Origin of the sequence: Streptomyces cylindrosporus, from assembly GCF_022698165.1 — a bacterium.
GTDB lineage: Bacteria > Actinomycetota > Actinomycetes > Streptomycetales > Streptomycetaceae > Streptomyces > Streptomyces cylindrosporus.
In genome coordinates, this window is record NZ_JALDAY010000002.1 from 903,814 (window position 1) to 946,191 (window position 42,378).

The following is a 42,378-nucleotide window of genomic DNA, read 5'->3' on the forward strand; positions in this document are numbered from 1 at the left end:
GCCGCTGGGGCTCACCGAGCGGCCCGGGGACCTGGCCCGACAGCAGGCGGCGGCCTGTGTCGGGCAGGGACTACTCGTGGCGCGGTACACCGCCTCGTTCGCCCGGCACGGGCTGCGGGTCGGCCAAGTGCTGCTGACCGCCGACGACATGGGCCGCCGCGCCCACTACCGCAACGCCTACCGCGCCCTCTCCCAGGTCCTCGCCATGGGAGCCGTACCGGTGGTCAACGAGAACGACACCGTGGCCACCGCGGAGATCCGCTTCGGCGACAACGACCGGCTCGCCGCGCTCGTCGCCCATCTGGTGCGGGCCGATCTGCTGGTCCTGCTCTCGGACATCGACGGCCTCTATGACGGCGACCCGCGCCGGCCCGGGGCAAAGCTGCTGCGTGAGGTCCGCGGACCCGAGGACCTGCGGGGCGTGGAGTTCGGCGGCGCCGGCAGTGCCGGGGTCGGTACCGGTGGCATGGTGACCAAGGTGGAGGCCGCGCGGATGGCGACCGCCGCGGGCGTTCCCGTCGTACTGACGGCCGCCCCGCATGCCGCCGACGCGCTGGCCGGGCGGGAGACGGGCACGTTCTTCCACCCCACCGGGGACCGGGGCGCCGACCATCTGCTGTGGCTGGAGCACGCGAGCAGTCCGCGCGGGACGGTGCAGCTGACCGGGCGGGCCGTGCACGACCTCGCCCAGGGCCGCGGTCCGCTGCCCGCGGAGGACGTGACGCGGGTGGAGGGCCACTTCGTCGCGGGCGACCCCGTGGAGCTGGTGGACGAGGACGGACGCCTGGTGGGCCGCGGGCTGGCCTCGCTCGCCGGCCAGGAACTCGCCCTGATCCGGGGCCGCTCGGGCCGCGCGGTGGTCCACCAGGACGACCTGGTCCTGCTGCCGACGGGCGCTCGCGCGGAGCTGCCGGCCCAGGTGCGGCGACGGGTGAGCGTACGGATCCGCCCGGCACACGAGTCCGGCCAACCACCGTCACCCGTACAGGAGTTGCGGCAGCCGTCGACGGGGTGAGCTTCGCGTACGGGATCTGCGGACGGGATCTCAGGAACGCCGAAGGCGGCGGTCGCCCCGATGGGGTGGCCGCCGCCTCGTCGTCGCCGTCCCGCCGCCTGCCCGGCCGCGTACTAGTCGATCCCCCGCACGATGTGGAGTTCGCGCGGGTCCTCCTCGACCCCGGCCAGGCCCAGCCAAGGGACCGGTGCCTTGGGCTGGCGTTCGCGGCGTGGCTCCTCCTCGTACAGCAGCCAGCCCGTCGGTTTCGTCTCCGTGATGATGCGTATGTACATGAACCGGCCTCCCGTCTACGGCAGCGGGGCGGCGGCTCCGCCCCGGATGTGACCGTCGCCCACCAGGACGTACTTGGTGGTGGTCAGCGCGGCCAGTCCCATGGGGCCGCGCGCGTGGAGTTTCTGGGTGGAGATGCCGAGTTCGGCGCCGAGGCCGAGCTCGCCGCCGTCGGCGAATCGGGTGGAGGCGTTGACCGCGACGACCGCGGTGTCCAGCGAGGCGACGAAGCGCCGTGCCGCGGACTGGGAGTCGGTGACGATGGCCTCCGTGTGGCCGGTGCCGTGCCGGCGGATGTGCTCGACGGCCTCGTCCAGGGAGCCGACGACCGCGGCCGACAGTTCCAGGGCGAGGTACTCGCAGTCCCAGTCGTCGGCGGTGGCGGGCACGACCGCCGCGTTGAACGCCCGCACCTTCTCGTCGCCGTGCACGAGGACGCCCCGCCCGGTCAGCTCCTTCAGCGCGCGGGGCAGGAAGTCGGCGGCCACGGCCTCGTGGACGAGCAGCGACTCGGCGGCGTTGCACACGGACGGGCGCTGGGTCTTGGCGTTCAGCAGGATGGCCAACGCCTTGTCGAGATCGGCGTGTTGGTCGACGTAGACATGGCAGTTGCCGACGCCGGTCTCGATGACGGGGACCGCCGATTCGCGGACCGTGGTGCGGATCAGTTCGGCGCCGCCGCGGGGGACGAGGACGTCCACCAAGCCGCGCAGGGACATGAGTTCGCGTACGGAGTCGTGGGTGATGCCGGGGACGAGCTGTACGGCGTCGACCGGGACGGCGGTGCCGGCGAGGGCCTCGCGCAGGGCGTCGACCAGGGCGGCGTTGGTGTGCCGGGCGGTCGAAGAGCCGCGCAGGAGGGCGGAGTTGGCGCTCTTGAGGCAGAGGGCTGCGGCGTCGACGGTGACGTTGGGACGGCCTTCGTAGATCATGCCGACCACGCCGAGGGGCACGCTCACGCGCCGTATCTCGAGCCCGCCCGGCATGACGGAACCGCTCACCACCTGGCCGACCGGATCGGGCTCGTCGGCCAGCGCCCGCACGGTCCGCGCCAGCCCGTCGAGTTGCTCCCGCGTCAGCCGCAGCCGGTCCAGCACGGTTGCCGACCGCCCGGCGGCCCGCGCCTCGACCACGTCCCGCTCGTTGGCGGCGAGGATCCCGGCGGGGTCGAGGGCCAGCCGACGGGCGATCGCCGTGAGCGCGGCGTTCCGCTCCGCGCCACTGGTGAGAGCAAGCCGACGACCGGCAACCTGCGCAGCAACGGCGACTTCACGCACGGAGGGGGTGGCCGGGGCAGCCACAGGACCGGCGCCCGCGGACGGCACCGCAGCCGGGACAGCCACAGGGCCGACCTCCGGGCTCGCCGCCGGTGCGGGGACAATCGCGGCGTCGGCGTTCTCGCGCGGCACCGTCGCTTCGGGGACCCCACCCGCGGAGCCTCCTCCGTCCCCGCCACTCCCCTCCGTGCCGGTCCGAACCCGTGCTCGTGTGGTCATCGCTCGTCCTCCTCGGTCGGACGGGCCGTCTGTGGCGGGAAGACGTCCCCGGGTGTCGTCGTGGGCGGGTAGCCGATCAGGTCGATCAGGAGGGACCAGGCAAGGGCGTCGGCCTCGGCGGCGTGGGGCGTGGGGTCGGAATCCGTGTTGTTCATGGCGTGAGGTCCGTGTCGTTCATGGCGTTGTCCTCCTCGGGGCGGGCGCGTCGGCGTCAGCCGTAGACGCGGAAGCCGGCGCCCGTCTTGCGGCCCGAGCGGCCCGCCGCCACGAGGTGGCCCAGCAGGGGCGCCGGGATCGTGCCGGGGCGGCCGTCCGCGTCGTGCAGCACGCGCTGGATGCTCAGGGACACGTCGAGGCCGATGACGTCGAGCAGTTCGAACGGCCCGAGCGGATACCCGCACCCGACCTTCATCACCGCGTCGATCTCGTCGGCCCCGGCGTAGTGGCTCTCGGCCAGCCGCACCGCCCCGTTGAGGTACGGGAAGAGCAGCGCGTTGACGATGAAGCCCGGCCGGTCCATGCACTGCACGGGGTGCTTGCCGAGCCGCCGGCACACCTCGCGGGCCGTGTCGACGTGCCGGGCCGAGGTCTCCAGCGACGGGATCACCTCGACCAGCCGCATCACCGGCGCCGGGTTGAAGAAGTGCATCCCGATGACGTCCTCGGGCCGCCCGGAGGCGAGACCGCACTCGATCACGGGGAGGCTGGAGGTGGTGGTCGCGAGCAGCGCGCCGGGCCGGCAGACCGTGCCGAGACGCTCGAACAGCTGCTTCTTCAGCGGGAGTTCCTCCGCTATGGCCTCGACGACCAGGTCGCAGCCGGCCAGCCGGTCCAGGTCGCTGCTCGGGTCCAGCCGTTCCAGCGCGGCCGTCTGGTCCGCCTCGGTCAGCTTCCCCCGCCGTACCGCCCGGCCGGTCGAGGCGGCCACTGCCTCCCACGCCGACTTGGCGCGTGCGTCGCTCCGGCCGACGAGCAGCGTGTCGATGCCGGCCTTGGCGAAGACCTCCGCGATGCCGGTGGCCATGGTGCCCGTGCCGACGATGCCCACCCGGCGCACCAGGGAGGCGCCCCGGGAACGGCGGGTGGGGGCGGCCGCATCGCTGTCGGCCTGGTCCCGGTAGTCGTAGAAGCCGCGTCCGGACTTACGGCCGAGCAGTCCGGCGAGGGCCATGTGGCGCAGTCGGCGGGCGGGGCGCAGGGCGGGCTCGTCGTGGCGGACGGCCAGGGTGTCGAGGATGTCGCAGGCGGTGTCCGTGCCGATGACGTCGAGGAGTTCGAACGGCCCCAGGGGCAGTCCGCAGCCGAAGCGCATGGCGGCGTCGATGTCGTCCCGGCCCGCGGCCCGCTGGTCGTACATCGTGACGGCCTGGTTGAGGAAGCCGAACAGCAGCGAGGCCGAGACCAGACCTGCCCGGTCGCCGACGGTGACCGTCTCCAGGCCGAGGGCGCGGGCCAGTTCGCGTACGCGGGCCACGGCGGAGGTGTCGGCGATGACGGTACGGGCGATCTCGGCGAGGCCGGCCGCGGGCAGCGGCAGGTGCAGGCCGACGACGCGTCCCGGCCGGCCCGAGGCCGCGGCGAGGTCGGTCAGGGAGAGCGCCGAGGTGGTGGTGGCCAGGACGGTGTCCGGTGGACAGGCTCGGTCCAGCTCGCGCAGCACCTCGGCCTTGGCGTCCCGCCGCTCGGGCACGGCCTCCACGATCACCCGCGCCGACGCGAACTCCGCCCAGCCGCGCGCGATCCGGATGTGCCGCCCGGCGGCCCGGGCCTGTTCGGGCGTCTCCCACAGCCCGTCGAGCACGTCACGCAGATCGGGCCGGGTGTCCCGTACGACGACGACATGCCCGGCGAGCACGGCCCGCCGCACGATCGCGCCACCGATGACGCCGACGCCGACGACGCCGAGGCTGCCGTCGGCGACGGCGTCCGAGCGGGCCGGGTCCGAAGTGCCGTACGGGAGCGTGTCGTTGGCACTCACCGCGCCGCCTGTCCCGCTGCGCTCTGCGTCCGCACGCCCCGTCACGCTGCCACCCCGCTCAGCCGGGTCCCCGCCGCCCGCTGCGCCGCCGTCCGGAACCGGTTGATGGCCGGCTCGTGGCGGGCGCGGAGTTCCGGGTCGCGTACGCCGAGTCCCTCGGTCGGCGCGAGGCACAACACCCCTACTTTTCCGTGGTGTTCGTTGCGGTGGATCGACTCGACCGCCTCGGCCACATTCTCCAGGGCGTAGGTGCGCGACAGCGTGGGGTGGATGCGGGCCTTGGTTATCAGGCGGTTGGCCTGCCAGGCCTCGCGGTAGTTGGCGCAGTGGGAGCCGACGATGCGCTTCAGGGACATCCACAGGTAGCGGTTGTCGTACTCGTGGACGTAGCCCGCCGTCGACGCGCAGGTGACGATCGTGCCGCCCTTGCGGGTGACGTACACGGACGCGCCGAAGGTCTCCCGGCCGGGGTGCTCGAAGACGATGTCGACGTCCTCGCCGCCGGTGAGTTCGCGGATGCGGGAGCCGAAGCGGCGCCACTCCTTGGGGTCCTGGGTCTGCGGGTCGCGCCAGAAGCGGTAGCCCTCCGCGTTGCGGTCGATGATCAGCTCCGCGCCCAACTCCCGTGCGAGGGCCGCCTTTTCGGGCGAGGAGACGACACACACCGGGTTCGCCCCGCCGGCCAGCGCGAGCTGGGTGGCGTACGAGCCGAGCCCGCCGACCGCGCCCCAGATGAGGACGTTGTCGCCCTGCTTCATGCCGGCCCCGTTGGGGGTGACCAGCTGGCGGTAGGCGGTGGAGTTGACCAGCCCGGGTGCCGCGGCCTCCTCCCAGGTGAGGTGCTCCGCCTTGGGCAGCAGCTGGGTGGCCTTGACGAGGGCGAGGTCGGCGAGCCCGCCGTAGTTGGTCTCGTAGCCCCAGATGCGCTGTTCGGGGTCGAGCATGGGGTCGCCGTGGCCCTCGGCGTCCTCCAGTTCGACGGAGACGCAGTGCGCCACGACCCGGTCGCCGATGCCCCAACGCCGTACTCCGGGCCCGCACTTGACGACGACGCCGGACAGGTCGGAGCCGATGACGTGGAACGGCTGGTCGTGCCGCGCGGCGAGGCCGCCGAGGCGGGCGTAGCGCTCCAGGAGGGCGAAGGTCGGCACCGGTGAGAACAGGGCGCTCCACACGGTGTTGTAGTTCACGGCGCTGGCCATGACGGCCACCAGGACCTCGCCGGGGCCGGGTTCGGGCGTCGGGACCTCCTCGATGTGCAGGGAGTCGGCGGGCCGCCGCTCGCGCAGTGGCACCCCCTCGAACCTGCCGGCGTCCTCCTTGTGCAGCACGGCGGCCCGGAAGGAACCGGGCACCCCCAGGGCCGCCACATCGGCCGGCACCGAGTCCGGGGACTCGATCACTTCCACCAGTTCGCGCATCGCCGGGCACCACCCTCCACGGGCAAACAACTCATCAAAGAATGAACTCAACAGAGAGTGAGTTTTACACGAAGTCAGGGCCCTAGCAAGCCCCGTCGGGGGTCGCGGGACGCCCCGCCGACACCCGACGCCCCTTGTCCGCGCATCGACCGGCATGCAAAACTCATCACCAGTTGATTTCTACGGTCGTTGAATTTTGTTCGGGATCCAGGCGCCCTAGGGAGAAGCCGTGACGCCGCATCAGCTCGAATCGCTGCAAGCAACCGCCATCGCCGGCATCGCCGGCATCCTGATCGCGGGCACGGCCCTCGCCCATCTGGCCCGCAAAGTGCGCCAGCCCGCGGTCATCGGTGAGATCACCGCCGGCATCCTGCTCGGCCCCAGCCTGCTCGGGCTGTTCCCCGGCGATCTGACGCACCGTCTCTTCCCGGACAACGTCCGGCCCTTATTGTCCATGGTCGCCCAACTCGGCCTTCTGCTCTTCATGTTCACCGTCGGCTGGGAGCTGGACTGGGCCTCGATGCGCCGGCGCAAGAGCTCCGTGGTCGGGGTGACCGCCGGCAGCATGCTGGCCCCGCTGCTGCTGGGCATGGGCGTTGCCGCCCTGCTCTACCACAACCACTCCGTGGTCGACGGCAAGACCGTGCCGATGCACTCCTTCACGCTCTACCTGGGCGTCAGCATGTCGATCACGGCGTTCCCGGTGCTGGCCCGCATCCTCAAGGACAACGGCCTCAGCCGCACCGGGATCGGGGCGCTCGCCCTGACCAGCGCGGCCTTCGGCGACGTCCTCGCCTGGTGTCTGCTCGCCGCCGTCGTCGCGGTCGTCACCGCGTCCGGCCCCTCGGGGTTCACCGACACGCTGTGGATGTCCGCCGGTTACGGCGCCGCGATGATCGTCGTCGTACGGCCGCTGCTCGCCAGGGCCGTGGCCCGGATCGCCCGCAAGGGCACGGGAGTCCATCTGGCGGCGCTGGTCACGGCGGGCCTGCTGCTGTCCGCGTTCGCCACCTCGAAGATCGGCATCCATCCCATCTTCGGTGCCTTCGCCTTCGGGCTGGTCATGCCCCGCAAGCCGCAGGTGCTGCTGGAGGAGCGGATGCTGAAGCCGCTGCAGCACGCCGGGGAACTGATGCTGCCGGTCTACTTCATCATCACCGGCCTCTCGGTCGACATCGCCGCGATGTCGCTCACCGCCTGGGGCGAGCTGGGCCTCATCCTGGCCGCCGCGGTCTGCGGAAAGATCCTCGGCGCCGGGCTGCCCGCGAAGTCGTTCGGGCTGAGCTGGCGGGAGTCGACCGGCGTCGGCGTGCTGATGAACACCCGCGGACTGACCGAACTGATCATCCTCGGCGTCGGACTGAGCCTCGGCGTGCTGGACGACACGCTGTTCACCGAGATGGTCCTCATGGCCCTGATCACCACCGCCATGACCGGCCCGCTCCTCCCCCACCTCTTCCCCTCGGTACGGATGGGCCTGGTCAGCTCGCGCCCCGCGGCCTCCGTGGTCCGCATGCCCGAGCCGGCGGACCAGGCCACCGACCTGGCCGGTTGAAGCCACGCACAGACAAGGAGATGGTCAGGTGCACCCCGTCATCAGCACGCTGTCCCGGGTCTTCGACATGCCGTCGGAGTTCATCGGCGACGAGATGAAGCTCCGTGCCGTGGCCAGCTGGGACGACCTCACCGCCGTGGAGCTCCAGGTCCATCTGGAGCACGAGTTGGGCACCACCCTCGACGACCACCTCATCGAACGCATCGAGTCCGTCGGCCAGTTGCGCGCGTTCTACGACGAGCGGCTGGCCCAACTCGCGGGCGCCAAGGCCCCGCCCGACGCGTCCGCGATCGCCCCTCCACTGCCCGGGCCGGGCCGGCCGGGACTGCCGGAGGACGCCTCCGAGATGGTGTTCGGCGAGACCGGCATCTCCGAGGTGGACGCGGTGCGCGGCCGGCTGTCCTACCGGGGCTACCCCATCGAGGAGCTGATCGGCAGGGTGACCTTCGAGGAGGTCGTCCATCTGCTGATCCGGGGCTGGCTGCCCGACCCCGACGAGCTGGCCGGCTTCCGCGCCCGGCTCGCCGCGGCCCGGGAACTGCCCGCCATGGTCGCCACCAACCTGGTGCTCAACGCGGGCTGCAGCACCTCCTCCGTACTGCGCACCGCGGTCTCCGCGCTCGCGGTCGCCGCGGAGGCGGACGCCGATCCGGCCGCCCACATCGACCTCGGGGAGCGCATCATCGCGCGCATCCCCACCATCTTCGCGACCCAGCAGGCGGCCCGCTCGGGACGCAAACTCCCGCGCCCGGAACCGGAGTTGTCGCACGCCGAGAACATCCTGCACATGCTGGGCCTGCCCCGTGACCCGGAACGGGTACGGCTGGTCGACCTGTGCCTGGTGCTCCAGGCCGAACACGGCTGCAACGCCTCGGCGTTCGCGGCCCGGGTCGCGGCCGGCACCGGCGCCGACACCTTCGCCACCATGTCCGTGGCGCTGGCCACCTTCACCGGCCCGCTGCACGGCGGCGCCGCCCACCAGGTCATCGACCTGGCCCGCGAGGAGAACAACCCCAACACGGCCGCCGCCTATCTGCGCGGCCGGGTCGACCAGGTACGCGCCGCCCGCGCCCGGCAGGTCTCCTACGCCGAGGAGGACCCCCGGGTCCGCCCGCTGCGCGAGGCCGCCCGCAGCTTCCGCGGCAGCCCCGACGACGAGCACGTCCTCAGGGTCCTGGACGCCGTGCGGACCGCGGCCCACCCGTCCAAGGGCCCCCGCCCCTATCTGACGGTGGACTGCTACGCCGCCGCGATCTACCACATGCTCGGCATGCCCTCCGACCTGTTCGTGCCGATGTTCGCCGCCGCCCGGGTCCCCGGCTGGCTCGCACACGTCGCCGAACAGCGGGCCCAGCAGGGCGGCATCCACCCGCGGCTGCGCTATGTCGGCCCACGGAACCTGCGCCTGCCCTCACCCGAACAGAACTGACAGCGACCGCCGACGGGAGGGCGCCCCCTTCCCCGTACCCCAGGAGAAGATGTGGAGTTCGGCTGGAACGAAGAGCAACAGGCCCGCTACGACGACGTGTTGACGGCCACCCGTGCCGCCTTCCCCACGCCGCCCGGCAGCGGGTTCTACAGCCGCAAGGACTGGCTGCTGCTCGGCGAGATCGGCCTTCTCGGGGCCTGTCTGCCCGAGGAGTACGGCGGACAGGGCCTCGGCGCCCTCGACACCGCCCGCGTGGTGGAGGCGGTGGGCCGCGGCTGCGCCGACACCGGGCTGGTGTTCGGCGCGGCGGCGCACACCTTCGCCTGCGCGGTGCCGATCGCCGCGTTCGGCACCCCGGAGACCAAACGCCGGCTGCTGCCCGAGCTGGCCGCCGGCCGGCTGATCGCCGGAAACGCGATGACGGAGCCCGAGGCCGGCTCGGACTCCTCGCGGCTCGGCATGATCGCGACCGCCGTCGACGGCGGATACCTCCTCAACGGCACCAAGAGCTTCGTCAGCAACGGTCCGGCGGCCGACGTGTACGTCACGTACGGGACCGTGAACCCGAAGGCCGGCTTCCTCGGCGTGACCGGCTTCGTCGTCGACCGCGGCGCCGAAGGGGTCGTGGTCGGAGCGCCGTACGAGAAGATGGGCATGCACTCCTGCCCGGCCGGGGCCGTCACCTTCGAGGACTGCTTCGTGCCCGAGGCACAGGTGCTCGGCGGGGTCGGCGCGGGCGCGGCGATCTTCCAGCACTCCATGGGCTGGGAGCGCGCCTGCCTCTTCGCCCTCTATCTCGGGCTCCTGGACCGGCTGTTGGAGCAGTGCGTCGCGCACGCCAGGCAGCGGCGGCAGTTCGGGCGCCGGATCGGCGAGTTCCAGTCGGTGTCCAACCGCATCGCCGACATCAAGGTGCGCCTGGAGGGCGCCCGGCTGCTGCTGTACCGCGCCTGCTGGTCGATGGACCAGGGCGAGCCGTCCGTGCTGGAGATCGCGCTGTCGAAACTCGCCGTCTCCGAAGGGGTGCTGGCCTCGGCCGCCGACGCGGTCCGGATCTTCGGCGGGCGCGGCTACCTGCGCGAGGACGGCATCGAGGCCGCGCTCCGGGACGCCGTGCCCAGCACGATCTTCTCCGGAACCTCGGACATCCAGCGACAACTGATAGTGAAGGAGATAGGGCTGTGAGGCTCCACCGACTCGTCATCGACTCGGCCCGGCGCGCCCCGGACGCGCCGGCCGTGCGCACCTCCCAAGGGGTGCACAGCTACCGGGAACTCGACGAACTCGCCGACCGGTACGCCGCCGCCCTGCACCGGCGCGGAGTGCGGCCCGGCGACCGGGTGGTGCTGTGGACCCACAAGAGCGTCGACGCCGTGGCCCTCATGCAGGGCGCGCTGCGCGTCGGCGCGGTCTACGTCCCGGTCAGCGCCAACAACCCCGCCGCGCGGGTGCGCCGTATCGCCGCGGGCTGCGGCCCGGCCCTGGTGGTGGCCGACGCCGACGGCATCCGGCGGGCCACCGACACCGACTGGCCCGGCGAGCTGCCGCTGGCCGCCTTCGACGACGTACGCCAGGAGGCGCCCGCGGCGGACGCGCCGCCGGTGCACGAGAACGAGCCGGACGACCCGGCGTACATCCTCTACACCTCCGGTTCCACGGGCGAGCCCAAGGGCGTGTGCATCAGCCACCGCAACGCGCTGGCCTTCGTCGACTGGGCGGTCGCCGAGACCGGGGTCACCGCCTCCGACCGGCTCTCCAACCACGCCCCCTTCAACTTCGACCTCTCCGTCTTCGACCTCTACGCCGCCTTCAAGGCGGGCGCCTCCGTCTTCCTGATCCCGGAGGGACTCGCCTACGACCCCGCCCAGCTCGGCACGCTGCTGCGCGAGCAGCGGATCAGCGTCTGGTACTCGGTGCCCTCGGCGCTGATCCTGATGATGCAGCGCGGCGACCTGCTCGCGGGCGACCCGCCCGAGGCGCTGCGGGTGTGCATCTTCGCGGGCGAGCCCTTCCCGATCCAGCAGGTGCACGAGCTGCGCAAGGCCTGGCCGGACGTGCGGATGTTCAACTGGTACGGCCCGACCGAGACCAACGTCTGCACCAGTTACGAGGTCACCGAACGCGATCTCGGCTCCACCCGCGCGCTGCCGATCGGCGCACCGGCCTCCGGGGACCGGATCCGGATCCATCCGCCGCGTGCCCGCGAGGGCGAGATCGTGGTCGCCGGTCCCACGGTGATGCTCGGCTACTGGGGCCGCGAGCCTCAGCAGGGCCCCTACTTCACCGGCGACATCGGCCGGATGGGCCCCGACGGGATGCTGGAGTACGTCGGCCGGCGAGACCAGATGGTGAAGGTGCGCGGGCACCGGATCGAGCTCGGCGACGTCGAGTCCGTGGTCGCCGCGCACCCGAAGGTGGCCGCCGCGTCCTGCGTGGTCGTGGGCAGCGGACTGGACGCCAGGATCCACGCCGTGGTGGTGCCGGACGGCCCCAGGCCGCCCGGCCTGCTGGAGCTCAAGCGGGACTGCGCGGACCGCCTCCCGCTCTACATGGTGGTCGACGCGGTACACATCGTCGACGAACTCCCGCTGACCGCCAACGGCAAGACGGACCGTCAGGCCCTACTGGATCGGATCACTGCCGATGACTGAGCAACTGGAGCCCATGGAGGGCCTGTTGGACCAGGTGGACCTGAACACCTTCCGTTCGGTGATGGGTTCGCTGCCGACCGGGGTGAGCGTGGTCACCAGCATCACCGCAGAGGGCGAGCCGCGCGGTCTGACGTGCAGCGCGGTGTGCAGCGTGTCGGCCTCGCCGCCGCTGCTCCTGGTCTGCGTGAAGCATCCCAGCGCCACCCTGGAGGCCATCCACGAGAGCTCGGTCTTCGCGGTGAACTTCCTGTCCTCCGGGATGGCGGACGTCGCCAAGACCTTCGCCTCACCGGTGCCGGAGCGCTTCGAGGGGGTCCCCTGGACCCAGGGCAAGCGGATCGCCGCGCCGGTGCTGCACGCCACCGTGGCGACCGCCGAGTGCATTCTGACCAGCAGCTATCTGGCGGGCGACCACCAGATCCTGGTCGGCCGGCTGGTCCACGGCGACGTGAGCACGGTGCACACGCCGCTGGCGTACTGGAGGGCGCGGTTCTCGGAGCTTACGGCGGCCACGCCGGCGGCCTGAGGCGGGCGTACGGACAGTGCTATGTCACATACCACTGCAGTGGTATGTGACATAGCACTGTTCTGCGTCAGCGGGCGGCGGCCAGCGGCAGGGCCCGCAGCACGCCTGCGACATAGGCGTGGAACGCCGGGTCGTCGAGCAGGAAGTGCCCGCCGGGCAGCCACTCGATCCGTACGTCGCCCGACCCGTGGTTCTCCCAGTCGCGCAGGCCCGCGTCGTCGACCATCGGGTCGTCCGTGCCCGCGCTCACCCACAGCGGGCAGGCGAGCGGCGGTCCGGGCAGGGCCTCGTACGTCTCGGAGAGGGTGAAGTCGGCGCGCAGCACCGGGGTGAACAGCTCGATCAGCTCGGGCCGTTCGAAGAGCTGCGGCGGAGTGCCGCCGAGCCGGCGCACGGCGTCGAGGAACGCGGGGACGGCGAGCCGGTGGATGTCCGGGAAGGGCCGGCGGGCGGTGGGCCCGTTGCGACCGACGACGAGCACGGCGGCGGGCGGGCGGCCCAACGCGGCCCAGTGCCGCCCGAGTTCATAGGCGAAGGCGGCGCCCATGCTGTGGCCGAGCAGCACGTAACGGCCGGTGGTGTGCGGGGCGGAGGCCCGGACCAGGTCGTCGAGTACGTCGCCGAAGTCGTCGCGAACGGGTTCGGTCATCCGGGTCCCGTGCCCGGGCAGTTCGAGCAGCACGGTACGGGCGGCACCGCCCACGGACTCCCGCAACGCCGCGAAGGCTCGCGCGGCGCCACCAGCATGCGGCAGACAGAGCAGGGCGGGCGCACCGGCGGGGTCGGCGGCCGAGGAGAAGGTGGAGGTGGTCGGTCCGGGCGAGCTGAGGGACATACGGGTCTCCTTCGGATGGGCGCGCCGACGGCGAGGGGATGCAGGTCGGCGCGGGGTGGTGGGATTGAGGGTCAGGGGGTCGCAGGTAAGTGCATGGGGCCGAGCTTCGAGCGGGTGGAGTGCGAGGGGCGGGCCTTCGAGCGGGTGGATCGACGGGGGCAGTCGGGGCCACGCACGCGCATGGGCCGGTGTGTCCTCGGCGTGGTGGCGTGGCGGGGCATGGTCAGGCCCCCGCGTGCGAGCCGGCCGGGATGAGCGGTGCCGGGCCGGTGGGGCGGCGCGTCGTGGGGGTCGGCCGGTGTGGGGCGCTGGTCGTGGCGGCCACCGGGTGGGGCCCCGCGCTCGTGTGCGCGAGCCCCGTGACCCGGGGCGCCCCCAGGACCCGTACCACCTCTCCCCCACCCGCGACCGCCACCGCCGCCCTGAACTCCGGCCCGACGTCGATGAGTTGCAGCCCCCAGGCGCGCGAAGCGCCACCCGGCACCCGGTGCAGCCGCACCGGGCCGACGCGCCGCTCCCCCGGTGCCACCCACACCGCCGTGAGGTCACCCGCGAGGCCACTGCCCAGCGCCTTCAGGACCGCCTCCTTGCAGGCCCACCGCGTGAACAGGCCATCGTGCAGGGCCCCTGCCGTACCGTCGGGCAAGCCACCTCCACCCCCACGCGGACCACCCTCCGCCCACCCCGCCGCCTCCCAAGGCGAAAGCATCTGTCGGCGCAGCCCCGCAGGGTCCCGCAGGGGTCGTACTCGTTCCACGTCGACGCCCACCGGCCCGTCCCGGCTCACCGCGACCAGGGCCAGCCCCTCCGTGTGGGAGAGGCTGATCCGCAGGCCGGGGTCGCCGGACACGTATGGCTTGCCGAACTTCCCCGCGACAAAGGTGACTTGGGACACCGGTCGGCCGCCGTAGAGCGCGGTCACCGCCCGCAGCGCCGCGTGCGAGCACGCGTACAGCGCCCGCGAGCCCGGCACGATACGGCCCCAGCGCCGCCGTTCCTCGGGTGACAGCAGCCCGGCGCAGCGGTTCACGAGCGCCTCCCGGCGGGGTCCTGGTGGCGGCTCGGGGACCACCCAGACATGCACCTCGCCGGGTGGCGGGCCCCCTGTCACGCCGTACCTCACCGCACTCATCACCCCTCCAACCTCGGGTTGATCACTCGCAGTTGGCCCCTTGACGCAGAACTCAACACTAGTAGAGTTCATCAGGAAATGACATCATCAGGCGTTGAAATAATCGGAGGCACGGCGTGGCCAGTGACCGCGAAGAACTGCTCACCCAGCTCACCGAGTTCGTCCAGGAACGGCTGCTCTCCGAGCCCGACCCGCAGGGCCTCGCGCCGGACACCCCGCTCCTGGAGTGGGGGATTCTCACCTCGATGAACACGGCCCAGCTGCTCACCTACATCCGGGACGAGCTGGGGACCAACATCCCGCCGACCGAGCTGACCGGCACCAACTTCCAGAACCTGGACAGCATCACGGACCTGGTTCTGACCCTCCGCTGACCCGCGCGCGTACGGCCGGCACGCGCTGCGCGGCCGCCGCGGCACACCGCCCGACACCACATCACGACAGGAGAACACCTTGTCCGAGGCATCCGAGAACCAGGCGTCCTACGACTACGACATCGGCATCATCGGTGGCGGCCCGGCCGGTTCCACCGCCGCCTCCTACCTCGCCAAGGAGGGCCTGTCGGTGGTGGTCTTCGAGTCGGAGACCTTTCCGCGCGAGCACGTCGGCGAGTCCCTGGTGCCGGCCACCACCCCGGTGCTGATCGAGACCGGCGCGATGGAGAAGGTCGAGGCCGCGGGCTTCCCCAAGAAGTACGGCGCCGCCTGGACCTCCGCGGAGGACCGGGACATCGACCACATGGGCTTCACCGGCCTGCACCACGACTTCCGCGCCGCCGAGGTGCTGTTCAGCGAGCGCGACCAGGCCGGCGTCGACCGGGACCACACCTTCCACGTGGACCGCGGCAAGTTCGACCAGATCCTGCTGCAGCACGCCGAGAGCCTGGGCGCGAAGGTCTACCACGGCGTCCGCGTCAACCGCGTCGACTTCACCGACCGCGACCGCCCCATCATCCAGGCCAAGGTCGGCAACCAGCCGGTCGGCGTGCCGGTGCGCATGGTGATCGACGCCAGCGGCCGCCGCACGATGATGGGCAACCAGCTCAAGGTCAAGGAGCCGGACCCGGTCTTCAACCAGTACGCGGTGCACACCTGGTTCGACGACTTCGACCGCAAGGCGCTCGCGGTCGACAAGGACCAGGCGGACTACATCTTCATCCACTTCCTCCCGCTGGAGGACACCTGGGTGTGGCAGATCCCGATCACCGACACCATCACCTCCATAGGTGTCGTGACCCAGAAGGCCCGGTTCAAGGAGGCCAAGAACGACCTGGAGACCTTCTTCTGGGACACCATCGGCAGCCGCCCGGCCCTCCAGGACGCCCTGAAGAACGCCAAGCGGGTCAAGGACTTCAAGGCCGAGGGCGACTACAGCTACGCCCTCACCAAGATCGCCGACGACTCGCTCGTGATGATCGGTGACGCGGCCCGCTTCGTGGACCCGATCTTCTCCAGCGGCGTCAGCGTCGCGCTCAACAGCGCGCGCCTCGCCGCCGCGGACATCATCGCCGCCCACAAGGCCGGCGACTTCCGCAAGGAGCGCTTCGACGGGTACGTCAACACGCTCCGCGGCGCGGTCAACAACTGGTACGAGTTCATCTCGATCTACTACCGCCTGAACATCCTGTTCACGGCGTTCGTCCAGGACCCGCGCTACCGCCTGGACGTCCTGAAGATGCTCCAGGGCGACGTGTACGACGGTGAGCCCAAGGCCCTCGCGGCGATGCGGGACATCGTCGAGGCGGTGGAGAACGACCCGACCCACCTCTGGCACAAGTACCTGGGCACGCTCAAGGCACCGTCGGCCGCGGCCAAGTTCTAGCCGGTACGGCCGTACGGCCCGCACCGGGTGGCGCGGCGCGCACCCCGCGCCACCCGGCCCCTCCCCTCTCTCCCCTCTCTCCCCTTCGCCAACTCCTCACCACGACCCGACCGTTCGCCCGTTCGCTCCGGAACAAGGGGGATCCATGCCCGCCCGCAACGCAGCCAGTACCGACCCGGCCATCGCTCTCGTCGGCATCGGGTGCCGTTACCCGGGCGGTGTGGTCGATCCCGAGTCGTTCTGGCGCGTGCTGCGCGACGGCGTCGACGTCATCGGGGAGATCCCGCCCGAGCGGTGGGGCCCCGAGTACATCAGCGAGGACGGCGCCGCGCCCGGCACCGGCTACTGCCGCTGGGCCGGAGTGCTGCCCGGACTCGACGAGTTCGACGCGGACTTCTTCGGCATCTCCTTCCGCGAGGCCCGCGAGATGGACCCGCAGCAGCGGCTCCTGCTGGAGGTCTCCTGGGAGGCCCTGGAGCACGCGGGACTGACGAAACCGCACCTCGCCGGGTCCCGCACCGGCGTGTTCTTCGGCATGCTCGGCATGGACTACACGCTGCTGCACTCCAAGACGCGCGGTGTGCAGGCCATCGACCCGTACTACGCGAGCGGCAAGGAGTTCAGCTTCGCGCCCGGCCGGGTCGCCTACACCCTGGGCCTGCACGGCCCGGCGCTCGCCGTGAACACCGCCTGCTCCTCCTCCCTGGTCGCGGTCCACCTGGCCTGCCGCAGCCTGGCCAGCGGCGAGGCCGACACCGCGCTCGCGGGCGGCGTCAACATCCTGGCCGCCCCCGAGCTGTCCATCTTCATGAGCAAGGTGCAGGCCCTGTCCCCCACGGGCCGCTGCAAGCCGTTCTCGGCCGCGGCCGACGGGATCGTACGGGGTGAGGGCTGCGGTGTCGTCGTCCTGAAGCGGCTCGACGACGCCCTCGCCGACGGCGACCGGGTGCTCGCGGTGATCCGGGGCAGCGCCTTCAACCACGACGGGCGCAGCGCCGGCCTGACCGTGCCGAACGCCGGCGCGCAGGAGGCCCTGCTGCGGGACGCGCTCGCGCGGGCAGGTGCCACGCCGGAGCAGGTCGCCTTCGTGGAGACCCACGGCACCGGCACCCCGCTCGGCGACCCGATCGAGGCGTACGCGCTCCAGCAGGTCTTCGGGCCCGGCCGCGAGGGCAGGCTGCACATCGGCTCGCACAAGGCCAACTTCGGGCACACGGACGCCGCGGCGGGCGTGGCGGCGCTCATCAAGACCGCGCTGACGGCACGGCACCGGCTGGTCCCGCCGCAGCTGCACCTGGGCACGCCCAACCCGGCGATCCCCTGGGGCGACGGGCCGCTCAGCATCTCCGCCGAGCCCGTGCCGGTCGACGGCGCCACCGAGGAGACGCTGTTCGGCGTGAGCGCCTTCGGGCTCAGCGGCACCAACGCGCACCTTCTGCTCTCCGCCCCGGCCGCCGAGACCGAGCCGACCGTGCCCCAACTGCCGGGCCCCCAGGTGCTGTTGCTGTCCGGGTCCAGTGAGCAGGCGCTCCAGGAGCGGGCCAGGGACCTCGCCGACGCGCTGGACACCGAGGACCGTCCGCCGCTGCCCGACTTCCTGCACACCGCTGCGGTACGGCGCTCCCACCACGAGGCGCGCGCCACCGTGATCGGCGCCGACGCAGACGAACTGCTGGCTTCTCTGCGGGAGTTGGCGCAGGGCGAGCCCGACGAGCGGACCGTCACCGGTACGGCCGAGCCGCGGCGCCGGCACCGGACGGTGTTCGTCTTCTCCGGGCAGGGCTCGCAGTGGCGCGGCATGGGCCTGGACCTGTGGGACCGGGAGCCGGTCGCCGCGGCCTCCTTCGAGCGCAGCGACGAGGTGTTGCGCGCGGCCGGGCTGCCGGGGCTGCGCGCCCTGCTCGGGGAGAGCGACCTCGCGGCCACCGAGCTGGCCCAACCCGCTGTCGTCGCCCTCCAGTTGGCGCTCGCCGAGGTCTGGCGGGCGCGGGGCGTGGAGCCGACCGACGTGATCGGGCACAGCCTCGGGGAGATCTCCGCGGCCTGCTTCACCGGCGCGCTCGACCTGCCCACCGCGCTGGACCTCGCGGTGCGCCGCGGGCGCATCATGAGCGCGGCCGCGGGCACCGGGCGGATGCTGGCGGTGGCGCTGCCGGAGGAGGACGCGGTGCAGGCCGCGGCCGGGACCGGGCGGGCGGTCACCGTCGCGACGGTCAACGGACCGGCCGCCACCGTGCTCGCCGGGTCGGAGGAGGACCTCACGGCCATCGCCGCGCTGCTGCGCGAGCGGTCGGTCTCGGCCCGCTTCGTACCGGGCGACTACGCCTTCCACAGCCCGGCGATGGCCCCGTACGCCGAGCAACTCCGCGCGGAGCTGGCCGACTTGAGGCCGAGCCCGCGCCCGGACGCCTTCGTCTCCACGGTCTCGCCGGACGAGCCGCCGGCCGTCCTGGACGCGGACTACTGGGCGGCCAACGTGCTGCGCCCGGTGCGTTTCTGGCCCGCCGTCAGGAACCTGATCGCGAGCCAGGGCGCCGACTTCGTCGAGATCGGCCCGCACCCGACGCTCGTACGACCGCTGAACGACGGTCTCGCCGCCCTGCGTCGGCAGGGCGTCGCGGTCGGCTCGCTGCGCCGGGACACCGACGGCGGCGCGACCCTGCTCGCCGCCCTCGCCGAGCTGCACTGCGCGGGCGCGGACGTCCGCTGGGACGAGCTGCTGCCGGGGCGGCTGACCGACCTGCCCCGGCACCCCTGGCAGCACGAGTCGTTCTGGCTGCCGGAGGTGACGCCCGGCATGCAGTACGCGCCGGGGGCGCGGCCGGAGACGGGCGTGCGGGCGGCTCGGCTGGCGGTGCAGCTGATCGACGAGTCGGGCAGGCCGGTGGGGCCGGCCCGGCAGCTGGACCTGGCCGACGACGCGGCACCGGTCGTCGCCGGAGCGGACCTCACGACTCCGGTCGTCGCAGGAGCAGGACTCACGACTCCGGCGGAGCTTCCCCCCTCCGCCGGTGACTCCCCGGCCACGGCCACCACCCCCCTCGGGGCCGACCGGGAAGTCGATCAGTCCGCCGCCGCCACCGCGAGGAGGCGGAGCGGGGCGGCGGCGGACAACTCACCCGTGGGCGGTACCGACCGGTTGCGCAGGTCGCTCATGCGGCGCACCTCCGAGGTGCTCGCCGGGGTGCTCGGGCAGGATCCCGGCCGGCGCATCCCGCCGCGGCGCGGCTTCGCCGACCTCGGACTCGACTCCCTGACCATCGTGGAGTTCGTGGACCGGCTCGGCCTGGAACTCGGCCTGGACATACCGCTGTCCACGCCGTTCGAACGGCCGTGCCTGGACGAGCTGGTGGACCATCTGCTGCCGCAGGTGGCGGAGCGGGAGGCGGCCGGCGGCGCCGAGGAGACGCCGTCCTCGGCCGAGGCGGCTCCGGGCGCCGAACTCGCCGTGTCCCAGCCCCCGTTGGCCGAGTCCGCGCCCGCCCCCTCCCCCGCCGACGACCCCATAGCCGTCGTCGGCATGAGCTGCCGTTTCCCCGGCAGCCCCTCCGTCGGCGACTACTGGCAGCTGCTGCTGGACGGCCGCGTCGTCATCCGGGACGTGCCCTCCGACCGGTGGGACGGGCAGGCCTTCCTGGCCGACGGCCCCTGGACGCCCGGCACGATCACCTCCCTGCGCGGCGGCTATCTCGACGACGTCCGCGGTTTCGACGCGGCCTTCTTCCGGGTCTCCCCGCGCGAGGCCCGCAGCCTCGACCCGCAGCACCGGCTCTTCCTGGAGGTCGCCTACGAGGCGCTGGAGGACGCCGGGGCGACCCGGGACCGGCTGCGCGGTTCGGCGACCGGCGTCTTCGTCGGGATGAACAGCTCCGACCACTCCCAGCAGGTCGCGAACCGCCTCCAGGACGTCGACCTCTACTACGGCACCGGCAACTCCTTCGCCGGGGCCGCCGGACGGCTGTCGTACTTCCTCGGCCTGACCGGCCCCAGCATGGCGGTGGACACCGCGTGCTCCTCCTCGCTCACCGCGGTGCACCTGGCGATCCAGAGCCTGCGCTCCGGCGAGAGCGACCTCGCGGTGGCCGGCGGCGTCAACGTCATCCTCAGCCCGGTCATCCCGGTCTCGGTGTCGGCCGGCGGCGCCCTGTCCCCGTCCGGCCAGTGCCGCACCTTCGACGAGGCCGCCGACGGCTATCTGCGCGGCGAGGGCTCCGGCGCGGTCGTACTGAAGCGGCTGTCGGCCGCGCTGGCCGACGGCGACCGGGTGTACGCCGTGCTGCCCGGCAGCGCGGTGAACCAGGACGGCGCGAGCAGCGGGCTGACCGTGCCGAACGGGACGGCGCAGCGCGCGCTGATCCAACAGGCCCTGGAGCAGGCCGGGTTGAGCGGGCCGGAGGTCGGTTACGCGGAGGCGCACGGTACCGGCACGCCGCTCGGCGACCCGATCGAACTGCGGGCGCTGGCCCAGTCGTTGCGACCGCAGGGCGCCGACGGCGTCGCCCCGCTGCTGGTCGGCTCCGCCAAGCCCAACATCGGGCACCTGGAGGCGTCCGCGGGCATGGCCGGACTGATCAAGGCGGTCCTGGCGGTGCACCACGGGCGGATCCCGCGGCACGTCGGCGTCACGACCCGACCGACACCCCAAGTCCCGTGGGAGCAACTGGGGTTGGCGCTGGCCGAGGGCGAGGACGGCTGGCCCGAGTCCGGCCGTCGCCGGATCGCGGGCGTCAGTTCCTTCGGCTTCACCGGCACGAACGCGCACATCCTGGTCGCCGAAGCACCTGAAGTACCTGAAGCACCTGTGGAAACGGCCCGACAGGAGGCGCCTCCGGCCCGTTTCGCCCTGCCCCTCTCCACGGCCCACGAGTCGGCTCTGCCCGCCGCGGCCCGCCAGTACCTGGACCTCCTGGAGTCGGCCGACGCGCACGCGCTCGCCGACCTGGCGTACACCGCCGGCGCGCGCCGCAGTCACCTCGACCACCGTGCGGTCGCCGTCGGCCGGGACGTGGTCTCGGTCCGTTCGGCCCTGCGCGCCCTGGCCAAGGGCAACGAGCACCCCGGTGTGCTCACCGGGACCGCCGACGCCCCCCGTTCCTGTGTGTTCGTGTTCTCCGGCTTCGGCTCCCAGTGGACCGGCATGGGCCGTCAACTCCTCGACAGCGAACCGGTGTTCCGTGACGCGGTGCTGGCCTGCGAGGAGGAGATGCGCAAGTGGATCGCCTGGTCGCCGCTGGCCTCGCTGCGTGGGGAGCCGGACAGCCGGCCCTTCGACGAGGGCATCCCGCAGGAGCTGATCTTCACCGTGCAGGTGGGGCTGGTCGAGTTGTGGCGCAGCTGGGGTGTCGAGCCGGCCGCGGTGGTCGGGCACAGCATGGGCGAGGTCGCCGCGGCCTGGGCGGCCGGGGCGCTGACGCTGGCGCAGGCCGCGGAGATCCTCTGCCTGCGCTCGCGGCTGCTGGACACGCTGGTCGGCACCGGCGGTTCGGTCGTGGTCGGGCTCGGCCGCGAGGAGCTCGCGCCCTATCTGGTGCTGTACGAGGACAAGTTGGGCATCGCCACGATCAACGGGCCGCGCACCACGGTGGTCGCCGGTGACGTGGACGCGCTGGAGGAGCTGACGGAGGAACTGGCCGAGGCGAACGTCTTCGTCCGCCGGGTCAAGGTCCCCGTGGCCCCGCACTCGCCCCTGATGGAACCGCTGCGCGAGCGCCTGGTGTCCGGCCTCGCGCACCTCACGCCCACCGAGGCCCGGATCCCGCTGTATTCGGGGGTGATGGGCGGCGAGGTGTCCGGCCTCGACCTGGACGCCTCCTACTGGGGCCGCAACCTGCGGGACACGGTCCTCTTCCAGGACGCGGTGAGCGCGGTCGAGGACGCCGCGGACCGGGTGTTCGTCGAGGTGTCGCCGCATCCGGTGCTGGTCTCCGGCACCGAGGAGTCCCTGGCCGCGGCGGGCGCGGGCCGTCCGCCGGTGCTGCCCTCGCTGGTCCGCGACGAGGACGAGGTGGGCGCGCTGCTGGCCACGCTCGGCGCGCTGCACGCGCACGGGGTGCCGGTCGACTGGGCCGCGTTCGCGGGGCCCGGCCGCAGCGTGGTGGACGTTCCCCACTACCCCTGGCAGCGCAGGGAGCATCGCCTCCCGGACCTGCCGGTGGACCGCACGTCCGCGACGGGCACGCTGGTCGGTCCCCCGGTCCGCCCGGCGAACTCCCCCTGGACGGCGCTGGTCCCGGTGACGGTCGACGGCACGCGCAGCCCCTGGCAGACGACGGGCGAGGGCTCTCGTACGACGGTGTCGGCGCCGGCCCTCCTGGAGGCGGCCCTCGCGACGGCCGCGGCCACCGGCTCGGCGACGCCGACCCTGAGCGACGTACGTTTCGGCACCCCGCCCCGCACGGACGCCGAGCACCGCGCGACGCTGCAGGCTGTGGCCGACACCCGCGGGTCCACGCTGGTCCTGCGCTCGCTCGCGGAGGACGCACCGCTCGACGCGGCGCTGAGCGCGACGGTGGGAGCCGCGGAGGACTTCAGCACGGGCGGCTCCGATACGGCGGTGAGCTCGGCTGACCTGGCGGCGACGCACGGGATCACCGCGCGCACGATCGCCACGGACGGGATCTCCACGGACGCGACCACCACACCCGGAGCCACCGCGGGCCCGGCGGCCCGGCAAGAGGTCGCCGCAGACGCGACCGCCACGCCCTCGGACGATATCGCCGCGCGCCCTGCCGGGCAGGCCGAGGCCCGACCCGACTCGGCCCTCACCCGCACCCCCGGTCCCCTCGCCGACGACGAGCCCCTCCGGGCCACGCTCGCCGAAGCCTTCCCCACGCTCGGGGTGGAGTCGGCGGGCAGTGGCCGGGGCCTGGCCGAGGTCACCGTGCGGATGCCGGACGCGGCGGCGCGGCACCGGCTGCCCGCCGAACTGCTGCGGCTGGCCCTGTGGTTGACCGCCGACGGCGCCTCCGAACGGGCGGCCGAACCGCGCGTCGCGAGCATCGGGTCGGTGCGGGTCAAGGCCGCGGTCGACGGCACCGTACGACTGCTTCGTGGGCCGGTGCGGGCCGGTGCCGACGGGGCGCCGGAGGCTGATCTGACGGTGTTCGACGCGGCCGGCCGGGCCGTGCTGGAGCTGGCGGGGCTGCGGGTGGCCGCCCCCGAGGCGCCGGTGGCCGCGGACGCGGGGCGGGACCGGTTGGAGAGCCTGCTGTACCGGATGGTGTGGACGCCGGCCGGGCAGCGGTCGGCATCCGGCGAAGAGGACGGCTCCGCCCCGCCCGCGACCCGCTGGCTGGTGTGCGGCGACACGGAGCACCTGGCCGGAGCGGTGGCCGAGCAGCTGCGGGCGGCGGGCTGCGATGTACGCCGGGTGCGTTCTCGGGCGGCCGTCACGTCCGGCGGCGGCCCGCGCGACCTCACCCTCGACCCCACCGACCGCGACGCCTGGAACACCCTCCTCGCCGTCCACGCCAACGAACCCACCACCGGTATCTGCGACTTGTGGCCCCTGGAGGACCTCGACTCGCGTCCGGCCGGCTGGCACACGACGGTCGCGCTGACCGCCGCGCTGGCCGAGGCGGAGGGCCCGACGGCCCGCCTCTGGCTGGTCACCCGGCACGCACTGCTGCCGACCGGGCACGCCGGCTACCCCGACGGGAACCAGGGCGCGCACGCCGGGCTCGGCCGCACGCTGGCGATGACCCGCCCGGACGCGTGGGGCGGACACCTCGACCTCACCCACGGCAGCTCCGAGGAACTGCGCACCCTGGCGGCCCGGCTGCTGGGCGCGCCCGGCGACGAGCACGTCCGGATCGAGCACTCGGCGGTCCAGGTCGGCTCCCTGGTGCGCGGCGCGCCTCCGCAGCGTGCCGCCCGCAGGACCCTCCCCGCCGACCGCTGGCACCTGGTCACCGGCGCGGGCGGCGCCCTGGCCCCGTGCGCGGTGGACTGGCTGATCGGCGCGGGCGCCCGGCGCATCGTCCTGGTCGACACGGAGGCCGTTTCCACAGCGGGAACCGCGCCCGACCGCATCGCCGCCTGGCGCGAGGCCGGCGTCGAGATCCGCGCCGCGGCCACCCACGGTTCACGCGCCGAACTCGCCTCCCTGGTCGAGGAGTTGCGCGCCGAGTGCGGAATCGCGTCCGTCGTGTGCGCGGGGTCGCCCGGCGCCGCCGTACCGCTGGAGGAGACCACGGAGGCCGTCCTGCGGGGCGAGTTGAACCGGGCGGAGACCGCCGAGGTTCTGCATCGGCTCACCGCCAAGGACCCCGTGCGGCTGTTCGTGCTGCTCGGTTCCGTGCCCGGAACGTGGGGCGGTGCCGTCACCGGTGCCTCCGCGCCCTCCGACTGGTCGCTGCGCGCGCTCGCGGCGCGGCGCCGGGCCGCCGGGCTGCCGGTCACGCATCTGGAGCTGATGCCGCTGGCCGGCAGTGAACTCCTCGACGAGCGGACGACGTTACTGCTGAAGACGAGCGGTATCGGCCCGCTGGAGGAGCAGGACCTGGTCGCCGCGCTCGACCTGCTGGCGTGGGACGACTCGGTGCACTGGGCGGTCGCGGACGTCGACTGGCAGCAGTTCCGCACCGCGCTCGCCGACGCCCCGCACCGGCGGCTGTTCGCCGAGGTGCTGGGCGGTGCGCAGCGGGCGGACGGCACCGGGTTCGTGGCCGGCCTCGACGCCCTCGACCCCGAGCAGCGCCGGGACCGGACGCTGGACTGGGTGTGCGGTCAGGTGGCCGCGGTGCTCGGGCTGCCGGAGGACGAACTCCGCGCGGACCAGGGCTTCTTCGACCTCGGCATGGACTCGGTGATGTCACTGACGCTGCGGCTGAGGCTCGCCCGCGAGCTGGACGTCGAGCTGTCCTCGACGGTCGCCTTCGAGCACCCGACCGCCGTCGCGCTCACCGCCCATCTGCTGGAGCGCCTCGGCTATCCGGCCGACGCACCGGAGGGGGCGGGCGAGCCGGACGGGACCGCCGAACCCGTCACTGCCGAGGCCCTGGACGACCTCGACGATCTCGACGACGACGAACTGCTACGCCAGTTGGAGGCGGAGATCTCCGACTCACAGAACTTCGGGTTTGAGGAGAACTGATGACGAAGAGCCACGCCGAGCAGCCGAGCCAGGACGTCCTGCGCGGTCGGCTGAAGGACTCGCTCGGCACGATCCGCAGCCTGCGCGCCCGCGTCCAGGAGCTGCAACGGGCCCAGCCGCTCGCGGTGATCGGCATGTCCTGCCGGCTGCCGGGCGGCGCGAGCCCCGAGGAGTTCTGGCAGTCCCTGACCGAAGGCCGCTCCCTGACGTCGCAGTTCCCCGAGGAGCGGCACTCCGTCGCCGGTTTCTACCACCCGGACCCGGACCACCCGGGCACGGCGTACACCCTTTCCGGGAACTTCCTCGACGGCCCGGTGGACGCCTTCGACCCGACGGTGTTCGGCATCTCGCCGCGCGAGGCCGCGGGCATGGACCCGCAGCAGCGCCTGGTGCTCGAACTGGCCTGGGAGGCCATGGAGAACGCCTGTCTGCCGCCCGCCGAGCTGGAGGGCTCCCGGGTCGGTGTCTTCCTCGGCGCCAGTACGAGCGACTACGTCCGGATGCGGCAGCAGAAGGGCGCGATGGCCGACGTCGACGCCTACCAGCTGATCGGCGAGCCGAGCTTCCTGGCCGGCCGGGTCTCGTACACGTTCGGCTTCCAGGGCCCGAGCATGGTGATCGACACGGCCTGCTCGTCCTCGCTGGTGGCGCTGGAGCAGGCGGTGCTGAGCCTGCGTTCGCGGGCGTGCGACACCGCGCTGGTGGGCGGTGTGAACCTGATGCTGTCGCCGTACGGGTTCGTGCTGGTCAGCAAGTTGCGGGCGCTGTCGCCCGACGGGCGCTGCAAGACCTTCGACGCGTCCGCCGACGGGTACGCGCGCGGCGAGGGCGGTGCCCTGTTCGTGCTGAAGCGGCTGAGCGACGCGGAGGCGGCGGGCGACCGGATCCTGGCCGTGGTGCGGGGAGTCGCGACCGAGCACGACGGCCGCAGCAGCGGTCTGACGGTGCCGAACCCGGCCGCCCAGCAGAACGTCATCACCTCGGCGCTGAAGAACGCCGAGGTCGCCGCCGAGGACCTCTCCTACGTCGAGGCGCACGGCACCGGCACCCAGCTGGGCGACCCGATCGAGTTGCAGGCGCTCAACGCGATCACCAGTGTGAACCGCTCCGACGACCGTCCCCTGCTGGTGGGTTCGGTGAAGACGAACATCGGCCACCTGGAGCCCGCGGCGGGCGCGGCGGGCATGCTCAAGGTCGTCCTGGCGCTCCAGCACGACACGCTGCCGCGGCATCTGCACCTCAACGACCCCAATCCGCAGATCCCTTGGGACCTGCTGAACGTCAAGGTCACCACCGTCGACACGCCGTGGCCCGAGGGCCCGCGCCTGGCCGGCGTCAGCAGCTTCGGCGCGAGCGGCACCAACGCGCACGCCGTCCTCGGCGAGGCCCCCCGGCCCGCGCCCCGCGAGGGCACACCGCGCGAGGTGGGCCTGCTGACCCTGAGCGCCAACAGCCCCGAGGCGCTGCGGGCGATGGCCCAGGCGTACGAGGCTCCGGTGCGCGCGGCCGATCCGCGCACCCTGTCGGACATCTGCTACTCGACGCATGTCGGGCGCGCACGGATGAAGCACGGGCTGAGCGTGACCGGCGACCGGGAACAGCTCGCCGCCGGGCTGGCCGCGTTCGCGGCGGGCGAGCGGGCCGAGCAGGTGACCGTGCACGGTCCGGCCGGGGCCAAGGCGCGCCGGGTGGGCTGGCTGTTCACCGGGCAGGGCTCGCAGTACGCCGGGATGGCGGCCGAACTCGCCGCAGCGGAACCGGTGTTCGCGAAGGCGCTCGCCGAGTGCGTGGCGGCCCTGGACCAGTATCTGGACGAGCCTCTCGGCCCGGTCCTCGCGGGTGCCGGCGACGGTGAGCGGATCAACCGCACCGGCTTCACGCAGCCCGCGCTGTTCGCCGTGGAGTACGCGCTGGCCCGGATGTGGGAGGCGTGGGGCGTGCGGCCCGGCGCGCTGATCGGGCACAGCCTCGGCGAGATCACGGCGGCCTGCGTGGCCGGGGTGCACTCGCTTCAGGACGCGGCCCGCCTTGTCACCGCGCGGGCCCGGCTGATGGAGGCGCTGCCCGCGGGCGGCGTGATGGAGACCCTGGTCTGCGACGAGGAGTCGGTGCGCGCGGCGCTCGCGGAGGCGGGCCCGCTGCCCGGCACCTCGGTGGCCGCGGTGAACGGGCCGACGGACGTCGTCCTGTCCGGGCCCGAGGAGGAGGTCGGCCGGGTGGTCGGCGTACTCGCGGCGCGGGGCGTCAAGCACCGGCGGCTGAACGTCTCGCACGCCTTCCACTCCCCGCTGATGGCACCGATGCTCGACGAATTCCGTTCCGTCACCGAGAGTCTGACGTTCCATCAGCCTAAGTATCCGATCATCTCGAACGTCACGGGCCGCGAGTGGGGTCCCGAGCAGCTGCGCCCGGCCTACTGGTCGGAGCACGTGCTGGCGCCGGTCCGCTTCTACCAGGGCGTCACCCGCCTGTACGAGACGGGCTGCCGCACCTTCCTGGAGCTCGGCCCCGCCCCGGTCCTGCTCGGGCTCGGCGCCCGCTGCCTGCCCGAGGACGGGGTGGCGTGGATCCCTTCGCTGCGCCGGGACCGCGAGGACGCGCACATCGTCGGGCAGGCCCTGGGCGCGCTGCACCACCGGGGTGTCGTCGTCGACTGGCAGGCGGTGCACGCCGCCGAGCAGCCCCGCCGTACCACCATGCCCAGCTACCCGTGGCAGCGCGAGCGCTACTGGTTCAACGACGGCGACCCGTCCGGCGAGGTGTCCGCGCTGTCCGCCGACGAGGGTCCGGGCGCGCTCTTCGAGGGCCACCTGATGTCCGGGCCACCCACCTTCTCACCCCAACTCGACCAGCTGTCCGAGGTGTTCGTGCAGACGGGTCCGGACGGCCGCCGCCAGGTGTCGGCGGGCGGGTTCTGCAACTGGGCGCTGGCCGGCGCGGCCAAGCTGCCCGGCGCGCAGCCCCGCCTGGTGGACCGGTTCGTGGTGGGCGAGCCGCTGCTGCTCGACCCGGAGCACCGGCCGGCGAAGATACGGGTGTACGTGCTGCCGCAGGACGACGAGGGCCGCTCGCTGTTCCTGTGCTTCTCGCGGCAGGGCGTCGAGTCCGTGGAGTCGGGCAGCTGGCGGCTGCACGCCCGCGGGGTGCTGGTGCGCCGGCCGCCCACCGACACGGGCGGCGACCTGGAGTCCATCCGGGCCCGCTGCGTGCCGGCCGACCCGGCCGGGATCAGTGTGCCGGCCTGGGCCGAACCGGTCGTCAACGAGGTCTACCAGGGCCCCGGCGAGGTCCTCGCCGAGGTCAACCAGGAGGCCGAGAAGCTGCCCCGGGGGGCCCTGCTCGACCTGACGCTGGGCCTGCTGCGCCAGTCGGAGCACGCCCCGGAGACCGCCGCCGCACTGCCGACCGCGGTCCCGACGGGCACCCGCCGCTACGTCCACGGCTGGCTCGCCCCCTCCCCCGGCGAGGGCGGGCTGCGCGGCGGCCTGGAGATCCTGGGCGCCGACGGCAGCGTGCTGATCGCCATGCGGGACGTACAGCTGCGCCCGTCGACCGAGCCCGCCGCGCCAGAACCGGAGCGCGCCGAGCACGCGGAGACGGTGTGGGAGGAGGTGTGGCGGCCGGCCGACCCGGCGCGCTTCACCACCCGGAGCCTGCGCGGCGAGCGGGTGCTGCTGCTGGGCGGCGGCGCCCTCGCCGAGGACGTCACCAAGCAGCTGGTGCTGCGCGGCGCCGACGTGACCCGCTCGGACGCCGCCGCCGACACGGCCGTACTCGCCCTGAAGCTGAACGGGACGTACGAGCACGTCGTGCTGCTCGGTGCGCTGGAGCTGCCGGTGTCCGGGTTCGACGCCGACTCGGTGCGGCTGGCCCGGGAGAGCGTGGAGCACGTGTTCCTCGCGGTGGCGCGGACGCTGGCGGAGCGGGAGGCGCCGACCCGGGTGTGGGCGGTGACCCGGGGCGCCCAGTGGACCGGGGACGGGCAGCGTGAACTGTGCGTGCCTGCCGGGCCGTTGTGGGGTCTGGGGAAGGTGGCCGCGCTGGAGCACCCGGAGTTGTGGGGCGGCCTGCTGGACCTGGACCCGCGGGGTGCGGTGGACGAGGCGGAGCAGATCGCCGCGCTGCTCGCCACCGAGAGCGCCGAGGACCTCACGGCCCGGCGCGGCGGCGAGACCCTGGTGCCGCGCCTGGTCCCGGTCGCGCCGGCCGAGCAGCGCCCGCCGCTGCGGCTGAGCGACCTCGGCAGCTATCTCGTCACCGGCGGTCTCGGCAGCCTCGGTCTGCTGGTCGGCGAGTGGCTCGCCCGCTCCGGCGCGGGCACGGTCGTCCTCATCGGGCGTACGGGCCTGCCGGACCGCTCCCGCTGGGAGTCGCCCGACCTGGACGACGCGACGGCCGCGAAGATCGCCGGGGTACGGCGGATCGAGGCGCAGGGCGCGGAGGTGCGGGTCGAGGCGATCGACGTCTGCGACGAGATCGCGCTGCGCTCGCTGACCGACCAACTCGGGCTGGCCGGACGGCCGTTGCGGGGTGTCGTACACGCGGCCGGGCTGTCCGAGCCGCAGTTCCTGCGGGAGAGCGACCCGGAGACGTACGACCGCTGCCTGCGCCCCAAGGCCGACGGCACCTGGGCGCTGCACAACGCGACCGTCGACCAGGACCTCGACCTGTTCGTGTCCTTCTCCTCGATCGCCTCGGTGTGGGGTTCGCAGCACCTGGCCGGTTACTCGGCGGCCAACGCCTTCCTGGACTCCTTCGCGCACTTCCGCAGGCTGCGGGGCCTGGCCGCCACGACCGTCAGCTGGGGCCCGTGGGGCGCGCGGTCGGGTCTCGCGGACGACTCGGTGATGGCGTTCCTGCGCTCCATCGGGCTCGTCCAGCTGGACCCGGAGCACGCGCTGGAGCTGCTCGGCGAGGCTGTCGCCGACGGGGTCGCGCACCGCACGGTGTGCGCGGCGGACTGGGCGCTGTTCCGGGACCTGATGGAGGCGCGCCGGGAGCGGCCGATCCTCGCCGAGATCCGCAGCGCGCCCGCGGCCGGCGGGGCGGGCGCCGCCCCCGAACTGGGGCCGCTGACCGCGAAGTTGATCGATCTCCCGTACGCCGAGCGGCTCGCCGAGCTCAACGAGTACATCCGCGTCCAGCTCTCCGCGATCCTGCGCATGGAGCTGGACACCCTCACCGAGGACACCCGCCTCGCCGACATGGGCCTCGACAGCCTGATGGTGATGGAGCTGATCAGCCGCTGCCGGGACGATCTGCGCCTGGAGATCAGCAGCCGCGACTTCTTCGCCTGCCCCGGCATCCACTGGGGCGCCCATCTGCTGGAGCTGGTCGAGGCGAAGCACCCCGCGCCCGCCGCCCGGGCGTGACCGACCGGCCTTCCGCCCCGACCACTGGAGGAACGAGCATCATGCAGCCACTGCCCGCGTCCGGAGCGTCCGGCCCGGCGGACTTCGACGTCGCCGTCCTGGGCGCCGGCATCGCCGGTTCCGTACTCGCCGCCATCCTGTCCCGCAACGGCGTGAAGACCGTCCTGATCGACGCGGGCACCCACCCGCGGTTCGCGGTGGGCGAGTCGACGATCCCGTACACCTCGGTGATGCTGCGCATTCTCGCCGCCCGCTACCGGGTGCCGGAGATCGCGCACCTGAGCCACTTCTCCACGATGCGCTCCAAGGTGTCGTCCAACTCCGGCCAGAAGCGCAACTTCGGCTTCGTCTACCACCGCGAAGGCGCGTCTCAAGACCCGCACGAGATCAATCAGTTCGTGATCCCGGTGGCGCTGTCCACCGAGTCGCACATGTTCCGCCAGGACGTCGACGCCTACATGTACAACGTGGCGCTGAAGTACGGCTCCACCGGCCGCCTCGACACGCGGGTGAGCGACGTCGACATCGACGGCTCGGGCGTGACGCTCGCGGTGGAGAACGGGCCGGACATCCGGGCCCGCTACATCGTGGACGCCGGCGGCCACAACTCGCCGCTGGCGCGGAAGTTCGGCCTGCGCGACGAGGTCCCGCAGCAGCGCACCCACTCGCGCACCGTCTTCACGCACATGATCGGGGTGCGTCCGTACGACGACTGCCCCGCCGCCCGCGCGCACGACAACCCCAGCCCCTGGCACCAGGGCACGCTGCACCACATCTTCGACGGCGGCTGGGTGTGGGTCATCCCGTTCGACAACCACAAGGGCGCGACCAACCGGCTGTGCAGCGTGGGTCTGACGCTCGACCCGCGCCGGCATCCGAAGACGGACGAGCCGCCGGAGCAGGAGTTCGCACGGTTCCTGGAGCGGTTCCCGGACATCGCCCCGCAGTTCAAGGACGCGAAGGCGGCCCGGCCCTGGGTGTCCACCGGACGTCTCCAGTACTCCTCCAAGCAGGTGGTGGGCGACCGCTTCTGCCTGACCTCGCACGCCGCGGGCTTCGTGGACGCGCTGTACTCGCGCGGCCTGACCAACACCACGGACGTGGTCAACTCCCTTGCCTGGCGGCTGATCGAGGCCGTCCGGGACGACGACTTCTCGGCGGAGCGCTTCGCCCACGTGGAGACCCTCCAGCAGGGCCTGGTCCGGGCCCACGACGACGTCGTCGCCTCCTCCTTCACCTCCTTCCGCGACTACGGCATGTGGAACGCGACGTTTCGCATGTGGGCTCTGGGCACCGTGCTCGGCACGCTCAACGCCCAGGACGCCCTGACCCGCTTCCAGCGCACCAACGACCCCATGATCTGGCGGGAGTTGGAGGCACAGCCGCACCCCGGGGCGCTCTTCCCGGCGAGCGTCGGCTTCAACAAGATCACGGATGCGGCGTGGTCGGCCTGCCGGGACGTCGAGGCGGGCCTGATGACCCCCGACCGGGCCACGGGCGAGCTCTTCGACCTCCTCCAGGACGACGCCTACGCCCCGCCGCCGTTCGGTCTGCACGACCCGGGCAACCGCTTCTACAACCCCAACCCGCCCCGGATGCTGCGCACCATGCACTGGGCCAAACGCGGCTCAGCGGCCCCCGACACGGGCCCGGTCGTGGCCAGCGCCCTGGCCGGCTTCCTGCGCTCCCGTCTCCACAAGCCCGCGTGAGCGAGAAGGAGGATCCGACGATGCCCAGCAACGAAGGGGCACCGACGCCTGCATCGGCGACGGAGCCGACGGCTGCACCCCGGAAGCCGCGACGCACGGCGACGCCCAAGGACTTGCGGGGGCGTCGGGGCGCTCAGGTGACGCAGGGGGTGCTTGGAGTCGCGGCCGGCGGTCAAGCCGAGGCCGGGGCTGGAACCGCTCCGGCATCGGCGCCCGTTGGAGAACCGGTGGCGGGGTCCTCGGCGAGCCTTCCGGCGGCCGCGGCAACCGCGGAAGCCAACCCCGCAGCCGCGAACAGCAGTTGGCTGGACGGGGCGGAGGCCGTGGGGGCCGCCGAGTCGGCGCTCCCGGACGAGCCGGAGGAGCCGTCGGGCACGCCGACAGACGCGGCCCGGTCCCACGGCTCGGCACTGCCGCACGACACGGCACGGGCCAGCGAAACGGCACGGTCGGCCGACGCGACGGCGATCACGCCCCGGCCCGGCGACGCGGCCGCGGCACAACCGGGCGCTCAGGCGACGGCACCCCGCGCCACCTCCTCAGCGACCTCATCGGCATCGCCCACCCCCTTGGCAGCAGCCGCCACCGCCCCCTCCCCCGGCATCCCCCGCCACAAGGTCGCCGTCCTCGGTGCCCACCTCGGTGGTGCCATGCTCGCCGCGATTCTCGCCCGGGCCGGGGTCGACGTCGTGCTCGTGGACTCGCGGCACGACTCCGAGATCCCGGCCGGTGAGACGACCGTGCCGTACACCGCCGAGGTCTTCGAGCTGCTCGCGCGCCGTTACGGCGTCCCGGAGCTGGCCGCGCTGGGGCACTTCGGGCAGCTGCCCGAGCAGGTGCGCCGGACGTCGGGGCTCAAGTCGAGCATCGGCTTCGTGTACGCCCGCCCCGGCGCCCGCGTCCGCCCGCACCAGGTGCTCCAGTTCAACGTCCCGAGCGAGCACGGCGAGTCGCACCTGTACCGGCCGGACGTGGACGCCTGGGTGCACCGCGTCGCCGTCGGCCACGGGGCACGGGTCCCGCGCAACCGCCCCGCGCTGAGCGAAGTCCGCGGCGAGGCGGGCGACTTCACCGTCGAGCTCGCCGACGGGACCGCCGTCGCCGCCGAGTTCGTCGTCGACATGTCCGGGCCCGACGCCCCGATGCTGACCCGCCTGGGCCCCGGCCCGGCCCTGCGCCCGCTGCGCCACTCCTCCCGTGTGCTCACCGCCCACCTGCGGGGTGTACGCCCGCTGGAGCGGCGCGTCGACCCGGGCGCCGGCAGCACGCCCTGGACGGGGGGCACGACCCAGGTCGTCTTCCCCGGCGGCTGGATCCAGCTCGTGCCGTTCGGCGCCGAGCGCACCGGCGAGGAGGCCCTGACCAGCGTGTCGGTCAGCCTGGACACCAAGCTGTGGCCGCAGGGCTCGGCCTCCGCGGAGGAGGACTTCCACCACCTGGTCGCCCAATTCCCGGACCTGGCCTGGCAGTTCGCGGCCGCGACCGTGGTCCGCCCGTGGACGAGCGCGGAGGGCTGGCAGTACGCGGCCACCGCGACCACCGGCCCCGGCTTCGTCGTCCTCGACCGCTCCGCCGTACGCTGCGACTTCACGCTCTCCCGTGACGTCACGCTCACCGCGGAGCTCGTCCACGCGGCGGCCGCCCACCTCATCGCGGCACACGAGGACGGCGACTGGTCCGAGGCCCGTTTCAGCGGTCTGGCGTCCCTGCAGGCCTCCCTCATCGAGCACAGCGAGCGCCTGCTCGGCACCGCGCTCACGGCGACCACCGACTTCCGGCTCTGGAACGCCTTCAGCCGGGTGTGGCTGCTGCACTCGATGTTCGCCGCCCTCTCCCTGAAGCGGGCCCGCAACGACGCCCTGGCCAGCGCCGGCGTGCCGGGGCAGTGGCGGGAGCTGGGCCGGCACCGGGGCGCCGGCCTGTGGTTCCCGGTGTACGCCGGGTTCGTCGCGCTCTTCGACGACGCGGACCGGCTGCTGCGGCAGGTCGCCGACCAGCGGCTCGCGCCCGGCGACGCGGCCGAGCGGATCTTCGGCCAATTGCGCCGCGCCTCGTTCGTCCCGCCGCTGTTCGCCTTCGGCGACCCGACCGACCGCTACTACAACTTCACCCCGCTCAAGCGGATCAAGGTCCTGCTGTGGGCCAAACGCCGCGCCCCCTACGCGGTGCGCCGGGTCCTGACGCCCGGCGCCACCGTCCTGCCCAGCGTCGAGCGGTGAGCCGCGGGCGCCGGACTCCCTGAGGGCGGCAGGGAAGGAGCCGCCGTCCCGTGCTCACCGGGCGATGAGCGCGGGGCGGCGGCTCGCCGCTGCCGTTCGCGGGGCCACCGCGTCCGGTCCGACTCCCCTTCGGCCGGGCCCTGTTCGGATCCGGCCAGACTCCTCACCGGCGCGCGAGCGTGGCTGGACACCGCGCACGCGTATCGGAATGCTCCCTACCGGGGAGTCCTCGCATGTGGAATGCTGGTAACGTTGATTTCCACAGCCCATGAATTAACGACGGAGGGGGCAATGAGCAACGGAGCCGGAAGCCCCTGCCCGAACAGCACCGGCGTGCCGCGTGGCGCGCCGGCCCGTGCGAAGCGTGCCGCCCGCGGCGGTGGCCGGCGGCCGGGCCGGAGCGGCACCCGGGAGCAGATCCTGAGCGCCGCGCTCCAACTCTTCGCGGACAAGGGCTACTCGGGTACGACGATGCGGGGCATCGCCCAGCAGGCCCAGGTGGACCCGGCGCTCATCCACCACTTCTTCAACAACAAGGACGGCCTGTTCCAGGACGCGGTCTCCTCGCGGATCGACATGTCCGCGCTCTTCGACGCCCTCACGGACGACGAGGTGGCGGCCGGGGTGAAGAAGCGCGGTGAGTGGATCGCCCGTACGTTCCTGTCCTTCTGGGAGGACGAGTCGACCCGGCCCGCGCTGGTCGCCGTGTACCGGACGAGCCTGTCGGACGAGGCGACGGCGAAGACCTTCCGCGACCAGATCGAGGCCGCGTTCGAGGCCTGCCTCCGCCGGATCGTCCCCGAACACGCCGAGCGCACACCGGCGTTCGCGTCCCTGGTCTCCGCCCAGCTCGCGGGCCTGGTGATGCTCCGTTACGTCCTCGCCGTGGAGCCTCTCGCCTCACTCGACTTCGAGGAACTCATGGACTGGCTCGCCCCCGCCATCGAGGTCCACTTCGAGCGGGTGGCCCAGCAGTAGGGGGTGGGCGGCGGCGGACTCCGGTAGGCCTTCCCGACGTCCGCGAATCCCGGACCCGGCCTGCACATCCTCAAGCGCCTCGGCTCGGCATCCGGCCGCCGCCGCACTCCCTGCATCGGCTCCACATCCGACCGCCGTCTCACTGCATAGGCCGGCTCCACATCCGGCCGCCGTCTCACTGCATACGCCGGCTCCGCATCCGGCCGGCCTCTCACTCCGCGCGTCGGCCCCATACCCGGCCGACCGCTCACCCCGCACATCGGCCCCATATCCGGCCGACCTCTTACGCTCCGCGTCGGCTCCGAGTTCCGCCGCCGTCTCACTGCATGCGCCGGCTCCGCGCCCGGCGCGTTCATCACCGCCCTCTCCCGGCGCACCGCGGCTCTGTACGGCCCACGCCCCTTCCCACTCCCCGCCACCACTCCTGTTCCCGCTCCGGGCCCGGGCCCCACTCCCGCTCCCGGCCCCGGCCCCGGCCCCGGCCCGAGTCTTCCCCTGCCCACCCGCGCCTTCGGCCCGCGCCAGGACGAACACCCCTCGCCCGGCGGCGAGCGCGGCAGCGACCCCGGCGACGAGCGTGGGCACGCCCGTCGGATAGCGGTCCCCCAGCGCGACGGCCCCGATCACCGCGGCGAACACCGGGTTGACCAGCGTGACGGTGGCGAGCGGGGCCTCCAGGCCGGTGCGGTAGGCGAGTTGACAGAGCAGGAGCCCGGCCGGCGCGAGGAGGAGGACGCCGACGGCGACCAGGACCGCGGGTCCGGGACGGCCAAGTCCCCCGCCCGTCAGCTCCAGTACCGCGGTCTGGGCGAGAGCGGAGGCAGCGGCGAAGGCGACCCCGGCGGCGGCAGCGTAGGCCAGGCTGGCGATCGACGCGCGACGGGCTGCTGCCGCGGATACCGGAGCCGCAGCCGATGCACGCCGGGTCGCAACCGCGGACGCCGGAGCCGCAGCCGACGACGCATGCTCGGCCTCAGCCGCGTAGTCCGGAGCCGAGGCCGACGCACGCTCAGGCTCAACCCCAGATACCGCCGCTGCACCCGACACACGCCCAGCCGCAACCCCGGACACCGGAGCCGAGGCCGACGCATGCCGGGCCGCAGTCCCAGACACCGGAACCACACCCGACGCACCCCCAGCCACAGCCCCGGACACCGGAGTCAAGGCCGACGCCCGCCCGCCCGCAGCCCCGCAATCCGGAGCCGAGACCGACACACACCCAGCCGCAACCCCAGACACCGCAGCCACACCCGACGCCCGCCCGCCCGCAGCCGCGGACGCCGGAGCCGAGGCCGACGCCCGCCCAGCCGCGTACGCCACAACCGCAACCGGTGTCCGTCGGGCCGCAGCCGCCAGCGCGAGCGGGATCCCGAGTGCCATGGCGGTCAGGAGGGCCACCCGGAGCAGTTCGGGGCCGTCGAGCGAGCGGCTCGTGCCCGTCGCGGGGAGCAGCATCAGCATCCCGACCACGCCGGCCACCGTCAGCGCCGTACCCGACCACTGCGCGGACGTCATACGGTGCCCGAGGACGACGGACGACAGCAGCGGTGCCGCGACCAGGGTGAGCACGCCGAGCATCTGTACGGCGACCAGCGAGCCGTAGCGCAGGCCCGCGGTGTGCAGCAGTGCGCCCAGCGCGTTGAGCAGGACGGACATCCACCACGCGGCCGAGCGTCCGAGGGGCCGGCCGCCCGGCGCGGCGCTGCGCACGGCCGCCGCCCGCTGCGCGACGGCCGCGGCGGCATACACCAGGGCCGAGCCCGCGCCGAGCGCCAGAACCGGAAACACGGTGCTCACGAAGTCCTTTCGCCCCGCGGGGCACGGCAGTTGGGCGGAAACGCCCGGGCCGGGGCGCCGCGTCGAACGGCGCGGTACCCCGGCCCGGAGGGGGTGGACACGCGGCTCACGCCCCGCCCGGCACGTCCTGGACGTCCTCGGGGCGGATCCGCGGCAGGGCGAGCACCAGCAGGCAGGACAGGCCGAAGCAGCCGATCTGCCAGTACACGACCTGTTCGAAGCTGTCGCCGAAGTTGGCCTTGCGCGCCTCGGGCAGAGCCTTGCCGAGGACCGCCGACTTCACCTTCTGCTTGACCTCCTGCGGCAGCGGGCTGTTGGCCATCTCCTGCTGGATCCGGGCGCAGCTCGCCGGCGTCTCGGTGAGGTCCTTCTGGTTCATCTTGTCGTGGAAGCAGGTCGTGAAGGCCGTGCTGATCTGCGTCTGCTGGGCCTCGGCCACTCCGGCGGCCGCGAGGTCGGACCGCAGCTGCGGCACGGCCGAGGCGCTGGCGTCGTCGGCGTTCGTGCCGAGCAGCCCGTAGAAGAGGATGCCCGCGACCGCGATGCCGATGGCGATGCCCACCTGCTGGACGGTGGCGAGCATGCCGGACGCCGAACCGGCGTTGCTGGAACGGATACCCGCCAGGATGATGCCGGTGCACGGGGCGAGGAAGAACCCGCCGCCGAGGCCGGCCACCATCAGGGAGGGGATCAGCTGGTAGCCGTGCAGGTCGGAGCCGGCCCAGTGCAGGGTGCCGATGACGCCCGCCATGCCGATCAGGAGCAGCCCGGTGCCCAGCGCGAGCGTCTTGGTGCCGAGCTTCTTGACCACCGCGGCCGAGCGCGCCGAGCCCACCGCGATCAGCGCGGCGAAGCCGAGGCTGACCAGACCGGCCGAGATGGGCGTGTAGTTGAAGCCGATTTGCAGGCTCATGAAGAACGTCATGAAGAACGACGGGATGCCCGCGAAGAAGACGACGCTGATGATGAGCCCGACCGTGAACGACCGCTCCCGGAACAGCCCGGTGGGCACGAGTGGTGAGCGGTCGACGAGTTTCGTCAACTTGTTCTCGTAGACGAAGAACTCCGCGAGCAGCAGCGGGCTGAGTACCAGCAGCACCAGGCTCCAGCCCGGCCAGTCGTGCTCACGGCCGATGACCAGCGGCAGGATCAGGCTGAACAGGCCGGCGGTGAGGATGACCGCGCCGGTCACGTCGAGCCGCTGTGCGCCCGGCGCCGAGGACTCGGGGATCTTCGCCATGCCCAGGCACAGGGCGATCAGGCCGATGGGCAGGTTGACGTAGAAGATGGCCCGCCAGTCGGTGCCGAAGATGTCCAGGTCGATCAGCCAGCCGCCGAGGACCGGGCCGAGCACGGTGCCGAGGCCGACCGAAGCGCCGTACATGGCAAGGGCCTTGGGGCGTTCCTGGGTCGAGAAGGTGACCTGGATGATGGACAGGACCTGGGGGAACATCAGGCCCGAGCACATCCCCTGGAGGATCCGCGAGGCGATCAGGAAGGTCGAGTCGGGGGCCGCACCGCACAGCGCCGAGGCGATGGTGAAGCCCAGCATGCCGATGAGGAAGACCTTCTTGCGGCCGTGGATGTCACCGAGCCGGCCGCCGGTCACCAGCGTGCAGGCGAAGGCCAACGAGTAGACCGCGACGACCAGTTGGATCTCGGCGAAGGTCGCGCCGAGATCGCTCTGCAGCGAGGGCAGGGCGACCATCGTGATGGTCGTGTCCAGCATCTGCATGAAGATCGCGGACAGGGTGACCGCGAGGATCACCCAGCGTGCCGGGTTGCCGGTGGCGGACGGTGCGGGCGGGGCGCCGGGCGGAGCGGCCGCCTGGACGCCGGTGTCGATGGATTCCATGTTTCCTCCCTGGGTCCACTGCCTGCCCGACAGCGCCCTCCAATATTTCACTCTCCAATGAAGTCTACGAGTACTGAATTCTTTGGCGCAACCGCGGAGACCGCGATCCGGACACCGAACGTCCACCCAATGACACACAGCGCCACCACAGTTGGACCTGCGGAGACGGGCACAAAGGCCAACGGAACGGGCCGCGGCGGGCGTTTGCGGGCAGGAACGGGCGCGGTGCAGCGGACGCCCCGGCGAAGAGCGCGGGGCGTCGAGGTCAACAGGTGCCGAACGGGAGGGGTTTCGAGAGGTTTCAGGAGGCGTCGCGCACGGGGTCGGCGTCGTCCCGCCGCACGGCGGCCAGATAGGAGGCGACCACCGGAGCCAGGGCCCGCACGAGCTCGTCACCGCCCTCCGCCTCCGCCAACTCGGGTGGCAGCAACCCCATGTGACGGGAAGTCATCACGCCGATGAACAGGCTGCTGATCAGCCACACCCTGACCTCGTCCGGACCGCCGTCGGCGACCCCCTCGGCGAGCAGAGACTGGCTCAAACGCTCCCTCGCCGCGGGCAGATCCGAAGCGGAACGGAGCACTCCGAGGATGCGACGGCGCTGCACCGGGTCGTTCCAGTCGGCGACGGCATGCCTCAGCAGCCACTCGGCCGCGCCCTCGTCACCCCGCTCGAGCGCCTCACGGATCACCTCGGCCGGCCGGACCGTCTCCTCGACGACAGCCCGGTAGAGCGCCTCCTTCGAGGCGAAATAGTGCGTGACCAGGGCCGGATCACATCCGGCGTCCGCGGCCACGGCACGCATCGAGGTGTTGCCGAAGCCGAGTTCCGCGAAGAGATCCGCCGCGGAGCGCATGATCGCGTGGCGGGTTCCGGATGCGCCTCTAGCCTTTGCCACGGCGGCACTTCCTCTCGATCCCGAGTCCCCCGTAGGACGCGCGACACTAATTCATGTTGGCGTGAAGTCTACGGTCAGTGATTTCTCAGGTCAAAGCTTCTCCGTGTCGACATGGTGACGCCGCGTCAAAGTGCAGGCCAGAGGGCGGGTCGAGCTTCACAGGTGACCGCCGACTCAATTCAACGCCCATTGAAATCATTGCTTGTTGAGCTTACGCTCGCGGCGGGGCGCCGGGCCCACGCCCACGCCCGTCCGTGCCACACGCGCATTTCCGCCCAGGGAGAGGCACTTGCCGGTGACGTATCAAACAGAGCAGCTCGACCGGGTCGTCATTCGCTTCTCGGGCGACTCCGGCGACGGCATGCAGCTGACAGGTGATCTGTTCACCTCGGAGACGGCGTCGTTCGGGAACGACCTGGCGACGCTGCCGAACTTCCCCGCCGAGATCCGCGCCCCCGCAGGCACCCTGCCGGGCGTCTCCTCCTTCCAACTGCACTTCGCCGACCACGACATCCTGACCCCGGGCGACGCGCCGAACGTCCTGGTCGCCATGAACCCGGCGGCCCTCAAGGCCAACATCGCCGATCTGCCGCGCGGCGGCGAAGTCATCGTCAACACCGACGAGTTCACGCAGCGGGCCCTGCAGAAGGTCGGCTACGAGGCCTCTCCCCTGGAGGACGGCTCCCTCGACGCCCACCATGTGCACGCCGTCCCGCTGACGACCCTCACGGTCGAGGCGCTCAAGGACTTCGACCTGTCCCGCAAGGAGGCCGAGCGCAGCAAGAACATGTTCGCGCTGGGGCTGTTGAGCTGGATGTACCACCGCCCGACCGAGGGCACGGAGAGGTTCCTGCGCGCCAAGTTCGCCAAGAAGCCGCAGATCGCCGAGGCCAACCTGGCCGCGTTCAGGGCGGGTTGGAACTTCGGTGAGACGACGGAGGACTTCGCGGTCTCGTACGAGGTGGCACCGGCCGCGAAGGCCTTCCCGCCCGGCGTCTACCGCAACATCTCCGGGAACCTGGCGCTGGCGTACGGCCTGATCGCCGCCTCCCGCCAGGCGGACCTGCCGCTGTTCCTGGGCTCGTACCCGATCACCCCGGCCTCCGACATCCTGCACGAGCTCAGCAAGCACAAGAACTTCGGCGTACGGACCTTCCAGGCCGAGGACGAGATCGCCGCGGTGGGAGCGGCGCTCGGCGCGGCCTTCGGCGGCTCGCTCGCGGTCACCACGACCTCGGGCCCGGGCGTCACCATCAAGCAGGAGACCATCGGGCTGGCGGTGTCGATGGAGTTGCCGCTCCTCGTCGTCGACATCCAGCGCGGCGGCCCGTCGACCGGTCTGCCGACCAAGACCGAGCAGGCCGACCTGATGCAGGCGATGTACGGCCGCAACGGCGAGGCCCCGGTCCCCGTGGTCGCCCCGCGCACCTCCGCCGACTGCTTCGACGCGGCCCTGGAGGCGGCCCGCATCGCGCTGAAGTACCGCACACCCGTCTTCCTCCTCTCGGACGGCTACCTCGCGAACGGCTCCGAGCCCTGGCGCGTCCCGTCCCTCGACGAACTCCCGGACCTGACCGTGCAGTTCGCCCAGGGACCGAACCACACCCTGGACGACGGCACCGAGGTCTTCTGGCCGTACAAGCGCGACCCGCACACCCTCGCGCGCCCCTGGGCCGTCCCCGGCACCCCCGGTCTCGAACACCGCATCGGCGGCATCGAGAAACAGGACGGCACCGGCAACATCTCCTACGACCCCGCCAACCACGACTTCATGGTCCGCACCCGCCAGGCCAAGATCGACGGCATCGACGTACCGGATCTGGAGGTCGACGACCCGCACGGCGCCAACACCCTGATCCTGGGCTGGGGTTCGACCTACGGACCGATCACGGCGGCGGTACGACGGCTGCGCGCGGCCGGCGAGTCGATCGCGCAGGCCCATCTGCGCCACCTCAACCCCTTCCCGCGGAACCTCGGCGGCGTCCTGCGCTCCTACGAGCGCGTACTGATCCCCGAGATGAACCTCGGGCAGCTCGCCCGGCTGATCCGGGCCGAGTTCGCGATCGACGTCGAGTCCCACACCCAGGTCAACGGCATGCCGTTCAAGGCGGAACAGCTCGCGCAGGCTCTGAAGGAGGCCGTCCATGCCCACTGAGGCAATCCCCCTGCTACCGAGGAGCGAACTCGCCCTGACGGCAAGGGACTTCAAGTCCGATCAGGAAGTGCGCTGGTGCCCCGGCTGCGGTGACTACGCGATCCTCGCCGCCGTCCAGGGCTTCATGCCGGAACTCGGCCTGGCCAAGGAGAACATCGTCTTCGTCTCC

The 42,378-nt window shown here is 72.6% G+C and carries 24 protein-coding genes and 1 pseudogene (1 of these 25 only partly in view); 15 read left to right on the top strand and 10 right to left on the bottom strand.

The window, feature by feature from the left end; genetic code table 11:
- Nucleotides 1-1,015, top strand: the 3' portion of a protein-coding gene (gene proB, locus MQP27_RS09195; RefSeq protein ID WP_242763495.1) for a glutamate 5-kinase. It extends 185 nt beyond the left edge of the window; only the last 1,015 of its 1,200 coding nucleotides appear in the window; its start codon lies beyond the left edge, outside the window; it ends in the stop codon at nucleotides 1,013-1,015.
- Between the two features lie 113 nt (nucleotides 1,016-1,128).
- On the opposite strand, the gene MQP27_RS09200 is transcribed toward proB, so the two are convergent.
- Genes MQP27_RS09200 through ccrA form a run of 5 tightly spaced genes read right to left on the bottom strand, consistent with a single transcriptional unit; the run spans nucleotide 1,129 to nucleotide 6,183 of the window.
- On the bottom strand, nucleotides 1,129-1,290 hold the full coding sequence (locus MQP27_RS09200) for a hypothetical protein (protein WP_242763498.1): 162 nt from the start codon (nucleotides 1,288-1,290) through the stop codon (nucleotides 1,129-1,131).
- Between the two features lie 15 nt (nucleotides 1,291-1,305).
- On the bottom strand, nucleotides 1,306-2,784 hold the full coding sequence (locus MQP27_RS09205; protein WP_242763501.1) for a glutamate-5-semialdehyde dehydrogenase: 1,479 nt from the start codon (nucleotides 2,782-2,784) through the stop codon (nucleotides 1,306-1,308).
- Nucleotides 2,781-2,939: a hypothetical protein gene (locus MQP27_RS09210; protein WP_242763503.1), complete on the bottom strand. Its 159-nt coding sequence runs from the start codon at nucleotides 2,937-2,939 to the stop codon at nucleotides 2,781-2,783. Before MQP27_RS09210 ends, MQP27_RS09205 begins: the two co-directional genes overlap by 4 nt.
- A gap of 56 nt (nucleotides 2,940-2,995) precedes the next feature.
- A complete protein-coding gene (locus MQP27_RS09215; protein ID WP_242763505.1) occupies nucleotides 2,996-4,762 on the bottom strand; it encodes a 3-hydroxyacyl-CoA dehydrogenase family protein in 1,767 nt (588 codons plus the stop codon).
- A 41-nt stretch (nucleotides 4,763-4,803) separates the two neighbouring features.
- Nucleotides 4,804-6,183 carry a crotonyl-CoA carboxylase/reductase gene (gene ccrA / locus MQP27_RS09220; protein WP_242763507.1) on the bottom strand — a complete coding sequence of 460 codons (1,380 nt, stop codon included), beginning with the start codon at nucleotides 6,181-6,183 and terminating at the stop codon, nucleotides 4,804-4,806.
- A gap of 229 nt (nucleotides 6,184-6,412) precedes the next feature.
- Here ccrA and MQP27_RS09225 point away from each other — a divergent pair, with 229 nt between their 5' ends.
- From MQP27_RS09225 to MQP27_RS09245, 5 genes are read left to right on the top strand one after another with little or no spacing between them, the layout of a single operon-like run.
- Nucleotides 6,413-7,738, top strand: coding sequence for a cation:proton antiporter domain-containing protein (locus MQP27_RS09225; protein WP_242763509.1), 1,326 nt, complete (start codon nucleotides 6,413-6,415; stop codon nucleotides 7,736-7,738).
- A 28-nt stretch (nucleotides 7,739-7,766) separates the two neighbouring features.
- On the top strand, nucleotides 7,767-9,167 hold the full coding sequence (locus MQP27_RS09230) for a citrate/2-methylcitrate synthase (RefSeq protein WP_242763512.1): 1,401 nt from the start codon (nucleotides 7,767-7,769) through the stop codon (nucleotides 9,165-9,167).
- A 51-nt stretch (nucleotides 9,168-9,218) separates the two neighbouring features.
- Nucleotides 9,219-10,352, top strand: a complete 1,134-nt coding sequence (locus MQP27_RS09235) for an acyl-CoA dehydrogenase family protein (RefSeq protein WP_242763515.1) — start codon at nucleotides 9,219-9,221, stop codon at nucleotides 10,350-10,352.
- A complete protein-coding gene (locus tag MQP27_RS09240) occupies nucleotides 10,349-11,818 on the top strand; it encodes an amino acid adenylation domain-containing protein (protein ID WP_242763519.1) in 1,470 nt (489 codons plus the stop codon). Before MQP27_RS09235 ends, MQP27_RS09240 begins: the two co-directional genes overlap by 4 nt.
- Nucleotides 11,811-12,344, top strand: coding sequence for a flavin reductase family protein (locus MQP27_RS09245; RefSeq protein ID WP_242763522.1), 534 nt, complete (start codon nucleotides 11,811-11,813; stop codon nucleotides 12,342-12,344). The genes MQP27_RS09240 and MQP27_RS09245 overlap by 8 nt, the downstream gene beginning before the upstream one ends.
- A gap of 67 nt (nucleotides 12,345-12,411) precedes the next feature.
- Here the strand turns inward: MQP27_RS09245 and MQP27_RS09250 are convergent, their stop codons facing one another.
- Together MQP27_RS09250 and MQP27_RS09255 are read right to left on the bottom strand one after the other, a co-directional pair.
- Nucleotides 12,412-13,179: a thioesterase II family protein gene (locus MQP27_RS09250; RefSeq protein WP_278195765.1), complete on the bottom strand. Its 768-nt coding sequence runs from the start codon at nucleotides 13,177-13,179 to the stop codon at nucleotides 12,412-12,414.
- A gap of 223 nt (nucleotides 13,180-13,402) precedes the next feature.
- Nucleotides 13,403-14,311, bottom strand: coding sequence for a 4'-phosphopantetheinyl transferase family protein (locus MQP27_RS09255; protein WP_242763525.1), 909 nt, complete (start codon nucleotides 14,309-14,311; stop codon nucleotides 13,403-13,405).
- A 116-nt stretch (nucleotides 14,312-14,427) separates the two neighbouring features.
- On the opposite strand from MQP27_RS09255, the gene MQP27_RS09260 reads away from it, so the two are divergent.
- The 7 genes from MQP27_RS09260 (at nucleotide 14,428) to MQP27_RS09290 (ending at nucleotide 35,504) form a co-directional block, all read left to right on the top strand.
- Entirely contained in the window at nucleotides 14,428-14,685 is a 258-nt protein-coding gene (locus MQP27_RS09260; RefSeq protein WP_242763528.1) for an acyl carrier protein, read from the top strand.
- 79 nt (nucleotides 14,686-14,764) lie between these two features.
- Complete coding sequence (locus tag MQP27_RS09265) at nucleotides 14,765-16,132, top strand: NAD(P)/FAD-dependent oxidoreductase (RefSeq protein WP_242763531.1); 1,368 nt, start codon at nucleotides 14,765-14,767, stop codon at nucleotides 16,130-16,132.
- A 145-nt stretch (nucleotides 16,133-16,277) separates the two neighbouring features.
- A complete protein-coding gene (locus MQP27_RS09270) occupies nucleotides 16,278-25,226 on the top strand; it encodes a type I polyketide synthase (RefSeq protein WP_242763533.1) in 8,949 nt (2,982 codons plus the stop codon).
- A complete protein-coding gene (locus MQP27_RS09275; RefSeq protein ID WP_242763536.1) occupies nucleotides 25,226-30,598 on the top strand; it encodes a type I polyketide synthase in 5,373 nt (1,790 codons plus the stop codon). Before MQP27_RS09270 ends, MQP27_RS09275 begins: the two co-directional genes overlap by 1 nt.
- Before the next feature lie 41 nt (nucleotides 30,599-30,639).
- Nucleotides 30,640-32,307 (top strand): NAD(P)/FAD-dependent oxidoreductase, encoded by a 1,668-nt coding sequence (locus MQP27_RS09280; protein ID WP_242763540.1) that lies wholly within the window; start codon nucleotides 30,640-30,642, stop codon nucleotides 32,305-32,307.
- A gap of 227 nt (nucleotides 32,308-32,534) precedes the next feature.
- On the top strand, nucleotides 32,535-34,526 hold the full coding sequence (locus MQP27_RS09285; protein ID WP_242763551.1) for an NAD(P)/FAD-dependent oxidoreductase: 1,992 nt from the start codon (nucleotides 32,535-32,537) through the stop codon (nucleotides 34,524-34,526).
- A gap of 291 nt (nucleotides 34,527-34,817) precedes the next feature.
- On the top strand, nucleotides 34,818-35,504 hold the full coding sequence (locus MQP27_RS09290; RefSeq protein WP_242763553.1) for a TetR/AcrR family transcriptional regulator: 687 nt from the start codon (nucleotides 34,818-34,820) through the stop codon (nucleotides 35,502-35,504).
- Here MQP27_RS09290 and MQP27_RS50880 read toward each other — a convergent pair.
- The 3 genes from MQP27_RS50880 to MQP27_RS09305 form a co-directional block, all read right to left on the bottom strand.
- Nucleotides 35,427-37,301 (bottom strand): DMT family transporter, encoded by a 1,875-nt coding sequence (locus MQP27_RS50880; RefSeq protein WP_278195766.1) that lies wholly within the window; start codon nucleotides 37,299-37,301, stop codon nucleotides 35,427-35,429. The two genes, MQP27_RS09290 and MQP27_RS50880, sit on opposite strands and share 78 nt — an antisense overlap.
- A gap of 106 nt (nucleotides 37,302-37,407) precedes the next feature.
- Nucleotides 37,408-39,156 (bottom strand): MFS transporter, encoded by a 1,749-nt coding sequence (locus MQP27_RS09300; protein ID WP_242763554.1) that lies wholly within the window; start codon nucleotides 39,154-39,156, stop codon nucleotides 37,408-37,410.
- 301 nt (nucleotides 39,157-39,457) lie between these two features.
- Nucleotides 39,458-40,054, bottom strand: coding sequence for a TetR/AcrR family transcriptional regulator (locus MQP27_RS09305; RefSeq protein WP_242763556.1), 597 nt, complete (start codon nucleotides 40,052-40,054; stop codon nucleotides 39,458-39,460).
- Between the two features lie 289 nt (nucleotides 40,055-40,343).
- On the opposite strand from MQP27_RS09305, the gene MQP27_RS09310 reads away from it, so the two are divergent.
- Both MQP27_RS09310 and MQP27_RS09315 read left to right on the top strand, forming a co-directional pair.
- Complete coding sequence (locus MQP27_RS09310) at nucleotides 40,344-42,209, top strand: 2-oxoacid:acceptor oxidoreductase subunit alpha (protein ID WP_372511148.1); 1,866 nt, start codon at nucleotides 40,344-40,346, stop codon at nucleotides 42,207-42,209.
- Nucleotides 42,199-42,378: pseudogene (locus MQP27_RS09315) on the top strand (2-oxoacid:ferredoxin oxidoreductase subunit beta); the annotation flags it as partial. The gene MQP27_RS09310 and the pseudogene MQP27_RS09315, both read left to right, overlap by 11 nt.

Coding starts and splice junctions, on each gene's coding strand:
- MQP27_RS09245 (WP_242763522.1), top strand. CDS start 11,811: ATGACTGAGCAACTGGAGCCCATGGAGGGCCTGTTGGACCAGGTGGAC.
- MQP27_RS09200 (WP_242763498.1), bottom strand. CDS start 1,290: ATGTACATACGCATCATCACGGAGACGAAACCGACGGGCTGGCTGCTG.
- MQP27_RS09255 (WP_242763525.1), bottom strand. CDS start 14,311: ATGAGTGCGGTGAGGTACGGCGTGACAGGGGGCCCGCCACCCGGCGAG.
- MQP27_RS09290 (WP_242763553.1), top strand. CDS start 34,818: ATGAGCAACGGAGCCGGAAGCCCCTGCCCGAACAGCACCGGCGTGCCG.
- MQP27_RS09275 (WP_242763536.1), top strand. CDS start 25,226: ATGACGAAGAGCCACGCCGAGCAGCCGAGCCAGGACGTCCTGCGCGGT.
- MQP27_RS09210 (WP_242763503.1), bottom strand. CDS start 2,939: ATGAACAACACGGATTCCGACCCCACGCCCCACGCCGCCGAGGCCGAC.
- MQP27_RS09205 (WP_242763501.1), bottom strand. CDS start 2,784: ATGACCACACGAGCACGGGTTCGGACCGGCACGGAGGGGAGTGGCGGG.
- MQP27_RS09270 (WP_242763533.1), top strand. CDS start 16,278: ATGCCCGCCCGCAACGCAGCCAGTACCGACCCGGCCATCGCTCTCGTC.
- ccrA (WP_242763507.1), bottom strand. CDS start 6,183: ATGCGCGAACTGGTGGAAGTGATCGAGTCCCCGGACTCGGTGCCGGCC.
- MQP27_RS09250 (WP_278195765.1), bottom strand. CDS start 13,179: ATGTCCCTCAGCTCGCCCGGACCGACCACCTCCACCTTCTCCTCGGCC.
- MQP27_RS09280 (WP_242763540.1), top strand. CDS start 30,640: ATGCAGCCACTGCCCGCGTCCGGAGCGTCCGGCCCGGCGGACTTCGAC.
- MQP27_RS09300 (WP_242763554.1), bottom strand. CDS start 39,156: ATGGAATCCATCGACACCGGCGTCCAGGCGGCCGCTCCGCCCGGCGCC.